Raw genomic sequence first — 56,549 nt, 5'->3', positions numbered from 1 at the left:
GCCCTCAACGCGATCCTGCACGGCAACGATGTATTCGCCGCAGCCATCTCCGTAGCGCCGGTAACCAACTGGAAGTGGTACGATAGTATCTACACCGAGCGTTACATGCGCACCTACGCGGAAAATAAAGCGGGCTACGATGAGAACAGCCCCGTTAACTTTGCCGATAAGCTAAAGGGAAACCTGCTACTGGTGCACGGCATGGGCGATGACAACGTCCACTTTCAGCACACGGCTGAAATGGCCAACGCACTAATTATGAATAATAAGCAGTTTGACACCTATTTTTACCCCAACCGCAATCACGGTATTTACGGCGGTCCCACCCGCCTGCATTTATATACAAAAATGACTAACTTTCTCCTCGCTAGCATCGGTCCCGGTGCGGCGACGAAGTGAGCAACGATTTTACGCTAACCGGCGAACTCCATAGCTAAACGGGCCGTTCCCAAACGCACAGTTTTAAACTAGTAGATCACAAGAGGCTCCCGTCATGACCCGGCGGAGCCTCTCTTTTTTCCCACCACCATGGCCAAGAAGACGAAGGAAAAGGAATTCGTGAACCGCAAGGCGAAGTTCGAGTACGAATTCATCGAATCCGTAGAGGCGGGTATCAAGCTGACCGGCACCGAGATCAAGAGCATCCGCGCCGGCCACGTCAACCTGCGCGACGGCTACTGCGCCTTCGACCGCGGCGAGCTCATCCTGCGCTCCCTTTACATCGGCGAGTACAAGCAGGGCAACCAGTTCAATCACGAAGAGCGTCGCCCCCGCAAGCTGCTGCTGAAGCGGCAGGAACTGCGCAAGTGGGATAAGAAGGTCAAGGAAAAAGGCTTCACGATCGTACCCTACCGCCTGTACCTCAACGAACGCGGGTTCGTCAAGGTAGAGATCGCCCTGGTGCAGGGTAAGAAGGTGTACGATAAGCGGGATACCATCCGCAAGCGCGAGAACAAGCGCACCATGGACCGCATCAAGAAGCAGTACCTATAGGCTGGCGAAGGCGCGGTAGTTATCCAGATTATCCAGTAGCATCCACTCGGTGAGTTGCCGGGCCCGCCAGGTCGGCGTAGTGTAGCGCAGGTGACCCGCGCGTACCCCGAACAGCCGGGCCAGTGGATCGAAGCCCTGCTGGGTGGCCACGCTCTGAGCAGCCTCCAGGTTCTCGTCACCGGGCAGCTCTACCAGATTGGGGCGGCCCCACAGGAATTGTTGGACGGCATGCTTCTGCTCGCTGGGTACCCGCAGGCGGTAACCCGCCGCACTGGCCGGGATGTAGGCCTGTACGAACATGGGATTGATGCGACGCAGGGTAGCGGGACGGATATTACACTCCCGGGCCAGCTTAGCCAGCGTCATGCGGCGGTGTACGCGCACACTCTCAGTGCCCGGTAGCTCGCGGGGGGTGAGCCCGTGGTCGTCGTAGTAGTTGACTGCGTAGGCGGCGGCCAGGTAAGCCGCTACGTAGCGCTGGGTCTCGCCGGGCAGGTAGGCCATTACTTCATCGTAGGTATCGCTGCCCGCGGCGCGGATGGCGCGGCGTACCCGTCCGCCACCGGCATTGTAGGCGGCCAGCACCATGTTCCAGTCCGCAAATTCCTCGTGCAGACCTTTGAGCATCAGTACGGCGGCCTCCGTGCTGCGGTGGATATCGAGCCGTTCGTCGATGGTACCGTCTACCCGCAGCCCCATCTCGCGGGCCGTGGCGGGCATCAGCTGCCACAGGCCGGCGGCGCGGGCCGAGGATACGGCACCGGGTACCAGCATGGACTCGGCTACAGCCAGGTACTTCAGGGAAGCGGGCATGCAGTGCTTGGCCAGGTAGTATTCGAAAATAGGAAAGTAGAGATTGGCGCGACCCAGCATGCGCTCGGTGCTGCGGCCTCCGGGGCCCAGGTAGTCAGCGATCTTGCGTTGGGTGAACGCGTCGGTAGCTACGGTAGGAAGGGGAAGATCGAGGCGTTGGAGTCGGTTGGTTAACTGTGCCTCGCGGGAAATAGTGACGGGTGAAGAAAGCGTAGCGCTAGCCATGGTGGGAATCACTACGAGAAGGCAGCAAAGCCCCTGGTAGAAAGCCCGTTGGAGCTTGCTCATTAAACAGTATTTCGTGAAAAAATCATGCCGCTCAGTGCAATGGGCAACACGCAGTGGACCGCAACTGGCCCACGTACACGGCTGAATGTCAAGACCATTGTCCCGCAACCGTAGACGGTAAAATTAGGGGCTTTACCCCATGCACATCAAGGGCAGGAGGCTTACCACTGCCATCTTAACAGTCGGGGACAGCGGGGTGTTTGCTAGTGCCAGGACACACGAAAGCGAGACGGGCCACTGACAATTTGGTGATAGACAGCAGATTACCTTTGTACACTCCGCAATCTGATGATAGGCCGAATTTAATTGTTCGACCACACCCGAAGTGCGAACCTTAGTATGCCCCGGCGCAGCGCCTTAAAGTGCTATGTGGAGCAGACTTTAACAGTTTCGGGGGCCCTCCGGGGTCCACGTACGATGCCGTAGCTTTGTGGCCAAGCCCTCCCAGCATGCTCAAAATCGGATTGATCGGCCTCGGCCACCTCGGCAAAATTCACCTGCGGTGTATCCTGCTCGCTGCCCAGACGTACGAGCTGGTGGGTATCTACGATGCCGATACCGACCTGACCCGGCGCCTGGCGGACGAGCACGGCACACGCGCCTTTTCCTCCGCCGCCGACCTGATCGCCGCGGTGGATGTAGTGGACGTAGTAACCCCCACGACCACCCACTTCCAGGTGGTGAAGCAGGCCTTACTGGGCCACTGCCACGTCTTCGTAGAAAAACCCCTCACCCAGACCCTGGAGGAAGCCAAAGAACTCATTGAGCTTAGCCGCCGGGCCGGAAAGCTGGTCCAGGTCGGCCACGTAGAGCGCTTCAACCCCGCCCTACTCGCCCTGAAGGACGTGCAGGTGCGCCCCTACTTCATCGAAGCGCACCGACTGGCTATGTTCAATCCCCGTGGCACGGACGTCAGCGTAGTACTCGACCTGATGATCCACGACCTGGACATCATTCTCAAACTGGCCGACGACGAGGTCAGCGAAGTACGCGCCAGTGGCGTAGCAGTACTGAGCGAGACCCCCGATATCGTCAATGCCCGCATCGAATTCCGCAACGGCGCGGTGGCCAACCTGACCGCCTCGCGGGTCAGCCTGAAGAATATGCGTAAGGTGCGCCTCTTCCAACGGGATGCCTACATCAGTCTGGATCTGCTGGAGAAGGAAAGCCAGGTCGTGCGCCTCTTCGAAGCGGACGCGACCGACGTACCTGCCCAGGGCCAGCAATTCCCCCTCGATACGCCCCGTGGCCCCCGTATCATTCACGTTGACGAGCCCGCTAGCGGACCGGCCAATGCCATTCAGTTGGAGCTGGAAAGTCTGGCGGAGAGCATTAATGGCGGCCGTCCGGCGGCGGTCAGTATCGAAGACGGCTACCGCGCCCTGGCGCTGGCCGAGCGCATTTCCAAGGCGGTGCGGGAGAACCAGGAGCGGCTCCCGAGCCCCCTGGCAACCTAGTCCTAATGCCGCGCCCTGTAATTTCGGCCCCGATGACCCACCCGCTTCCTCCTCCCGCCGGCCTGCAGCCGGATACGGCCGTCCGGCGCAGGCGCGACCGCTGGGTGTACGTAGCGGGAGATCTGCTCACCGCCTGGCTCGCCTGGACCGTGTTCTTCTACCTACGCGCCCGGGCGGAGGGCTCTACTGACGGACTCAGCGATATTCTGTCGGATAGCAACTACGGTTGGGGCAGTTTCTTTATTCCCCTTTGTTGGTGCCTGGCCTACCTGCTCTTCGATCAGTACCGTGACATCTACCGGCTCAGCCGCCTGACCACCCTGGTACAAACCCTGGTACTCTCCGTTGCCGGGACACTGCTGCTGTTCTTTTTCGTCCTGATCGACGATGCAGTGGTCAACTACTCTTCGTATTCCCGTAGTCTGTTTACGCTCTTCCTGCTGCACTTTCTGCTTACCGTCGGACTCCGTATGGTACTACTCACCCGTGCCAGCCGACGGCTCAAGGCCGGGGAGGTAGCCTTCAATACACTGATTGTGGGCGGTGGGCAGCGGGCCGTAGATCTGTATCGCGATATCAACGGTCGGCCTAAGGGACTGGGTAACCGCTTCATCGGCTTTGTCGAAAGCCAGAAGAAACAGCAGCCGGCCCTGCAGTCGCATCTTCCGCAGCTCGGTAGCCTGCGCGAGCTCTCGGACCTGATCGAGGTGCGCAACGTGGAGGAGGTGATCATTGCCATCGACACCAGCCAGCACAGCCGGCTGCGCGAACTGCTCAACGTACTGAGCGACTACGAGGGGCGGGTGCTGGTCAAGATCATCCCCGATATGTACGACATCATGCTGGGTACCGTAAAGATGAACCACGTCTTCGGCGCCGTACTGATCGAGATTCGGCAGAACATGATGCCCCGCTGGCAGCGCACCGTGAAGCGGGTACTGGACCTGACCACCTCCGTACTCCTACTCCTGCTGCTATCCCCCCTGCTACTCTACGTAGCGCTGCGGGTGCGGCTATCTTCCTACGGTCCCGTATTCTACACCCAGGAGCGGATCGGGCATGACGGCGTACCCTTCAGGATCATCAAGTTTCGGTCGATGTACGTGGATGCAGAGGCCGGCGGCCCCCAACTGAGCCGCGACGACGACGACCGCTGCACCCCCTGGGGGGCTACCATGCGCAAGTGGCGGCTCGACGAACTGCCACAGTTCTGGAACGTGGTGGTGGGAGAGATGTCCCTGGTCGGGCCCCGCCCGGAACGGCAGTACTACATCGACCTGATCCGCGCACGTGCCCCGCACTACCGCCACCTGCTACGGGTGCGCCCCGGTATCACCAGCTGGGGGCAGGTCAAGTACGGCTACGCCAGCACGGTAGACGAGATGGTGCAGCGGCTACAGTTCGACATTCTGTACATCGAGAACCGCTCCCTGGCCCTCGACTTCAAGATCCTGTTCTATACCCTGGTCGTGCTGGTACAGGGAAAGGGCAAGTGATCAGCCACGCCGTAGCGCACTGCACAGGATGCCCGCGGCCACCGCAGCGTTCAGACTCTCCGCCTGCCGGCCGGCGGCGCGGGGGATGGTCAACCGGCGATTGATATGCACCTGCGTCCCCGCCCGAATACCCGGTCCCTCGGCACCCAGTACGAGGATACCGGCGGGGGGTGGAGTGACGGAATAAATATCTTCTCCGGCAAGATCGGCACCGAACACGGCCAGCTGCGGCGCGGCAGTGACGAGGGCAGTCAGGTCCATTTCCTGGTAGTGGACGCGCAGGAAGGAGCCCATACTGGCCTGCACACTCTTGCTGTTGTACAGATCGGCCGTGCCCGGACCCCCGAAGACGTAGGGGAAGTCAAACCAGTCGGCAATACGCAGCAGCGCCCCCAGGTTGCTGGGGCTCTGGATACCGTCCAGGTAGAGCGACCAGTGGTCGGCGAAGGCAGGGGGCGGGGCCGCCGGTGCGGAGGTACTACCCTGTGGCAGATCGACTACCGCCAGTACCTGATGGGGGGTAGCCAGCTGACTGATACGGCCCAATTCTTTGGGGCTCACTACCGTTAGGGGTACACCGGCAGGAGGTGGCGATTGCTCCGCCCAGGAGGCTAGGGCATAGACATGGTCAACGGGGTACCGTGCTTGCCGCAGGAGCTCGCCGACGATGCGGGGTCCTTCGGCGGTGAATTTGTGGTAATTTTGCCGGACCTTCTTCTGACGCAGGCTGCTTATGAACTTAATGGTACCGGAGCTGATGGGCATACTGGCGGGGGGGCTGCGCCGCGCTGCACCGGTGGTCCTACTGGCCCTGTCGCTGACGGCCTGCAATGTTACAAAATACCTGGGGGACGGCGAGGAACTACTCACCGGCCAGCGCATCGAACTGGCCAAGCGACCCAAAGTAGCCAACCGCAGCGATGTAGTCTACGAGCTATCCACCCTGACGAAGCAGCAACCCAACGGCAACTTCCTCTTCCTGTTCCCGCGCGAGCACTTCTACCTGGCCAACAGCAAGGCACGGGATACCACGCGCATCGACCGCTTTCTGCGCAACACCATCGGGCAGCCCCCTGCACTATACAGCGATAGCCTCTCCCGCCGATCGGCCGCCCTGATGGCCGATTTTATGCGCTACCGCGGCTACTTCAACGCTACGGCCTACCACGAGGCCGACCGGCGCAAGGACCAGAAGGTGAGCCTGATCTACCACGTGGAGCCGGGACAGCGGTACCTGATCGACTCGGTGGACTACAGCAGTCCCGCACCGGCGATCGACAGCTTGCTCCAGGTGTTGAAGGCCGGCAGCACCCTACAGCCGGGTACGCCCCTGGACCTGACGGCCTTCGATGCGGAAAAGGCCCGCCTCAACGTGGCCCTGCGCAATGAAGGCTATGCCTACTTCTCGAGTACCTACTTCGATAAATTGGAGATCGACACCAGCCAGCGACAGGGCTACGCCAATATCTACCTGACTATCCTTCCCCCCCAGGACGAGCAGGCCTACCAGAAGTATACCGTCGGTCGGATCACGGTATTGACCGACTACTCCCCCGCCAGGGACGCTTCCGGGGAGGCCTACCCCGGCGATACCCTGGTGGAGGGTATCCGCTTCCTGTCTCCTTCCGCAAGCTTTCGGATGCGCCCGGATATTCTGGCGGACAATATCTTCCTGGAGACCGATAGCCTCTACAGCCGCGAGGCCTACGAGAAGACCAACCTGGCGCTGAGCGGGCTGGGCATCTATCGCTTCGTGCGGATCAACCAGCTGGTCGATCCCCTACGGCCCGGAGTACTCAATTACCAGATCCAGCTCAGTGCCGACAAGCGGATGGCGCTGGGCGTGGATCTGGATGTGAACTACACCAACCGGAGTCAGCTCGCGGACGTCAACACCCAGGTCAATAACCTCATCGGGGTGAGTGTGAGCCCTAATTTTCGCAACCGCAACGTCTTCGGGGGGGCCGAGTTGCTCACCATTGGTCTGCGTGCGGGGGTAGAGATCAACCCCAGTCCGGACAGTAGCGCACTGTTCTTCAACACCATCGACCTGGCCGCGGAGGCAACGCTCAACCTGCCGCGCTTCAAGGATTTCGGACTGTACGGCCTGGGGCGGAAGCTGGGGGTGTTCTCCCCGACCTTTTACCGGCAGCTGCAGGAGCGGGCTAGTACGCGCTACAGCCTGGCGTACGAGTACCTGTTCATCCGCACGTTCTATGCCTATACGATCGCCAACGCACGGCTGGGCTACGACTTCCGCCGCTCCCCGACCAGCCTGTACCGCATCAACCACGCGGCGCTGGACGTACTCAACTTCAGTGTGGAGCGGCAATTTCAGGAAATTCTGAATACCAACCGACGGCTTCAGCTCAGCATCAGCGATCAGTACTTCGTGAGCCTGCTGTTTCGCAGCATCGAGTACAGCCACATCGGCCGGGCCGATCCGCGGGGACGTTCGCTCTCCTTCAATGCCCAGTTCGAGCTGACCGGCGCCGAGGTCTTCCTGGCCGACCAGTTCATCGACAACCTGGACCCCGACAACCGGCTTGCCCAGTATGCCCTCGGGGTGGTGGATACACGGTTCAAGAAGCAGTTTTCGCCACTGCGCAGTTTTGCCAGTCGCTTCGTCTTTGGCATCGCGCGCCCCTTCAGTAAGGACGAGGAGGTTCCCTACGTCAAGCAGTTCTTTGCCGGCGGAGCGAATTCTATGCGGGCCTGGGCGCCGCAGGGTCTGGGTCCGGGCGGTTACCTGGATCCCCTGAGCATCAGTGACGGAGGAAACATCAACAACAACCTACGGCTCTACCAGACCGGCGATCTACAACTAGAGCTCAATTTCGAGTACCGCTTCAACCTGTTTTCCTTCGTACGCGGTGCTCTGTTTACCGACATCGGTAATGTGTGGCGCCTACGGGAGGACCCCGACCGTCCCGGCTCCCAATTCCTGTTTCGCGGACGGCTGCTCGATGACGAGGGGGCCGAGCCGTTTTACCACCAGCCATTCTACCGGCAGCTGGCCGTAGACGGTGGCTTCGGTATTCGTATCGACCTGAGCTACTTCGTCTTCCGGCTGGATCTGGCCATGCCCCTGCGGTACAACTACCCCCGGGCCACGGACGGTAGCCGGGCGCGACCCTTTTCGATCGACTATCCCGAGAGTGCCTACTGGCTCAGGAAGTTCGAGTTCGGTCAGCTTCGTCCGCAGATCGGTCTGGGCTATCCCTTCTGATCCGTAGCCTTAGTGCGCTACGGTCAGCTTCAGGGTGGTCAGGGCCGCCGCCTCGGTGAGTCGAACCGTATACTGACCGCTTGGTAGATCGGCTACGCTGAGGTCCAGCGCATTCGCCCCCTGGCTGACCTGGCTGGACTGACGCAGTACCCGGCGGCCGTCCATGCTGAATACATCGAGTTGCAGGCGTCCGGCCTGTGCCGTCTGTAAGCGTATTGCCAGTCGGTCCGTAGCGGGGTTGGGGTACAGCCGTACGCTACGGTTGGTGGGTAGGGTGCGGCCGATACCACTGACGATCTCACTCGCATTGACGACTACCCCGAACTCGGGTACGCGGGCCGTAGCGGTGTCTCCCTCCGTGGTCGTCAGGGTGGCTAGTCCGTCGTAGGTGTGTAGGTCAGACAGTAGCTCGATCTCATCGACCCACCAGCCTCCGGCTCCGACCGATCCATCACTAATGAAGCGGTAGCGTACGTAGATCGACTGCCCACGGTAGGCGGCCAGGTCTACGATAGCCTCCTGATAGCCCTCACTATCGCCCCAGAAGGTAGGTGTGTTGCGCAGCGGCCGGGCTGCCGATCCGCTTACTATGCCGCGGTAGCCGAACCGCACGAACTGCTGATCGACATTGTTCCAGTCCGTTCCGTTCGTACTTACCTGCACGATACCGGCATCGAAGGCAACTTCCGTCCGGTACTTGGTGAAAAACCGCAGCGCTGGATGGGGGCCATCCAGGGTGACCGGGTCACGCAGCCGCAGAACCTGGTCCTGCGCTGAATTCTCATTGGGTACGAACCAGGCCCGGGAGCCGGCGAAGGGGGTCGAGTCGGATCGCATCCAGCTGGCTGTACCTGTGTTGGACAGGATATCCCACAGGTTTGCGTCCGTGGTGTCCGCCGCACTGAGTAGCAGCCGGGTGCTGGCGATCTCCGGGGCGGAGCGGGCGGTATACGCGATCGTGTACGACTCGCCGGGGGCGAGGTCAGGGACCGAAAAGGTGACGGCCTCCGCGGTGGATTCGAATTCCACTTCGCTACTTACGGTGTTCATGGCTAGCTGCAGTCCTTCCGGGAGGGTATCCGTAAGGGTGAGTCCCGTTGCCGGCCCGGCCTTATCGTTGCGGACCGTGAGCGTGAAGGTGATTTCGTCTCCGGGGCTGATGAATGTAGTATCGGCCGTCTTCAGCAGCTTCACGGTAGGAATGCAGCTCGGAAGCGCGTCGAAGGCTTCCCGGTTATCACTGCGGGAAAGACCGGTCCCCTGCGTAGCCGATACACCCAGTCCACGGCGGGTGAAGACTTCCCAGATCAAACAGGCATTAGCTCCACCGCTGAGCTGGCGATCGGCAACGAGCAGCGCGTCGCGGCCGTCGACCAGCCCGGGGCTGCAGGGCGTGTACTTCATGCCTTCGATGACCAGCCGCACGGCGGCGTTGTTGCCGCCGGTACCGGTGATCAGGTCGTCATCAAAGCCGTATGCGTCCACCATCTTCCAGTACAGATCCCACAGGCTAGCCGCCCAGGTCTCCCCCACCCCGTGCGGAATGGCGTCCGTGATGACGTCGTCGTAGGTATGGTTATTCACGGAAAAGTCGGTAGAGTAGAATTGGGAGCGGAACCCACGCGCGCCGGGCCCACCGGAGGTAGAGTAAACGCCGATACCGCGCAATTCCGTCCCGTCGGGGTTAGGCGTAGCGGACTGCGGGGTGGAGGCCAGCAGGAAGAAATCGGACCAGCCCTCCCCCATCTGCTCATCGTTCTGCAGGCAGGTGTACCTGGCCGGTCCGCCGACCAGGCGGATGCTCACCCCGTGGGCGTACTCATGGGCTACTACACCGTTGTCGAAGGAGCCGTCGAGGGGGGTGAGATTGTTGTCCTGCAGCGCTACTTCTACTTCGCCACCGGCCGTGATCACCTGCCGCAGGGGTGTACAGTCGCGTTCCCGTAGCATGACAACGGGAATAGTGACCGGGATGTCACTCGCATTTTCGGCCCCCGCCATGGTGATTAGGTTGTTATTGGGGTTGCAGATCACTACCCCGACGGCGCCGGCCGTTTCGGCATTGAAGGCCTTCTGCTGAAACGTACAACTGCCGCGATCGATCAGGGCGATCTTACCGCGTACTTCCTCGGGGTTGACCAGTGCGGAGCAACCCAGGGTGGGACTTTCGGTACCGTCCCGGCCAATCGCCAGTAGGGCAGTCAGGGGCACATCGCCCACCTGAGCGCCAAACTCGGCCCGCCCCGTACGGCGTTCGCCCGCCAGGTCGTCGGGGGAGAGTACGGTCAGTAGGCTGGGTGTACCCCAGAGGTACATCTGCATGCGGCCGGAGCTACCGTCGCCGCGGGTGGAGAAGTTGGCGTTGTTGCTGCCGGAGGAGTCGTGGGTTTCGGCCAGTACGGGATCCCGCCCCTTCCCGCCGCGGCCGTAGTTGTTGCGCTGGTAGTTGCCCGCGGCTTCGTCGAAGCCGTGGCGGTACGTCCAGTCGTGCAGCATATTGGTGGTGTAGAATAGCTGGGTCAGCGAAGCCTCAACGATACTATCGGGCCGCTGCATGGGGGCGAAGAAGAAGTCGAAATCGAGCTCAGGGCCTCCATCGGCTACAATGCCCGGATCGGGTTGGTTCTGGGTAGTATCCGCGTCTCGGTAGGCATACGCGTTATTGCCCCGGGTAATGGTGTACTCCGGCCCCGGCACGCCATTGGTATCGTGCCATCCGTAGGGAGAAGCCAGCTCGTCGGCGGGTTCGAGCAGGAGACTACGGGTACCGTCGTTGGGGGATTCCAGACCGAAGGGGAATACATTATACAGGGCGCCGTCGCCGCGGTCGCTCGGGATAGCCGTGCTGCTCTTATGGGTATGCACCGCACTGGCGGCCCCGCCCTGTGGCCCTTCATCGAAGGAACAGCTGAGCGTGAGGCTAGTCTGGTACAGGTCTGCTCCGGTAGCGGCGTCGACCATGTGTAGCGTGACGTGCGCGCTAGCATCCTCCTCGACGAGCTGCCAGACGAGCTGTAAGGCAGCCTGCGCTCCGGGCATCGGGTAGTAGACCAGGTCAGCCGAAAGCATGCGGGACTGCGCGGTAAGCCCCAACCGGCGGAAGGCCTGCTCCGCAGTGAGCTGCGGCACGGTCGCCTGGCCCCTCTTGCGAATATCGGCTTGTAGGTTGGAGGTATGGTAGATCACCCGATCGTCGCGGTAATGGACGGCGGCCTGCGCGTTGTAGATCGGTGTGCCGTAGAGCTCCTGCCCTACGTAGACGTGTTGAGTGCCATCAGTAGAAACGTACTCGTCGCTTACGCGCAGTTCCCACAGGTCGGATGCGACGAGGCCCAGCTCCTCCGTACGATCGCGCAGGAAGTCGTAGGCGGGTGAGCCTCCTTCCTGGGCGCTAAGTGAAGTGAATAAACAGAATAGGGCAAGGGGTAAAAGTACTTTCATGAGGGGCATTAACGGACCGGAAACCAGTGTCGACTAGGGATATACGCCCAAAGCTAAGTCTAAATACAGACCGCCGGGCTTTCGTGCCGACATTAGGCCCATTAACGCGCTACGTAGTGCACCTGGTCTTCGGCGAAGAGCGGTTTGCGCTGATAGCGGAGAAATAACTGCGCGGTAGCCAGCACATCCTTCTCGCAGTATACGGCGATGCGCTCCACGTCGTCCTCCTCCCAGAATACCCGGCCTACATCACTGCCGTCGATATCGTCCTTGGGGCTGGGAAAGCCGAGTACGGCGGCCAGTAGCTTGAGGGATACGTAGGCCTTGCGGTCGCCGAACTTCCAGAGATCCATCGTGTCCACCAGGTGCTTGGTCTCCCAGGGTTTCTTGCCGCTGATGTCGAGCAGGGCGGGTAGCTTTTGCTGCTGGGCTATGATGCGGCGACACATGTAGGGCACGTCGAACTCCTTGATGTTGTGGCCGCAGAGGTAGAACTTGGCCGGGTCGCCGTAGTACTGGTCGAGCATCTCGTTGAAGTCTTCCAGTAGTTTGCTCTCGTCGCGGTTGGCGAATGACTTGAGGCGGATCTTGAGCTGCTTGTCCTTGTCGCGGTACACCGCCCCGACGCTGATGCAGACGATCTTGCCGAACTCGGCGAAAATGGCGGCCTTGTCCGTGTAGGAGGCGGCCAGTTCTTCTTCGGTCAGTTCCTCCCCGTAGCGCTTCAGGGCACCGGGCGCTTTGTAGGCCCAGAGCTGGCGAAACTGCTCATCGAGCTGCTCGTAGGTAGCTACTCCACTCACGGTTTCGATGTCCAAAAAAAGAATCCGGGTGATGTCGATCTGCTCTACCATACTGCGTTTGGGTAAGCGCGCAAGATATACGCTAATTAGCGTAACACCAAGCTAGTTTGACCAAAAAAGTTACTTTCCGGCCCGGGCTACCCGGTCCAGTTGGCGCAGCAGATTTCCGACGTTGTTCGTAAATACGAAGTCGATGCGTCGGTTGCGCATGCGGCCTTCGGGCGTGGCGTTGGAGCGACTCGGCCCGTATTCGCCCTGGCTGGCGGCCACCAGTCGGTTGGGACTCACATAGTATGTTTCGGCTAGTTCCTTAGCGATGGTGCTGGCCCGCAGCGCACCGTATTCCCAGTTGTCCGTGCCCTTGAGGGTATTGGGCTGGTTGTCGGTATGGCCTACGATCCGCAGTTTGAGCAGGGGGTTTTGCTGTAGTAGTTGCGTGACCACCTTCAGCACCACCTCGTTGCCCCGCGCCAGGTAGCCTACGGAGCGGGGACGAAACAGCACACCCTCCTGCACGCTCAGTACCAGCTCGCCGGGTAGTTCCGTGATCTCGTAGCTGCTGCTGTCCAGCCGCCCCTGCAGGGAGTCGCTCAGTAGTTCGGCCGCCAGTTGGATACCGATGGAGAACTCATTGATGGCCGCCGACTGCAGGCGGATCAGGCTATCCACCATCCGGTCATTGGCCACCAGCGCGGAGCGCAGGTCGGTGACCCGCTGACTCATCTGGTCGCTGGTGCTACTCAGGTTACTCTCCAGCTCCTCGATGCGGTCGTCCTGGGCAGCCAGCCGGTCCTGTAGGCGGTCCTGGGTCACGAGCAGCATATCGTTGCCGCCCCGGCTCCGCTCCAGGGCCAGGGTGAGGCGCTGGATGGTGTCGGCCTGCACCCGCGCTACGGTGGATAGGCTATCGATCTGCGGCTGGTAGCGCTCGGCGGCCTTCTTGGGTGAGATACAGGAGCTGAGCACGAGGCCGAAAAAAGCAAAGAGCAGGAGGGTAAAGTGACGCATACGCTGGTTTAGTCCACGGGAGTAGGGATGAAACGCAGCCCACCCCCGTGTTCTTTCAACCAGGCGTCGTACTTTTTATAATCGGGCAGGGCGCGGGCTACCTCGGCCCAGAAGCGGGGGGAATGATCGGCGTGGACCAGGTGCGCCAGCTCATGCACGATCACCGCGTCCAGTACGGCATCGGGCGCCAGCAGCAGGCGGGTAGCCAGGTTGATATTCCCCCGGTGCGAGCAGGAGCCCCAGCGGCTATACGTATCGCTGAGTTTGACCCCACGGATCGGTCGCTGGAAGTGGGCGGCGTTGAGTTCGTGCACCCGGCGGGCCACCCGGGCCAGCTCCTGTGCCGCAAAGTGCTTGGCCAGCAACTTCGGGATCACCCGGTTCATCGCGGGGCGGGCACCGCGGGTGCAGAGCAAAATCTGGAGGCGGTGCGCTGCGGTCGCCACGATCTTGTGGTGCGCCAGTGCATGCTCCCCTACCCCTATCTCATACTCCTGCTCACCGAAGCCGAATACGTAGCGCGCCGCCCGCGGCAAGCCGGTGAAGTGGGCGAAGGCCTCCGGTTTTTCGCGGGCGGTGCGCAGGGCCCAGGCCAGCATCTCGTGAATGCGCTGCTCCCGGGCGGCGGCGGCGAGCCCGTGGGGCAGACGGATATAGAGGGCCCGCTGCCGCACCGCCGCGATCGTAGCCCGCCGCCCCCGCTCGGTGATGATGCGCACCGGTACGCGCAGTCCGTCGAGATCGACCGTCGTACGGCTTTCGTGCACCTTGCGGGTACGGGCCACGTCAGACGGTTTTTGGGCCGATCCCTAACTGTTGCAGGTCGCGGTAGAAGTCCGGATAGCTTTTCTTGACCACCTCCGGATCCTCCAGTCGGACAGCGTGCTGTACGGCCAGCGGTGCCAGTGCCATAGCCATGCGGTGATCGTGGTAGGTAGCGAAGGTGGGGGTGCCGGCGGCGTAGTCTGCCCGCCCTTCCTGGGCAAAGTACAGGATGCCGGTCTTGCCGGCCATCCGCTGCGGGATCTTGTAGAGCGAGACGCCCACCTTACCCAATTCTGCTTTCATGGCCTTCACCCGGTCGGTCTCTTTGATGAATAGCGTCTGCAGGCCGGAGTACAGCCCCTGCACACCCAGTCCGGCACAGGTGACCATGAGCGTCTGGGCGATGTCCGGACAGTCCACGAAGTTGTGCTCGAACAGCACGGGGGCTACGGTGCCGGCCGGCTTGATCAGCTGGACACCCGTATCGGTAAAGGTGGTAGTGACCCCGAATTCTTCGTAGAGCTCCTTCACCACCGCATCACCCTGCAGGCTATCCTGGAACAAGCCATCGATGTGCAGCTCGGCCGACTCGCTCAGGGCGGCCAGGCTGTAGTAGTAGCTGGCCGCCGACCAGTCCGCCTCTACGGTGAAGTCGCGGGCTTGGTAGTACTGCGGGGCTACGATCACGGTCTGCCCCTCCCAGTGGTGCTTGATGCCAAAGTAGCCCATCAAAGACAGCGTCATCTTGATGTAGGGCATACTTACAATCTCCCCCTCCAGCGTGAGCTTCAGGCCGTTCGGTAGCGTCGGGGCCAGCATCAGCAGGCTGGAAATGTACTGGCTGCTGGTATCGGCCGCGATACTCACCCGGTCGCTCTTGTCCAGGGCACTGTATCCGATGTGCAGCGGCGGGTAGCCTTCGTTTTCCGCGTAAGTAATATCAGCCCCCAGGCTGCGTAGCGCATCGACCAGGATACCGATGGGGCGCTCCTTCATCCGCGCGCTGCCCGTAAGCAGTTGGGTACCCTGGCGGCGGCAGAGGTAGCCGGTAAGGAAGCGGTAAGTAGTGCCGGCGGGGCCACAGTCGAGTACTTCGTCGTCTGATTCCAGCAACTGCTGCATTCGGACGGTATCGTCCGCCGCCGCCAGCCCGTGGATGGTAAAACCGTCCGGTGTGAGTGCCCGGATGAGCAGGGCCCGGTTGGCAATGGATTTGGAGCCGGTAAGGCGAAGGTGGCCGGTGAGCGGGCCGCCCGGATAGGAGATCTCGAGGGGGGACGTCATTGCTGGCAAAGGTAGTGCGCCCCTAGTGCTTACGCAGCCGCTGTACGGTGCTGCCGCTGCGTAAGTAGTACACGCCATCGGGCAACTCCGAAATATTCATATGCAGGAAGCCGTCCGTAGTAGAGGCGTTCACCGTACTTACCTTTCTGCCCCGCGCATCAAAGAGTTGCGGCCTGCTACTCCCCGAAGTATTGCGTACGGTGAACTTGCCGCGGGTAGGATTTGGGTAGAGTAATTCGCTATACTCTTCCTTCGCTACGACGACGGATCTGACGGCGGAGTACTGGTATGTCCCGTCGTAATCGACCTGTTTGAGCCGGTAGTAATTGGTGCCGGTCATAGGGCCGGTATCTTTGTAAGTGTAGGTCCGGCCGGCAACCGAGGTACCGCTGCCGGGCGTGGTGCCTATTTCTTGCCACCCACTGCCAGAAGCGGAGCGTTCGATAACGAAGTAGGCGTTATCGGTCTCCCGTGCGGTACGCCAGCTAAAGTGTACCTGGTTCTCGGCTACTTCGGCATCGAACCACACGAGCTCTATGGGTAGACTGGCGGAAGCGACCACTTCCTCCATCCGCAGGTTATCTAGTAGGGCCTTACCCAAACTGTTTCCGTCGAGCAGGGTGCCGACTACGATGTTCCCATCCCCTACCCAGTACAGACTCCTCCCGGGGGTCTTGATCGGGTTGGTCCAGAGTTGCGCGCCGTCTACGGAGAGGACGGCATTACCCACACCGGGTTCATAGCGGAAGCGGTACGTACGGTAGACATCATCGTTCGGTATCGGGAAGTTGGGCGACGATACGGTAGTGCCTCCCCCCGTGCCGTTCTCGACGCGATAGGTGATGTTCATTCCGTTGACGCCCATGCGGAAGCTGCCCCGTTGCACCAGGGTGTTCGTGGCATCGTCCTGCTGGTAGTCGAACGATAAGTCGATACCGGGTACGTTGAAGATCACATTATCATTGAGTATCAGGGTAATGTCCTTGTTCCCATTACCGATCGTCGGCGGAGCGATCCCTTTAGTGTTACCGTCCTCGCGAAGTTTGGTGGACGTCTTATTACCTACCGAGGAGGCATTCGGTCCGATGGTCGCTACAAGTGGGTCCGTTCCTTCCCACTCGAACAGGAAGACCGTGGTCTGTGCGTAAGCAAGCCGAAGGGGTGTCAGCAGGACACATAGCAAAACCAGTCGAAGCATACAGTTGGGATTCTCGCAAAAGCGATGAATTAGGACGTAGTGTCTGATATTTAAGCAATCAGTGTTATAACCGACATTGCAGCTTAAATATTGCACCTGCGGCCCCGCCCCGTTGGTGACTACTGCTTGATCACGCGCTGCATAGTTGTTCCATTATGGATGTGGTATACCCCAGTGGGTAGACCACTCAGGTCGATAGTGGTGCGGGAAGCGGTTCGCGCTGTCCGGGGGGGCAATACCTTGACTGCTTGTCCCTGCGCATTGATGACGTGGATAGTTGTGGAGCGGTCCATACCGGGCATACTCACCGTACCGTAGGTCGGGTTAGGAAAGGGGGGGCGACTGCTATCCTCCTGCCCGTCGTAGCGGACGGATTTGATCGTAGAATAGCCGTAGTTTCCATCGTAGTCCACTTGCTTGAGCCGGTAGTAATTCATGTCCGGGCGGGGAGACTCATCCGTAGCCACGTAGTCGTACGTCTCGTTGGTATTGCCGTAGCCGACCTGGCGCACTACTTCCATCCATTCCTCACCCGGGCAGCTGCGCTCGATCGCGAAATAGTCGTTGTCAACCTCGGAATCGGTGCGCCAGGATAGTTCCACCCGATCAGCCAGCGCGCGCGCCTCAAATACGGTGAGCTCTACCGGCAGGCCGGCGAAGCCGACCTCCTCCATCCGCAGGTTATCCATGATGGCGTTACCCTTCCCGCTACCATCGGTAGCGATACCGATGGTGATATCGGTATCGCCATCCCAGCACAGGGCCTGCCCCGGCGTTTTAGTCGCGTTGGTTCCAATCACGGTCGTGGGCCCGTTGATCTCCGTCTTCGATAGTACAGCTTCTCCCGTGTTCGGGTCGTAGCGAAAGCGGTAGGTGCGGTAGATATCGTCATCCACTATTGCCTCGCCAGGAATAACGATCTGGGCCGAGCAGCCTCCACTCGCTTCCCTGACCCGGTAGCGCGCGTTCATTCCGTTGGCCCCCATCTGGAAGTTGTTTCGAGAGATGAGGGTAGCCGTGCTTTCGTCGCGCTGGTAGTCGAACGACAGGTCGATTCCGTCCCGGTTAAAGATGGGGTTATTCGCCAGGACCATATTGATATCCTGTTTCGTTTCCGTAGTGGTGCCCGCCGGCGGGGCCAGGCCCTTGGTCCGGTTGTCCAGCCGCGTCTTGGTTACGATAAGATTACCGATACTGGTCGCGTTCGGCCCGATGGCGGCCACCTTCGGGTCGCTACCCTCCCAATCGAATAGGAAGACCGTGTTCTGCGCATGAAGGAATAAGGAACTGGAAAATAGCCAAAAGGCTAGGTGCAAACGCGTCATATATACTGATTCAGCCGGCCTGCCGCTAACTACTACACTGCATAAAGCAATTCAGTAGGCAAACAAAAAGTGGTATCGTAAAATAATGTCTGCATCGATGCAGTCCACTACCAACTACCAAGCTAGGCTATAAAGTATCTGCTGCACCTAGATTATGAATCGCTGAATGCACGGAGCTCCTCCAGCGTGATCCGCCCCTCGTAGATCGCCTTTCCCACGATGACGCCGTAACAATCGAGATCAGCCAGCGCCCGCAGGTCGTCCAGCGTAGTCACCCCCCCACTGGCGATAAGCTTCACCTCCGGCTGCTCCCGGCGGATACGGGCATACAGTTCGCGTGCCGTACCCTGCAGCAGACCGTCCTTGCTCACGTCAGTACAGATCGTATAGCGCACGCCCCGCTCCACGTACTCCGCCAGAAACTCAAAGAGCTCGCGGTCACTGGCCTCCTCCCAGCCATTCACCGCGATCTTATCGCCCCGCACGTCCGTGCCCAGAATGATGCGCTCCGCCCCGTAGCGTTCCAGCCAGCCCAGAAATACCTCCGGTTGCTTCACCGCGATGGTCCCGCCCGTCACCTGGTGGGCACCGGCCTCGAAGGCCACCCGCAGGTCTTCGTCGCGCTTCATCCCCCCGCCCCAGTCGATCTTTAGCTTCGTACCCCCAGCGATACGCTCCAGTACCTTATGGTTCACGATCCCGCCCCCGCGCGCACCATCCAGATCCACCACGTGCAGTCGCTCGATCCCCGCCTCCTCAAACTCCCGGGCCACGGCCAGGGGGTCTTCGTTATATACCGTCTTACGGGTATAATCGCCCTGCGTCAGGCGCACGCACTTCCCGTCAATAAGGTCAATAGCTGGAATAATATGCATAGGTCAAAAAACTACTACGGTTACAAAAAAGGACGCACCCACCGCCGCAAAGAACGCCACCCACCCGCAAAGCGACCTACCCCCGAAGGGGTCTAATCCACCACCACCATCCACTTGCGCACCCACCACCGACTGACCAGTCCGTTCTGCACGTAGGGATCCCGACGGGCAAAATCCGCAGCCACCTCCTCGTCCTCCCCCCGGAAGATGAGCGCGGCCCCGTCCGCAGGTTCGTACGCGCCGGCCATGACGAGCGCCCCGGACTCGACGGCCTTGCGGGCCAGCTGAAGGTGAATATCGCGGTAGGGCTGACGTTTCTCCACGTAGCCATCCACCGTTTCGTAGAAGAGGATATAGTGCTGCATACTAGCTGAACAGTTCCTGCCGCACGTGTTCCCGGTAGCTGCCACCAATAGGCAGCAGGGTATCGCCCAGCCTTAGCTGATTGCCCTCCAGGGCGGTGACCTTATCCCGGGCCACGATGTACGATTTGTGCACCCGCAGGAAGGTATCCGGCAGGTCCGCCTCCAGTTGTTTGAGCGAGCCGAGGGTGAGGGTCCGCTTCCCGTCCAGGGTATGGTAGGCCACGTACTCGCGCATACTCTCGATGTACCGGATATCGGTGTGGGCGATCCGGTGGATCTTGTAGTCCGCCTTCACCAATTGGTACGCCGGGGCGGGGTCGCGGGTGCTGAGCACATGGGCGGACGGGCGCTGCTCCTCGGCCCGCCCCACCGCCCGCACGAAGCGGTCGAAGCCAAAGGGCTTGAGCAGATAATCCACTACATCCAGGTCATAAGCTTCCAGGGCGTGCACGCTGTAGGCAGTGGTCAGGACTACGGCGGGCGGTTGCCGCAGGCTGCGCAGTAGGTCCAGTCCGCTCATCTCCGGCATCTGGATATCCAGGAACAGCACATCTACCCCCCCGGTACGCAGCAGTGGTAGGGCTTCGATGGCGCTGCTAGCTTCGCCCACCACCTCTAGCTGCGGCAGACGCGCGCAGTAGCTGCGCAGCAGGCGGCGGGCCAGCTGCTCATCGTCTACGATCAGACAGCGCAGGCTCACGGCAACTGCAGTTTCAGGGTGACGGTATGGGTGGTAGCCGTTCGCTCGATAGCAAGGGTATGGCGCTCGGGGTAGAGCAACGCGAGACGCTTGCGGACGTTATCCAGCCCGATACCCCCCTGCCGGTCGGCGGTCACGGGGCCGGTCGGTAGACTATTATTTACCAGCAGGACGATCTCCCGCGCCGTGGTGCGCAGTTGCACGTCGATGAATCCCAGGGGGCCTTCGAGGTGGCTGTGTTTGAAGGCGTTTTCCACGAAGGGAATGAGGAGCAATGGGGCAATCGGGAGATCGGGACGGCTTTCGTCCAGATCTACGCGCACATTCTGCCCGCGACTGTCCTTGAGGGCCTGCAACTGGACAAAATCACGGATGTAGGCGATCTCCCGGCGCAGGGGTACGGTAGCGGCCTCGGCTTCGTAGAGCATATAACGCAGCATACCGGATAGCTGTAGCAGACTGCCGGGGGCCTGCTCGTCCTTCAGCAGGGTAAGGGTGTAGATGTTATTGAGCGTATTGAACAGGAAGTGCGGATTGACCTGCGACTTCAAAAACTTCAGTTCCGTAGTCACCTGCTCACGCTGCGCCTGTATGGCCCGCTTCTCCTGGTAGAACGCATAGCGCGTCACCTCGATCAGCGAAGACCCCAGAAAGGAGGTAGCTAGTGGCAACAGGAAACGCAGCGTAGCCAGCCCCCGAGCCCGCGGCCGGTCGCCCCGCCCGAAATCGAGCGGAAAGGCGCGGTCTGGCATCAGTCCATACTGTAGTAATAGGCTAATCCCCAGCACCAGCGCGCCGCCGCCCAGTACGAACCACAGCCGGTGCCCCCGGAAGTACAGGCTGGGAAGTAAAAGGAGGTGATTGATCGTCACGACGGCGGCAATACCCACCAGCAAGGGAAAGCTGCGCCGTAGCCACCGCCCCCAGGCGTAGGCACCGTCTCCCAGGATCAGGAACACCACGACCCATAATCCCACCCAGGCGGCAAGCTGTACGGCAAGGGGCGTGAGTCGGTGCGGCTGCATAGCGGCAAAGATGCGGCCCGTGCCCCGGGGATAAAAGGACCGGCCGAACTGTACGTTGAGACAATCGGGCCGTTCGTTGATAAGTGTTGCTCCCTGCACCCCGTGCCGGCACTTTTGTAGCATCACCCACGGGTATTCCGTGGATGTAGTAAACCAATCTTCCGATGAAAACGCAATCCATCCTTTTTTCCGCCCTCCTTCTTCTGGCTGCCGGTAGCCTGTCCGCCCAGCGCGGCAGCGGTACGGACGACGACCGCCCCACGCCCACCGAACGGGCCGAACGACAGACCGAGCTCCTCACCAAAGTGTTGGAGCTGACTCCCGAGCAGTCCGCACAGGTCGCTCAGATCAACCAGACCTTTGCCAAGCAGGCCGAGGCAGCCCGCGCGCAGGGCGAAACCGCCCGCGAGGCCATGCGCGAATCCATTACCCGGGCCGATACCGAACGACGTGAAGCCATGCAGGCCGTGCTTAACGAGGAGCAGCAGGCGAAGCTCGAGGCACTGGAAGCCCAACGCAAGGAGCGGCGGGGGGCGCGCGACGGTAAAGGTCGCCGTCCCAACCGTCGCGGCTAAGTCAGCGGCAAACAATTACCGGCCGCGCGCGTCCTACTTGCTTAAATCAAGTTGTTGATGCGTAGATTTTCTTTGCTTGGCCTGCTGGCGGTCCTGCTCACCATAAGCTGTAACACGACCAAGCCCGCGGTAGCCCCGCCCGCACCCACCCCCGCGACGACCGAAACGGAAACCCGCGACCTGGACACGATGACGGTCACCCCCGCCACCAACGGGGTGATCGATGAAGAGGAAGTTGTCGATGCACCAGATCCGGCGCCTGCCCCACGCAAGCCCAAGGCCCTGGCCTTTAATCGGATCAGCGACCTGCTCCACACCAAACTGGAACTGCGCTTCGATTGGGTACAGGAGATGGTGATCGGCAGGGCCACCCTGCGGCTGCGCCCCGTCTTCAGCCCCGTGAATAGCGTGGTGCTGGACGCCAAGGGGCTGGACTTCAAGTCCGTCACCAATCCGGCCGGCAAGGAGCTACAGTACAGCTACGACGACGAGCAACAGCAAGTAACCGTGCAGCTCGACGGCATGTACGCGCGGGGGGAAGACTTCACCGTAGTGTTCGACTATACGGCCACCCCCGCCGAAGGAGGCACCGCCGGCGAGGCCATCACCAGTGACAAGGGACTATTCTTCATCAACCCCCGTGGCGAAGACGGTGATAAGCCCCGCCAGATCTGGACGCAGGGCGAAACGGAGAACAACAGCCGCTGGTTCCCCACCGTAGACAAGCCTAATGAGCGGTGTACGGAGGAGATCTACGTGACGGTGCACGACCGCTACAAGACCCTTTCCAACGGTACGCTAATGAGCTCCACCCAGGTGGAAGACAGTATGCGCACTGACTACTGGAAGATGGACATCCCCCATGCCCCCTACCTGTTCGCCCTGGTCGTAGGGGAGTTCGAGGTAGTGGAAGATGAGGACTGGAACGGGATCCCCGTCAACTACTACGTAGAGGAAGAGTACGCCGAGCACGCCAAAGCGATCTACCCCTACACCCGTGAGATGCTCACCTTCTTCAGCGAGCTGACGGGCGTGCAGTACCCCTGGCCCAAGTATAGCCAGGTAGCCGTGCGCGACTACGTGAGCGGTGCGATGGAGAACACGACGGCCGTCATCTTCGGTGAATTTATGCACGGCACGGCCCGCGACCTCATCGACGTAGACCTGAATGAGAAGATCGTAGCCCACGAGATGTTCCACCACTGGTTCGGTGACTACGTGACCTGCGAAAGCTGGTCGAACCTGACCCTGAACGAGGGATTCGCCAACTACAGCGAGTACCTGTGGATGGAAGAGAAGCACGGCAAAGACGCCGCTGATTACCACCTGCTGGAGGAATGGCAGGGCTACCTCAGCTCCCTGCGCAGTAACCCGCCGCACGAGCTGATCTGGTACGACTACGAGGACAAGGAGCAGATGTTTGACGCCCATAGCTACAACAAGGGCGGGGCCGTGCTGCACATGCTGCGCAACTACCTGGGCGATGAGGCCTTCTTCAGCAGCCTGCAGCACTACCTGGAACGCAACAAGCTCTCCGCCGTAGAGGTAGCCGAGCTCCGGATCGCCTTCGAGGACACCACCGGGGAAGACCTGAGCTGGTTCTTCGACCAGTGGTACCTCAGCGCGGGTCACCCGCAGCTGAGCATTCGTACCGATTATACCGACGGCAGCGTGGCCGTGACCGTACTCCAGACCCAGGATACGGAAAACAACGTGCCAGCCGTGTTTCGCATCCCGGTCGACATCGACGTATACACCAATGGTACGGCGACCCGCCACCGGGTAGTGATCGACGAGCGAGAGCAGACCTTCACCTTCCCCGCTGCTACCGCTCCGGATGTAGTCGTTTTCGATCCCGCCCACCAGTTGCTGGCGGAGTACGACTACCGGAAGAGTCCGGAAGAGCTGGCCGCACAGTTCCGTTACGCTCCGGCGTTCCTGGACCGTTACGAAGCAGTAGGCATTCTGAGTAGTCAGGAGAGCGATACGGCACTGACCAACAAGATATACACCCTGGCCCTGCAGGATAGCTTCTACGCTATCCGCGGAGTAGCGCTACAGAGCCTGGATGCACCTACTGCGGAACAACGCTCGTTGATCCGCGAGATCGCCCGCGGCGACGAGCGCTCCGAGGTGCGTGCTACGGCCATCGACCTGCTCACACAGTTGGAGGACGAGCAACTGGGCGCTATCGCTGCAGAAGCTATGGGTGCGCAGCCCTATACGGTGGTAGCTGCCGGCCTGGAAGCGCTGGTAGCGACTGATCCCGAAGCCGCCCGCAAGGCGGCTGACCAACTCGAAGCAATCGAGAACACCAGCATCAGCGGCGCACTGGCCAATCTATACAGCGAGACGGGTGCGCTCGAAAAGCTCCCCTACCTGCAGCAGCAGTTAGCACGGGCCGACGGCTACGAGGCCGTCTCCCTTTACACCGCGTACCAGGCGCTGCTCGCCAAGGGGGAAAGCGCCCAGCAGACCAGCGGGGTGGCCATGCTGCAGGAAATGGCCCTGGACCAATCACAGAGTCCCTGGCGGCGGCTGGCGGCGACCAAGGCCATCAGCGACCTGCGTGAGGATCTGACCGGTCGGCTCGAAGAGCTGGGGGATACGGACGAGCTCAACAAACTGATCATGGAGATGGGCACCGGCTTGGAGGCCATCAAGGCAGCCGAAACCAACGCCGACCTGAAAAGTATCTACGAGCAGTTCTAGCTCTATCTTCGCGGGCTCCATATGCTAAGCCCCGCCGTACTTACGCTGCTCATTGCCTTTGCGGCGATCGTGCTGTTCGTCACCGAATGGCTGACCGTCGATGTCATTGCCATGTTACTGGTCGTAGCCCTGGTGATCAGTGGAGTGATCTCCCCGCAGGAGGGTCTGGCGGGCTTCAGCAACGAAGCCACGCTCACGGTGGCCTTCATGTTCGTGCTATCGGCGGCGCTGCTTAAGACCGGCGCCCTACAACAGGTAGCTGGCTTGTTAGCGGGGCGTTTCCGCCGGCAACCGCGTAAGGCGATGCTCTTCCTCTTACTGGTCGTAGCCCTGTGCTCAGCCTTTATCAATAATACGCCGGTAGTGGCCGTCTTCATTCCCGTGGTGCACCGCATCGCGGCCACCGCCAAGATCAAGGCATCAAAGCTACTGATCCCCCTCTCCTTCGCCAGCATCCTGGGTGGAATGTGCACCCTCATCGGCACGTCCACTAATATTTTGGTCAGCGGGATAGCCATCGCGCACGGCAGTCCCGGCTTCGCGATGTTCACCCTGGCGCCGGTAGGCCTCATCCTGCTCGGTATCGGGGTGCTTTACCTCACTTACTTCGGTAGCCGGCTACTACCCGACCGGGAGGGGGACGATGACCTGGCCGATAAATTCGCCCTACACGACTATATGGCGGAGATCGTCATTCTCGACCACCCCGATCTGGCGGGTAAGCGGATCATGGACTCCCCCTTCGTGCGGGAGCTGGACATGGACATCATCGAAGTGCGCCGAACGGAGCAGACCTTTGTACTCCCCCCAGGTGACTTCCGGCTGGTCACCGGTGACACCCTCAAGGTGCGCTGTGACCGCACCAAGATCCTGAACCTCAAGGACTGGGTACGGCTCGTAGACAACGCAGGCAGTGTACGCCTGATGGGTACCGGACTACAGCGCGACAACAGTAGCCTGGTCGAAATGGTCGTGACACCAAACTCGGAGTTTGTGGGCAAAACCCTACGGGAAGTCGACTTTCGGCGCAGCTACCGGGCCGTGCCCCTAGCCATCCGCCAACGCGAGGAGACGCTACACGAGAAGTTGTACCAGTTAGCCCTCACACCCGGCGACGTTATCCTGGCCGAGGTGAAGTCCCACTACCTGCATGAGCTACAGCGCATCGAACAGCAGCAGGACAGCCCCTTCATCCTGCTGTCCAGCGACGCGATCACCGACTTCAAGCGCGGGCGCTTCTACTTCGTCACCCTGCTCATCGCCGTGGTGATCGCACTGGCGACCAGCGGCCTGCTTCCCATCAGTATCGCCGCCCTGGCCGGGGTCTGCGTACTGGTCGTCAGCCGCATGCTCACTATGGCGGAAGCCTACGAATCCATCGACTGGAAGATCGTTTTCCTCCTCGCCGGCGCCCTGAGCCTGGGCCGCGCCATGAGTAATAGCGGCCTGGATGCCGACATCGCCGGACTACTGACGGGCTCCGTGTCCGCCTGGGGCCCCTTTGCCCTGGTCGCCGGACTCTACCTGGCCACCAACCTCCTGACCGAAGTGATGAGCAACAACGCTACGGCCGCCCTGCTAGCTCCGGTAGCGCTGGCCTGCGCCACCCAACTGGGCATAGATCCCATGCCGCTGCTGGTCACGGTAGCCATCGCGGCCTCCGCCAGCTTCATGACGCCCGTGGGGTATCAGACCAACGCCATGGTGTACAGTGCCGGCCGCTACAAATTTTTGGACTTCACGCGTATCGGCGCGCCCCTGAGTCTGATGTTCTGGCTGGCTACGTCGCTGCTCGTCCCCCTGCTGTTCGATATGTGATCCGGGGGCGGGGCCGCAGGTGCAGCGAATGGGTCGGGATGACTGGATTCGAACCAGCGGCCTCGTCGTCCCGAACGACGTGCGCTACCGGGCTGCGCTACATCCCGTAGGCATACGAAAGGTAAGGGATCAGTGGTAACTCATACTACTGCGAATCGCCCCGGCGGCATCTTTTCCGGCTAGTAGTTCGCATACGTGAAGTCCCAGGTCGAGCGCCGTAGCCACGGCTCCCCCGGTGATGACGTTCCCATCGGTGACGATGCGCTCCGGCACGACCTCACTTACGTAGGGGGCCAGTGTATCGTACGCATCGAAGTGCGTGGTGGCTCGTCTACCCTTCAGCAGACCGGCCGCACCCAGCAGTAGGCTACCGGTACAGACGGAGACTATGTACGGCACGGCAGTCGCCGTACGCAACCAGTCCAGGAACTGCTGATCGTTCATCAGCGGCCTGCTTCCGAACCCACCGGGAATGTAAACTAGATCGTAGCCCGAGAGGTCCGGCGTGATCCGATCTACGGTAAGGCGCAGCCCGAAGTTATCGTGTACGGTAGCGCTGCGCCCGCATAGGTGCCACGCTAAATCGGGCAGGAAGCCCTGCGTACGGAGGCGGCTGATGGGATCGTAGAAGCCTACGAAGTCGAGCAACGTGAGGTCGTCATAGAGGAGGTAGGCGATCCGCATTATCTTTTGTACGAATGTAACCTTTCGTACTTCGGCAAGACCATTCAGCGGGACCCGATCGATGGGACAATAGAAAAGCCGCTGCCCCCGGAATGGGGCAGCGGCTTTTTCAACCGTGTAAGGTCGGTACTACTCGAGCTTGAACTTCACGGGCAGGTTGAACTGTACACGAACGTTACGTCCACCCTGCTTACCGGGGCTCCACTTGAGTCCTTCGCTGTTCATCAGATTCACTACGCGGAGGGCTTCCTCGCCGGTCTTGGCACCGGGGTTCCGCACGACTTTCGCATCCGTTACGGTACCGTCTTTCTCAACTACGAAGGAGACTACGGCCATACCCTCTACACCGTTCTCACGGGCAATGGCGGGATACTTGATGTTGCCGTAAATGAATTCCAGCATCTTCTTATCCGCACAAGCTTTCTTCTCTGCATATGCGCCCAGATCATCACAGCCGGGGAAGAGCGGCATCTGCTCTACGACCTTAAAGATCTCCTCCACTTCGGGGGCGGGGGGTGGTGGCGGCGGCGGTGGGGGGGGAGGCGGCGCCTTATCTTCCTTCACTTCCGGTGGGGCCTCATCCATGACGGTGTTCTCGTCGATGGAGGTATCCTCGAATTCGGGGGGATCTTCCTCGATCAGTTCCTCTTCCGGTACTTCCTCGATGACGGGGGGTGGCGGTGGTGGGGGGGGAGGGGGTGGCTCGGCGGTCCGGGGTGGCTCCATTTCGATCTCCTCATCGAGTTCGAGGGCTCCTTCGGGGATCACGATCTCGGCGGAGTACTGCGTCCAGGCAAAGGCGAGCAGGGAAATGCCCACGGCCAGGGCCAGACCGAAGTTAAAGAAGGTCGAGCTCAGTCCGAACACGTCGACGCGCTCGTACTTGGCCCGGTTTTCGATGTACGAGTTGTTGGCTTTGGCATCTTCGGCGTACTCGCCGGCAATCCCCTTTTCAGTGCGTGTCTTGTACACGTTCCGCATCAAGACGATGAGACCGATGAACAGGAGCAGAATCACTGCGAAGATGATCGCCAGGGTACTACCTCCGATAGAGAAGTTAGTGTTCATGGCAAACTAGTTAAAAACGTTTATCGTTACGGCCGTGCCGAAGCAAGGCGGTGGAGTAAAATAGTTAAGAGCAGGTAAGCGATGCCGCCAAGTACGGCACCCAGCAGGTTCGCTACCATATCGACGGGGTCAAAATCTCGGCCCGTGCCGATAACTCCCTGGAGCACCTCCATCAGCACCCCGAAGAGCGTAGCTGCGACCACGGCCGTTGCCGTACGTCTGAGCACCGACGGAGAGCCGATCGAGAAAGACAATAATACTGCAAAAATGGCGTACGCGCCAAAATGTGCAAGCTTGTCCGGCGAAAATAAGGTACTCCAGTCAAAAATTTTAGGAATCCGCTGTCCTGGAGCTAAACTCACTACGGATAAAAAGACTGCGTACGCCAGACTCAGCAACCGTTGTACGCCGAGTCCGCGACCGAAAGATGCCCGGGTAGCGGCTTTTGGTGGTTGCCCCATCTTTTTTACGAAATAAGTTTCGCGTAGGCCTCCGCATCAAGCAGCCCCTCCCGGTCGTCCGGGTCGTCTGGCGTCACCTTCACGATCCACCCCTTGCCGTACGCGTCTTCGTTGACCAGCGTGGGGTTATCCCCCTCGTTTTCGTCCAGTTCTTTATTGAACTCCAGTACCGTACCCGAGATGGGCATGAACAGGTCACTGGTAGTTTTGACCGCTTCTACGGTGCCGAACACTTCGTTGCGGCTCAGTTGCTCGCCAACGGTATCCACCTCTACGTAGACCAGCTCATCGAGCTGTTCCTGTGCAAAGTCGGTGATGCCGATGGTGGCGGTAGTACCCTCAAAGAGGATCCATTCATGCTCTTCGGTGTAGAAGAGATTAGCGGGTACGTTCATGCGTAAATGCTTGATGATTAGTTAGGAAGTTGTTGGCGGACCCAGTCACTGGTCACCGACTTAGGCCGTTCCAGGGGCATACCCAGGGCACGGCTCCAGATGCCCGCGGCCAGTACGCCGAACGCCCGGCTCACGCCGAATAGCACCGTATAGTAGCTGAACTCACTGAAGCCGTAGTGGACCAGCAGTGCACCGGAGTGGGCATCGACGTTTGGCCAGGGATTCTTCACCTTGCCGAGGCTCTGCAGGATCGGGGGCACTACGTCGAAGATCTTCCACACCGTAGTGATCAGGTCACTATCCGTAATGTACTGTTCGGCAAAGCGACGCTGGGCGGTGAAGCGGGGATCGGGCTCACGCAGCACGGCGTGTCCGTAACCCGGAATGACCTTCCCTTCGTCTAGTGTCTGCTGTACGTAGTCGGCGATCTGCTCCTTGGTAGGCGTCTTGGTCCCCAGGCTGTCGATCATTTCGAAGATCCACTTGATCACCTCCTGATTGGCCAGTCCGTGCAGGGGGCCGGCCAGGGCGTTCATCCCGGCGGAGAAGGCCAGGTAAGGATCACTGAGCGTAGAGCTTACCAGGTTCACGGTATGGGCCGAGGCATTACCTCCCTCGTGGTCCGCGTGGATGGTCAGGTATAGACGCATCAGGCTGCGGAAGTCCTTGTCGTCGCTACCCAGCATGTGGGCATAGTTGGCACTGTAGTCGAGGCTGGTATCGGGCTCGATGTGCTGGCCGTCCTTGAAGGCCCGCCGGTAGATGTAGGCAGCCACGCGGGGCAGACGGGCGATCAGGTTCATGCTGTCTTCGTACACCGCATCCCAGTACTCTGATTTAGGTAGGCCCTCGGCGTAGCGCCGGGAGAAGACGCTATCGGACTGCATCGCCATCACCCCGATCGTGAACTGGGTCATGGGGTGGGTATCCGCCGGCATACTGTCTAGGGTAGTGAATACCTGCTGGGGTACGTCAGCACGACGGTGCCATTCGGCCGTCAGTTGCTTTACTTCATCGGCGGAGGGAATTTCATCCGTCAGCATCAGCCAAAACAGTCCCTCCGGCAGTGGCTCGCCCTGGGGGCCGCTGGGCAATAGTTCTTTGATCTCGGGTATCGAATAGCCCCGGAAGCGGATGCCCTTGTTGGCATCGAGCTGGCTGGTCTCCCAGAGCATCATCTTGATCCCGCGGGCGCCACCCAGGACTTGCGACAATTTTACCTCATCTACTTTGATATCTCCGTGTTCCTTACTGGCCGCGCGTAGTTCTTGGTATAGGGGGAGGGCTTTATTGGCGAATTTCTGTTTAAGGGCTTCCATTAAGGGGTAGGGAGTTTTATGTTGTGTCATGATCAACGGTTCCGCACGTACGAAGCCCGCTATACGGCTAACGTGGAGGCACCACTTGGGTTCGTGGGTGGTGAGGCGGTCGGCGGTACTCCGGCAAATAACGTAAAAATGTTGGCTTAGACGTACGGTCGTCAGCGGCTACGAGCTGCTTTCCTCCGTAGGGCGCATCCGTTCGCGCTCGCGTTTGGTCTGATGCTCTTCGTCCGTCATCTCGTCGGCGTATAGCCCCGAGGCCGTACGGTCCGGATGGGCGATAACGATTATGTCTCGCGCCGCCTGGTACAGTAGCAAGATGATCGTGATCAGAGAGCCGCCGATCAGCGCGGCATAGATCAGCAGGACAAAGTAGACCGTCTTATAGGCCCCGGCGAGCGTCTCCTCTGCATTGTTGATGGGCACGTTCAACATCATGAGCAGCAGCAAGGCGGCGATGAATACACCGGCCGAAAAGCGGGCGATCCACCAGATGCGATCGTAATGGTAGCCCCGCAGTTTGCGATCCGCGTTCTGACTGAAGGAAAGCAAGGTGAGCATGAGGGCCAGTACGGTAGCAGTAGCCGTTATCGCCCCACTAGCCGTAAACCGCAGCGTAGGCCGGATCTCCCGGAGGTTCTCGATCGCCTCGGCATCCGAGATGAACCCCAGCAACTGTGTACCCGCAAAGATGACCACCGCCGAAAGTAGCCCACCGACAAGGGCAGACCATATAACAGAAAAATGAGACTTCGTCAAACTGCGTGGAGGTGTGGGTTACGTCATGAACATGTCAGCTGGGGCCGCGATGTTCGTCCGGCTCTTTCCACCACTACATAGTCCCGCCGGGCATTCAGACGCTCCCTCTCCTAAAAATCGAAGTCATGTGGATCGGGGCCGAGACGCTTGCCCCGCTCCAACTGGTCGATCCGCTGCATATCTTTCTCCGTCAGTTCGAAGTCGAATAGGTCACCATTTTCGATGATTCGCTTTTGGTGTACACTCTTAGGAATTACGATAATGTCGTTCTGCAGGCACCAGCGCAGGACCACCTGGGCGGCTGTCTTACCGTAGTCCTCCGCGATCTCGGCGAATAGTGGCTCCTCCAGAAACGTACCCTGCATGAGTGGGCTCCAGGCCGTAATGGCGATATCGTGCGCATCGCAGGCGGAGATCGCCTCGGCCTGCACGAGGTAGGGGTGATACTCGATCTGATTGACGGCCGGCACTATGTTCCCGGCATTGAGAATATCCTGCAGCTGATCGTCCATGAAGTTGCTTAGTCCGATGCTGCACACCTTGCCGGCAGCTACCGCCTGCTCCAGTTCCTGCCACGCCCGGGTACTGCCGTCTACCGGCCAGTGCAGGAGCAGCAGATCTACGTAGTCGGTCTGCAGCCGCTCCAGACTTTCCTCCAGGGCCGCCGTCGTGCGGGCCTGCCGGATATCGTCATTCCATATTTTGGTGGTCAGCCACACCTGGTCGCGGGGCACCGTCGCGGTGGCAAGCGCCTTCCCCACGGCCTCTTCGTTCTTATAGATGCGGGCAGTGTCGATGTGGCGGTAGCCGGCATCGAAGGCCCAGTGAATGGCATTGACGGTTTCCTGTCCGTTATCGCTCTGCCATACGCCCAGCCCCAGCACGGGCATCTCCAATCCGTTGTTCAGCTTTTGTGTCCTCATAATTGGCACAACGGGCCGTGCGCCCCGGGGTTCTGCTAGGCGTTCCGGTCGGAGAGATATTCTCCAAAACGCTTCATGACCCAGGTGTGTGCCTGCGCCTGGGTGACTACGTAGACGTACCACGGCAGGGCCGGCACAAAATCATGGATGGCCGAGATCGTGAAGTGGTCGTCGAGCACGTTGCGAAATTCTAACCAGCCCTTATCCCGCCGCTTGGCCAGCAGGCCACCCACGATGTAGAACAGTTGCCGGTGGTCGTCGCTCCGGCTGGGAATAAAGGTCAGGCGTAGCAGCGGCACGCCGGCTAGGCGGAAGGTCGAATTATCGCCCTGCGACTTTACGCCGATCAGGGCGCGAAAGAAGATCGGTAGCCAGCGCTGGTACAGCCGGGCCACGTAGGTAGCCGTATGCTGCTCGGGGTTGGGTAGCCGCTGTACGCTGCGCACCGTATTGCGCTCTTCATCTCCCGCGGGCAGCCGCCGGGGCAGTGGCGTGAGCTGCTCCGTGCTCTCCAGGGCCCGCCGGGCGGCGGTCTCGAAGTTCTCCCGATCCGGGAATGCCCGTAGTACGTCGTTATTGGTAGCTACCATGCGGTGGCGCAGACTCTGCACCAGGGGGCGCACCAGATCGCCGGACATACCGGTAAACTTACTTACCCACAGGGTCGACATGCCGGGGCTGAAGAAGCGCACCGGGCGGATGATGCGCCGCTTGCCCAGCAGACGGGCAACGGTAGCCAGCATCTTCATGTAGGTCGTAGTCTCGGACCCCCCGATGTCGATGGTACTGCCGTAGGTCGTCTCCCGCCCCAGACAGTACTCGATGATCCGTAGCGTATCGTTCAGACTGATGGGGTGGGTCACCGTCTGGCACCAGGCGGGGCAGATCAGCACGGGCAGCTTGCGCACCAGTCGCTCGATCATCTGGAAGCTGGACCCGTTCGCACCGACGATGATCCCGGCCCGTAGGGTGGTCACCGGTACGCCCGTAGAGGCCAGGGTAAGCTCTACCTCCCGGCGACTGCGCAGGTGGCGGCTCAGGTCCTCGATCGGCTCGTCGTCCGGTAGGATACCCCCCACGAAGAGAATGTGCTTGAGGCCCTGATTAGCGGCCGCACGGGCAAAATTATCCGCCAGCAAGAGATCGGTATCCTCGAAGCTACCCTGGTTGAGCCGGGTATTCGGCGACATGGAGTGTACGAGGTAGAGCGCGTAATCCGCCCCCTCCATACCCTCTTCGGTGCTCGTGATGGAGTAGAGCTCCACCTGCCGCCATTCGGCCAGGGTGTACGCCGGGTCCGTGGCCATGGCACTGCGGCTCAGGGCGATGATGCGGTACTGCTGGTGGTAGCGCTCGATGAACCACCGCCCCAGGAACCCACTGGCTCCGGCGATGACAACTGTGGGTCGATCCATACTGGTGCAACGCAGCGAACGGCCTACTGGTTACACCCCCTCCGCACCGGCGTACCCGCCCCGGACTGTTGGCCTAGAAGCGTAGGTCCTCTACGTGGTAGCCGGGGAAGTTGTCCTTGCGGAACGTGAAGGTGTCCGCGGCCAGGGTGGTGTTGCCCCGCGTAGTATCGAGGTGGAAGGTGTAGGTGCTGCCGTCGCGGCTGAATGCCTTGACGCGTACGATGTCCTTATTACGCTCGTCCACCAGCAGGCGCAGTTTGGTAAAGTCACTGGCGTCGCGGTCCAGGGGTTTTAATTCTACGACCTGGAGGGTACGGCCGTCCACCTGCTCGGTGCCCTGCAGGGCCAGCACGTACTGGTTGCCTTCGTAGAAGCTGAACAGGGTCTGCGGCGTGAGCATACCGGTGGCCTCGCCCGGTTCGGGCAGGTCGTTGATCTGTACCTCCTTACTGGCGTGCAGGATGAAGTAGGCCGCCTCGTCATTGATGATCCCTTCCTGATTGCCGAGCTTAAAGTGCACCAACTCGCCCTGCCGGCTCATGCTGCCGCGCTGGGTCTCCACGGGCTGGTTAGGGAAGGCGAGCTCCAGACGAAAATCAGCGGTAAGCGTGCGGTAGGCATCGTACTTCTGGCGGATGGTTTCCAGCAGCTGTTTGGCTTCGGGGTCGCTGTCCGTAGCAGCGGTGTACTGCTGGACTTGCGCGTACGCCGGTGCGGTGAATACCAAAAGGGCGAACAGGGGAAAGAAGAAGGTCTTCATAGGGATCGGTTAAGGCGATACGGTAGCATAACGCCGGGAAGACCGGAATGACCACGGCCGATTACTTAAACCCACGTTAAAGCCAGCCGGCGGCGGAAAATCGCAACGCTTTGTAATACTGCATGTTGAATCTTTACCTCTTTGTGCAGAGAAATGTCCAAACAAATTGCTGAAATATGAGAACGTGTACGCGTATTTGTTATCTTTGACCACGAATTTTTAGCCTAGCCTATTCGAGTAGTTGTATTAGTAAACATCTTAAAGCCTTACCCAAATGAACAAGTTTGAACATTCAGATAGTTTAGTCTCGGACGATCCCTTTAGGGACCTCCGGTTCAATCTACTCCATAGTTGCAGTTGGGTAAATAATAGTTTGCGGCAGTATTTGCAGCCCCACGGTATCACCCCCAAGCAGTATAATATCCTGCGTATCCTCAATGAACGCTCCCCGGAGTCGTTATCCATTCAGGAGATCCGGGATATGCTGGCGGACAAGATGTCGGACGCCAGCCGCCTGGTAGACCGCCTGTCCAAAAAGGCGCTCATCGATAAATTCCCTTCCGATCAGGACCGGCGCAGCAACCGCGCCCGGATCACTACGGCCGGTCAGGAATTACTTGCCTCCATCAGTCAGGATCGTAAACAGCTCGACGCACAGATCAGCAAACGGCTTTCCGAAGAAGACATAGAACACCTCAACAACCTACTGGACCGCCTGAAGTAGCCCCCCCTTGCTACCTTTGGGAACATGAACCTCCCTCTGCGGATGGCCTGGCGCTACCTCTTTGCGCGCAAGTCTACCAATGCCATCAACATCATCACCTTCGTAGCCGCCTTCGGGGTAGCTATCGGGGCGGCGGCGCTCATCATTGCGCTGAGCGTGTTCAATGGCTTCGAGGATATCTTCGTGGGTCTGTTCAACAACCTCAATCCGGACGTGCGGATCACGGCGGTAGAGGGTAAGACCTTTACGGCCAATGATGCACTACTGGCGCAGATCCGGCGGGTGCCGGGGGTAGTGGTCGTGTCCGAAACGCTGGAGGAAACCGCCCGCTTTCAGTACGCCGGGCACCAGGCCTTCGGGCCGCTCAAGGGGGTAGACCACAACTACCATTACATCAACGGGATCGATACGATGATCGACGAGGGTAAGTACGATCTGGACTACCCACAGGTCACCGCACTGGGGGCTATCGTCGGTAAGAATCTGGCCCAGGAGTTGCTCATCGATCCCTACAATCAGTTCAACGCCCTGTCCATCTACGTGCCGCGACCGCGCACCCGGGGGGGTGGGACTATCCTGGCCTCCGGCCGCCTACCCTATCAGGTGCGCGAGGTGCTCCCCGTCGGCATCGTACGCAGTCAGGAAGCCTTCGAAAATCAGGCGGTGCTGATCAAGCTATCCCTGGCACGGGAGATCATGGGGGTGGCGGATAGCATCGTCTCCGGACTGGAGCTTCGTCTCGCCCCCGGCTTTGCTACCGAGGCGACCTACCGGCAGTTGCAGGAGGCAATAGGGGAAGGCTTCCTGGTCCGCAACCGGTTCGAGCAGGAAAATAGCATCCTCAAGCTGATGCGGGTAGAGAAGTACGTAGCCTACGCCATCGTAAGTCTGATGATGATCGTCATCAGTTTCAACCTGGTCGGCGCCCTCTGGATGATCGTGCTCGAAAAGCGTAAGGACATTGTCATTCTGCGCAGTCTGGGCATGGCGAGTACTGACATTCGCAATGTGTTCCTGCGGGTGGGCCTGCTGATCTGCGTACTGGGGCTGCTATCTGGCTTTGCGCTGGCCTCGCTGGTGTATCTGATCCAGACCAATTACGGCATCATCGGTCTGCCGGGCACGCTGGATGCGTATCCACTCTCCTTCCGGCCGGTCGACTTTCTGGTCGTGACGATCACCGTTCTGGTGATCGGCCTGATCGCCTCCGTGCTGCCGGCGCGGCGTGCGCAGAGCGTAGAGCTGGCGGTGCGGGAGGGTTAACTCTTTTTTTTCTTCCTGCGCGGGCTGGAGGAATCGCCCTTCTTGATGCGCTCCCACGCCCAGTCCCATTTACTGTTCGTGGTCTGGGGCCGGTGGTAGTCTGCATCCAGATCGAAGGCTATGGCATCGAGCATTCCTTCAGCCTCCATTTTCCAGGGGGCGTGCACGAGGGGGGCGGGCAGTGCATCGAGTTCGGGCAGCCAGGTCTTTACGTAGCTGCCGTCCTTATCGTACTTGAGGCCCTGCCAGGGCGGGCTGGTGTAATAGATCTCTAGTGCCTGCGTGTGCCAGTTGAGCCAGTTGGCGCACACTTCGTAGTCGATGAGTCGGTTTTCAAACCAGGCGGCACCCCAGCGCCAGTCGATCCGGTAGTCACGCGTCAGAAAGCTGGCACAATTGACGCGGCCGCGGTTGCTCATGAAGCCCGTCGCATCCAGCTCCCGCATGTGCGCATCCACGAAGGGGATGCCCGTACGGCCGCTGCACCACCGCTGGAACAATTCGGTGTCGTAGGACCAATCGTGGGTCCGCCGTTTAAATCCTCCGGGAAGGAAGATGGCGTCGCCATGCTTCCAGGCCTGATAGATGAAAAAGTCGCGCCACCGCATCTCGAAAAGCAGCGAGCTGCCCCCGTAGTTCTTATGGTCCTTGCCGTAGCGGATGACCTCGGCGTGCACCCGTCGGGGAGATAGACAGCCCAGGGCCAGGTAGGCGGAAAATTTAGAACTGTAGTCCCCTCCCAGGCTTAGGTTGCGGGTGCGCCGGTAGTTGGCGATCAGATGGCTCTCGTCGAGGTAATAGGCCAACCGCGCCCGCCCGGCTGATTCGCCACCGGGGTAAACCAGTGTCACTTCCGGATAGCCTAGCTCTTCCGGTGTAGGAAGTTCTCCGGGCGGTATATCTACCCCCCTGATCGTGGTAGGTGCTGCCAGTGGCTCGCGCACGACCGCTTCCTTTTCCAGTGGCTTGCGAAAATTGCGAAACGGTTCGGGTATGGAGCGGGGATCAAAGGGCAGGTCGTCCGCGTGGTAAAGCGTCTTACCCCATAGTGTATGGAGCGTACACTCCGGGGGTAGTGCTGCGGCTACGGCGATCTCGTCGTCTACCTCCTCCCGGGTGACCTCCCGCTGTACGTACACATCCGTGGCTTGAGTCGCGGCCACCAGTTTGGCGATTGCAGCTGCCGGATCGTCTCCCCACCGGAGGGTCAAGTCCCCGCCGATGCTGCGGAGCGACTGCCGCAGGTCTGTCAGCGCCTCCAGGAGGAACGCTACCCGGTATGGACCGGTCTTGCGGATATCGGGAGTAGCAAGCTGTCGAAAGTGTCGCTCATCCAGGTAATAAACGACAACGACCCGCTCGTGATCTGCCAGGGCAGTCAGGAGCGGGTCGTTGTCATCGAGCCGCAGGTCGTTTCTGACCCAGTAGATACCCGTAGTACCGGCCAAATTAGGCGGCTAGCTTGCTGCCTTCTCCGCGGTAGAACTCGCTGAAGCTGATCATACGCTGCTTCTCCTCGTCCCACAGTTTGTTGAACATCAGGGGCAGGCTCTGCAGAAAGGTGATCTTGGTCACGTGGTGCTGCAGTACCGGATTTTCCTTAGCACAGCGCCGCAGGTTGTAGTTGGGGATACGGCTGCTCAGGTGGTGAATGTGGTGGTAGCCGATGTTACCGGTCAGGAAGTGGACCACGCGGGGCAGCTTATAGAAGGTAGCCCCCTTGATGGCCGCAGTCAGGTAGTCCCAGTTCTTCGACCACTGCATGTAGGTGTGATCGTGCTGGTGCTGCACGTAGAAGAACCAGAAGGCGATGATGCCGAAGAAGAAGATGATACTTCCCTGTACGATCAGGAAGGCCTTCCAGCCCACGAGGAAGCCAAGGGCGATGTAGGCCCCCAGGATCATCACGTTGTTGAAGTACTGCTTGCGGATGATCGGAGACCAACCGGGAAAATTGACCCGGGGAATACGCAGTACGATGCCGAGGTAGAGTACGGGCAGTACAATGAACAGTACGAGTGGATTGCGGAATACCCGGTACTTGAAGCGTCCCCAGGTGCTGAGCTCACGGAATTCGCCGACCGTCAGGAAGTCGATATCCCCGATGTCGCGGTGTTCGAGCTGACCGGTGTGGCCATGGTGAAAGCTGTGTACCCGCGCCCAGTAGGTGTAGGGGATCGAGCTGAAGAAGGAACAGACGAAGCCTACCACATCATTCATCTTGCGCTTGCGCAGAAACGAGTAGTGTCCACAATCATGCTGAATGATGAAGATGCGGACCAGGAAAAAAGCGTTGACCATACCCAGTGCCAGCGTGAGCCAGATGGAGTATTCTACGCTGAAGTACATGGCGACCCACAGCGCCAGGAAGGGGCCGAAGCTGCTGAACAACTGCCCTACCGCCCGCCAGGTGTTGGCCTGTTGGTACTGGGAAATGATCGTTTTCCAGTTCTTGAGCGACTGGTGGATGTCATCTACTCCATTCTGAATATTTACTTGCACGCTTAGTAATTTAGAAGATCAATCCGTTAGGTATCAGTGCGGTGAGCGGGGCCGAATATACAGTTTTCAGTAGATCATTCTTCCCTGCTGCGCATGTGTCCTAACGCAGGGCGGGTGCAGTAGTTACGCCAGGCGTAGTTATAGTTACGTCAAATTCAGAGTGCGGCGCGATCACTTCAATCCGTAGAGCAACTTCATCTTATCAAACACGGCCGTATTTTCGTAAATACCAGCAAAACGCTCCGCGCCGGGCCCGTAAGCAAAGACCGGAATCAGATCAGCCGTGTGGTAGTCGGAGGTAAACGCCCCGTCGATCCGACCCATCTCCGAGCCATTTTGAATCGCATAGCCGCCGGTCTCATGATCGGCCGTCACGATGACCAGGGTTTCTCCATTGCGCTGTGCGAAGTTGAGCACCTCTCCGATCGCCCGATCGAATTCCAGCATCTCGGAGATGATGTAGTCGCTGTCGTTGGAGTGCCCACCCCAGTCGATCTGTGATCCCTCGATCATCAGAAAGAAGCCGAGATCGGATGAATCCTTGACGTGCAGAAACTCTACGGCCAGCTTACTGGCATCGACCAGGTAGTCGCGCCCCTGGCTGTAGGGCAGGGGTTCGCTATCGGCGGAGTAATACGCTACGCGCCGGGCATTCTCCACATTCAGGTCCTTGAGATCCGTATCGACGAAGGAGGCCACCGTACTCCCCCCCTGGCGAAGCGCGTCGCTCAGATTCAGGGTGTCCATCTCCCGCCGCTCGAAGAATTTCGATCCGCCGCCGATGAATAGGTCGATGTCCGTATGCAGCAGATCCGCGGCGATCTCCTCGTAGTTCTTCCGGTAGCGGGCGTGGGCATAGAAAGAGGCCGGTGTGGCGTGCACAATGGAAGATGTAGCTACCAAGCCGGTGGGCATCCCGGCAGCTTCGGCCATCTCCAGGATCGTGGTGACGGGCAGGGTATCCATATCCACGCCGATGGCTCCGTTATAGGTCTTCACCCCACTGCTGAAGGCAGTTGCACCGGCGGCGGAATCCGTGATCAGGTTGTCGCCACTGTAGCTCTTGTGCAGTCCGATAACCGGGAACCGCTCCAGGTTAAGCCGATTGTTATTGCTGTACAGACCCGCGCTGATCTGCGAGATACCCATCCCGTCGCCGATCATCAGGATGATATTCTTGGGACCCCGGTCGGCACGCGTCATGGCCGGGACCGCCGGTGCAGGAATTCTGCGTGGCGGGGCGGTGGTGGCCGGAACGGCAGACGTCGGAGCCGGTGGGGGAACGGCTTCGGCCGGCATGGTGACGGTCTGCGAAGGGGCCGGAGGACAAGCCATCAGGCAAACCACGGCTACGAGACTCAGTAATACATTGGTACCATTCATGGGGTGAAGATAGTGATGGTGCCCGCAGCCCGCACGAGCGGCATATTCCTCGGCCTAGACCTTCACGCCATAGCAAGTCGGTAGCGGTGTCCGGGTAGTGCCGTCAGAATACCCTTCATTTCCAGCATCAGCAGGGTGCCGGCCAGAGCTGCCGGCGGGCGGACCAACTGCCGCTGCAACTCATCGATACTGATGCTGCCGCCAACCGGCACCTGCTGTACGACCTCCTGCTCCTCCACTTCAAGGTCGAACAGCTTGAGCTGAGCGGCTTGCTGCGCCGTACCGCCCCATTTCAGCAGGCGGGTGACGTCGTCGGCTGCCTCGATCAGGTGGGCTCGCCCGGACTTGATCAGCTCGTTGCATCCCGCCGTGCTTGGATCTCCCGGTCTACCGGGACAGGCCCCCACAGGCTTGCCGTAGTCGCGGGCCATCTTGGCGGTAATCAATGAGCCCCCCGAGCAGCTGGACTCCACGACCACGGTCATGGCCGCCAGCATGGCTACGATGCGGTTGCGCGCGGGGAAGTGCTCGCGTTCGGGTGTTTGCCAGGGCACGTATTCGGAGAGTAGTCCCCCACCCTGCTCCGCCAATTGCCTGGCCGTACGCCGGTGCGCAGCGGGATAGATATGCTCGAAGCCACTACCCAGTACGGCTACGGTGGGCAGCCCGACGCGCAGCGCCCGCCGGTGGGCTGTGATATCTATCCCATAGGCCAGGCCACTGATGATCAGCGCACCCATTTCCTGCAGCGGATCGACCAGACGCTCTACCTGTCGGCCCCCGTAGCTACTCATCTTACGGGTACCGATGATGGCTAGCGGATGGGGGTTGGACCAGTCCGTCTGGCCGTAGTGATATAGCACCGCAGGCGCTGACTCGAAGGCGGTCAGCGCGTCCGGATAGGCATCTTCTCCGAAGCACAGTATCTGCAGCGGATGCGTGCGGGCGAACTGTTCTACCCGGTCCGCCTCCCGGTAATGCTGGTCCCCACCGAAATGCGCGGCGGTTTTGGCAGCGATGCCTTCCACCGCACGGAGGTCGGCGGATGGAGCAGCGAGTGCGGCCCGGGCCGAGCCGAACTGCCTGATGAGGGTACGATAAAGTTTAGCTCCAATGGCGGGCACCCGACTGAGGGCTACCGCGGCGTATTGCTCCGACGTCATAGCGGATTATTCTGAACCAGTAACTGCACCACGGGAGGGAAAAAGACGGGGAGGGAGCTGAGAAGAATTGGAGTAGCGCGGTCACCCAAAGATATGACACGGGCCGGTATTTACCACAAAAAGTTTCAATTAAGCGTCGTAGATTTGCAGCCGCTCCGGAGGATTGGCGGAGCTGGTTGAACGTGCCTGATTCGAAATCAGGTGTATCCTAACGGGTACCGGGGGTTCGAATCCCTCATCCTCCGCTCACACGATAAAGGCCCGAAGTACGTAGGTACTTCGGGCCTTTTCATTGCACCTGCGTTCGCGGCGACTTACTGGGATGTACGTATCCCTAGTTAGCCATCTCGCTGAGGAACTTGATCCGTACGAGCTTGATCTCGTCCAGGGTCACGTCATCTTCTTTGAGCTCCTGGAAGGCCAGATCGGGATCGTCCGTCTCGGCGTTCATGAAGTGCTCGTAGGTTTCCTCCAGGCTGTACTCGTCGACCTCCTCCTCGATGTAGTAGTCGATATTGAGCTTGGTGCCGGAGGAGACGATGACGACCATCTCACTGAGCAACTCGTCCATGCTGAGCTGGTTGCCGCTGGCGATGTCTTCGAGTGGCAGCTTACGGTCTACGCCCTGGATGATATTGACCTTGGTCTTAGACTTGTTAGCGACCTGCTTAACGACAAATTCGGAGGGACGGGTGATATCGTTCTCCTCGCAGTACTTCTCGATCAGGATGAGGAAGGGAGTGGCGTAGCGCCGGGCCTTTCCGATGCTGACGCCGTGGATGTTTTTCATCTCCTCCAGGTCCACGGGATAGCGGGTAGCCATATCCACCAGGGTGGGATCCTGAAAAATTACGAAGGGAGGGATCTTCAGGCGCTTAGCCTCCTTTCTCCGCAGGTCCTTGAGGGCGATAAGTAGCGGCTTGTCGAGCACGACAGCCTTTGCATCATCTGCCTCCCCCTGCATATCCTCGGCCAGCTCCTTTTCGAAGTCGTGGTCGATGGGTATCTCGAACTTGGTGGGCTTTTTGATGAAAGCTTCCCCGGCTTCGGTCAGCTTGATGGTACCGTACGACTCGATGTCCTTGCGCACTAGATTGTTGAGCAGCGTCTGCCGGAACACGGAGCTCCAGAAGACCTCTTCCTTCCCCTTGCCGATGCCGAAGTCGGGCAGCTTGGTAAAGTCGTAGTCCCGCATCTGCTTGGTCTCCTCGCCGAGTACGAACTCGATCAGGGTTTTGAGCGGGTAGTTTTCATCGAGGGACCTGACGGCCTGTAGGGCCTGCTGAATCTCCTGCGTCACGTCGATCCGCTGGCGGGGATGGCGGCAGTTGTCGCACATCTTGTTGCAGTTCTCCTCCTTGTACTCCTCGCCGAAGTAGTGTAGCAGGAAGCGCCTGCGGCAGGCCGTAGTCTCCGAATAGGCCATCACCTCCTGCATGAGCTGCACCCCCATTTCGCGCTCCATCAGGGGCTTATCGCGCAGGAATTTCTCGAGCTTCAGGATGTCTTTGTAGGCGTAGAAGGCAACGCAGCGGCCACCCAGTCCGTCGCGACCGGCACGGCCGGTCTCCTGGTAGTAGTTTTCGATGGACTTCGGGATATCGTAGTGCATCACGAAGCGTACGTCGGGCTTATCAATGCCCATCCCGAAGGCGATCGTAGCGCAGATCACGTCGATGTCTTCCATCAGGAACTGGTCCTGGGTGCGGGAGCGGGTCTTGGGGTCTAGTCCGGCGTGGTAGGGAGCGGCCTTGACGCCGTTAACGACCAGGGCCTGGGCGATCTCCTCGGCGGACTTTCGGCTCTGCACGTAGACAATACCCGACTGATCGGGCATCTCCTTGACGATCTTGATGATCTGACGGAAGGTGTACTCCTTCTTCCCCTTGGGGCGCACCTCATAGTAGAGGTTGTCGCGGTTGAAGGAGGAGATGAAGGTATTCTGATCATCCCCCATGCGGAGGTTCTTCACGATGTCCGACTGCACCTTGGGAGTAGCGGTAGCCGTGAGGGCGATGATGGGGATATCGTGGCCAATCATGTCCAGCATCTCCCGGATACGGCGGTACTCGGGGCGGAAGTCGTGGCCCCACTCTGAGATACAGTGTGCTTCGTCGATGGCAACGAAGGAGATCTTGGATTCGCGGAAGTACTCGATATTCTCCTCCTTCGTCAGGGTTTCGGGCGCTACGAAGAGCAGCTTGGTCTTGCCCGCCGTGATGTCTTCCTTCACCTGCCGCATTTGTGTCTTGGACAGCGAAGAGTTCAGGAAGTGGGCTACCTCATCGCTGTCTCCGTGGGAGCGGATGGAGTCTACCTGGTTCTTCATCAGGGCGATGAGCGGGGAAATGACCAGGGCGCAGCCATCCATCATAATACCCGGCAGCTGGTAGCAGAGACTCTTTCCGCCGCCGGTGGGCATGATGACGAAGGTATCTTTCCCATCGAAGAGGGACTGGATGATCGCCTCCTGATGGCCCTTAAAGGTATCGAAGCCGAACGTATCGGCTAGTGCTTCCTCAAGAAAGTTTACTGACGCTTTTGCGGTCATGGTGTTATCGCTTTGTTCTTAGGCTGAACTACATTTACCCCCAGCACCCTACCTGCTGAAGCGCAGTGGTGTCCGGAACGTAATAATTTTCTACTCAGGCGCGGGTTTTAAATGTCTTGACGTCTATTGTATAAACCCTTAACAGTAAAGTACGGGTTTCCCCCAGTAGTTCAAGGATCAGACGATCGAAATCTCTCAAAGTCATGTACAATTCTCCCCTTCTTTCCATAATCCGCCACCAAAGCTAGGGGTGGAAGATCTTATACAACGCACCGCCCGGGAAACCCTATCCATCGAGGCGGAGGCCCTCAGTAAGTTGGCCGCGAGTATTGGAGATGACTTCCGACGCAGCGTGGAAGCGATCCACGAAGAGCACGGTCGCATCATCGTTACGGGTGTAGGTAAAACCGCCTTAGTGGCCCAAAAGATTGTTGCCACACTGAATTCTACCGGTTCTCCCGCATTCTTTTTACACGCCGGGGACGCAATCCACGGAGATATCGGTATGGTGCAGCCTACGGATGTCGTACTAGCGTTGAGCCGCAGTGGAGAGACGGCCGAGATCGAACTACTGGCCCTGCTGGTCCGCAACCTAGGCAACACGCTCATCGCTATGACCAGCGCGGGGGAATCCACTCTGGCCCGACGGGCGGACCATCTCCTGCTAGTCCCCTTCGAGCGGGAGGCGGATCCTAACGGCCTCGCCCCTACTACCAGCACGACACTGATGATGGCCATGGGAGACGCCCTGGCAACTTCCCTGCTTGCCCTGCGGGGGTTTTCGACGGACGATTTCGCCCGCTTTCACCCCGGCGGTGCGCTGGGTAAGCAATTATACCTCCGGGTAGACGATCTCTACCGGCACAATGCCAAACCAAGCATCTACCCCACCGCTTCGCTGAAGGATACGCTACTGGCCATGACTACGGGTCGGCTCGGAGCCACGGCCGTAGTAGATCGCACGACCGATAAGTTTCTGGGAATCATCACGGATGGTGACATCCGTCGGCTACTTAACGCGCGCCGCGACATCGACCAACTGACGGCCCAGGATATCATGACGCCCCAACCCAGGTGCGTACGCGCTGACGCGCTGGTCGTACAGGCCGCCAGTCTGATGCAAGAAAACAGCATCAGCCAGTTGATCGTCCTGAATGAACATGGGATCTACCTGGGAATGATCCACATCCACGACATTGTCCGCGAAGGTCTTATCTGAGGAAGTGGCTTAGCCCTGGACCAATTCCATATCCATCTCCTGCACTACTTCTGGGTGCAGCCGCATGGTGAACTGGTAGGTACCGAGGTCCTTGGCCTCTTCGGGTAGCACGATCTTGCGCCGCTCTACGTCTACGCCGAACTGCTCCTGGAGCAGGTTGCGGATCTGGAGTTGGGTGATCGATCCGAAAATACGGCCGCTGGTGCCCGACTTGGCGTTCACCCGCAGGGTCTTGCCCTGGAGCTTCTTGGCGATGTCGCGGTATACGTCAAGCTTCTTCTGCTCCTGCGCATTCTCACGGCGGATCATCTCGTTGAGACGGCCCATGTTAGACTTGTTGCCGATAATGGCCAGTCCGCGGGGGAGGAGGTAGTTGCGGCCGAAACCGGCTTTTACCTCGATGACTTCGTGCTTATCGCCGACTTTCTCGACGTCTTGCAGCATAATTACCTTCATGGTATGATATGTTGTCCCGGCTTTTAGGGGCGGTACCCCGTGGTATATGCCGGTTAGTTAGTTCAAGGGGTTAGGGGATAAAGGAGTTGAGGGGTTAAGGCTCGTATCACAACAGTCCCTAACCCCTTAACTCCTTAGCCCCTTACTACTTAAGAAGGTCCGTTACGTACGGTAGCATCGCCAGGTGGCGGGCCCGCTTGATGGCCGAGGCCATCTTGCGCTGGTACTTAAGGGAGTTGCCGGTAATGCGGCGGGGGAGGATCTTACCCTGCTCGTTCACGAAGGTGAGGAGGAAGTCAGGATCCTTGTAATCGATGTACTTGATACCGAAGCGCCGGAAACGGCAATACTTCTTTCTGCGTCCTCCGATCTTAGGGTTCGAGAGGAACTTGATATCATCGCGACTAGCCATGATGAATTGTTTTTGTAGTTACTACTGTGGTTACTCCTCTTCCTTGAAGGATTCGGCGTCGCCCGAGGGCACACCGGTGAGGTGGGGGCTGTCGGCCTTCTTGCGGCTGATGCCGTGGGCGGCGGGCTCGTTCTTGGCGGGCTTTTCCTGCTTGTGCCGCTTCGCCTTGCCGATCTTACCGGCGCGCTTGTCGGCATTGTACTGTACGCCGTACTTATCGAGCGCGACCGTGAGGAAGCGCAGGATACGCTCGTCGCGTCGCATGCCAAGTTCGTAGTTGTTCAGAAAGGCGCCGTTTGGAGCGGTATACTCCACACAGTAGTAGACTCCGTTGTTGCGCTTGTTGATGTCGTAGGCCAGCGTGCGCAGGCCCATTTCATCTACAAAGACAATCTCACAGCCCTCCTTCTGGAGGGTGTCTACGTACGCCTGAGCTGTCGCTTTAATCTCTTCCCCCGACAGCACGGGGTCTACGATGAAAGTAGTTTCGTAATTTCTCATCGGATCAGGTGTACTGATTAGTTAAACAAATGGTTTCGCAAGCTCCGGACCGGTAGGTAGGTCCAAAGCGGGTGCAAAGATACACTTTTTCGCCAGCTGTACAAACTTATATCGGGCGGGGCTCGCGGGTGCACTGTGACGAAAGAAGGGCGGCCAGATCAGCTGGCCGCCCTTAAACATAGGTTGGTTGTAAAGAAATCCCTAATTATTCATCAAAGGACATATTGATCTCCCGCGAAGCGGCAACCAATTCCTGGTACTCCTCGGTCGATAAACCGTCGTAGCAGTACTGGATGGGGTCTACTTTCTCTCCGTCCTTTTCGATTTCGTAGTGCAGGTGATCTCCAGTGCTTTGGCCGGTGCTTCCCACCAGGCCCAGTAGATGACCACGATTTACCCGCTGTCCCTTCTTCACCTTGATACTACTCATGTGTGCGTAGCGGGACTTGAAGCCGTAACCGTGGTCGATCACCACGCTCTTGCCGTAGCCCGACACCTCGCCGGCCGAGACGACCGTGCCTCTTCCCGAGGCCTGGATCTCAGTACCCTTGGCGCAGTTAAAGTCGATACCGTAGTGCATCTTGTTGACGCCCAGGATCGGATGGATCCGAAAGCCAAACCCACTCAGGTTCTCCAGCCGCTTGACGAAGCGGTCACTGCGGATCGGCTTGATACTGGGAATGGAGGCCAGCATATCTTCCTTCTGTAGGGCTGCGTCGGCTACCTCATCGATGGAGCGGCTCTGGAGATCTACCTGATAGCGCAGACGATCCACTCGCTCCCGTAGTGCGGCCATGTGGCTACCTACGTTGGGGAAGCTGCGCAGATCGTCGTAGGCATCATGACCACCCTTACCGCCTCCGAACACATCATCGTCTACGGGATCCATCCGCAGGGCTAAGCGTACGGTGTTGTTACTACGCTCATGGAGGTGAGCGACAACACCGGAAAGCTCGTCAAACTGTTGGGAAAGGGCTTCGTTTTCCGTCCGGGCGATCTCGAGCTCTTGCTTGAGCATACGCTCACTCGGGCTGGGAAAGTACCGGTGTACCGCGGCCATGAAGAGTAGGCCGGTCAGGATGGCTGCACAGAGGAAGCCGAAGGTGCGGAGTAAGGTGAAACTCAGCGGCTCTACGACCCGCTCGTACTGCAGGGTGCGCTGGTTGAATACAAATTTTTCACGCCTCATTAAGGAAAGCTTAGACCAAAAAAGACCGCTTACACCACAACGTTGGTTTGTTGATCTGGTGAAACGGCATGAATCGCACGGCACGACTTACACGCACCACCACATTCATGGGGTGGCGAAAGTAAGGTATGTGTGCGTAACGCTACAAGCTAACCGAAATTAAGTTGAGCGTTATATCATCGTATAAGTGATAAGAAGAGCTAAACTAGCCACATCCCTATATCTTACACTTATTTGGTTCAGCAAATGAAACGTTAAACAGACTAAAGGGCGGCGGGACGTTCTCCGATCAGGACCTTCAGCTTCTTACGCGCCAGGAAGATGCGGCTCTTCACCGTACCAATGGGAATATTCAGGTAGCTGGCGATCTCTTTGTACTCGTAGCCCCGGTAGAACATCAGGAAGGGTACGCTGTAGATCTCGCTGATCTGGCGCAGCTTGTCTTCCAGCTCTTCCATGCGCATGTTCATCTCTCCACCATTGGCGATGGCACTCTTGTTCTCTACGGCGAACAGGAAACTTTCTACGGGTTCGTTGACGTGCTTGCGGCTCTTCATCTTCCGGTACCGGTTGATGTAGGTGTTGCGCATGATGGTGGACGACCAGCTTTTGAAGTTAGTCCCCATGGCAAACTTATCCCGGTGCTTGTAGGCACGGAAGATCGTCTCCTGCATGAGATCCTGGGCGTCTTCGTAATTACGGGTAAGGCGGAGTGCAAAGGAAAAAAGTATGTTCTCGAGACGATTCATCTCGGACATAAATTGCTGGTTGGTCATACTAAAACTGGAATAATGTGTGTAAGGTGATCTCAATGCACTCATCCTAACTACTATCAAAGATTATGCCATGCACGTAAGTTATTGATTTACAAATTATTACGCATTAGTGCCATGGCGAATTATGCACTTTCATTTCACCAACTGACTAAATACAGTCCTTATTATCCCTGCTAGTTACCCGACAGTCCCCACATTAGAATGGCGGGGTCCAACAATGTCCCTTCCCCGCGAACATGCTCACGGTGACCTCGTTAATCGACCAAATCTATCCTCTCACTCGCACAGTGCTCCCTACCGTTCTACCCTGCAATGCAAGGTCATCAGCTAAGCCATATCAACGACTCCAAGATTGCGGAGCTCCTCACACGTTCGGAGCTCACGCTGCTGCTGATCACCTCTACCTGGGACGGTCACGGAGTGATTATGCGAACGCTACTGGAGGGCCTGACGACCAGGTACGGCAACGTGCATTTCGGTGTGGCAGACGTTGAAAAGTCGCCCCGTATCTGTAAGATTTTTAACGTCACCACCCCCCCCGGCCTCTTATTTGTACGGGATGGCGAGTTGATCGACCGGCTACAGGGCGCTGTCGGGGGCAGGGGAATTATCGAGCTAATCGAGCGCTATTCGTAAGTCAAACCGTACTACCCGTGAGTGACGAAATTTTCAAAGTATTCATCCTGGAAGACATGCCCGTCGACCTGGAACTGGTCAAGCGGCAAGTAAGGAAGTACCGAGCGGCCGTACTGTTCGCGGTTGCCCGCAACCGCAGCGAGTTCGAGAGCAAAGTAGTGACGTTTCAGCCCGACATCGTACTATCTGACTACAACCTGCCGGACATGAACGGACTGGAGGCGCTACTCTACGTCAGAGAGCACCTGGACAGCACCCCCTTCATCTTCATTACGGGCATCCTCAACGATGAAGAGAAAGTGGCCGAAGCCGTACTGACCGGTGCATCGGGTTACCTGCTGAAGGAGAATCTGCGCAACCTGCCGGAGTTGATGGGTCAGATCATGACGCAAAACAAGGAAAAGACCGAGCAGCGTGAGCAAGATTGGGAGCGCCGTCGCAACGTACAGATCAAGCTTCGCAAGAGCATTGCCCAGCTGCGTCAGCTCAATTTTGCGGGGAGCGACGAGATCGCCCTGAGTCTACAGCAGGTAGCGGATGACCTGGCCTAGCGGTTGCTGTCTACACTGGTCTGCCCCAACTGTTGGGATACGGGGGGTACGATACTTACGGGACTTACCCGCTGCTCGATGAGCTTATTGTACTCTGACATGTGGTTGATAAAAACGAGGAAGTTTTCGATGTCGCCGTCCGAGCCCAGCTGGGCGGGATCATTCATTTCTCGCTTGAACTCGTAGAAGATACGGAAGCCGTCAAGCACGCGCTTGATCTTATCCGACACTTCCTTGATCTCCGTGACCGAGTCTACCGTAAGAGCGTTTCCCCCGTTAGCCACCACGGAGAGTTCCTCCGGTTCGATGGCAGTCAGGTTAGTCATAATGAGGTGTTCGAGTGGCATCTCGAAGTAGCGAGCAATATCATTGATCAATGCCAGACGGGGTTCTACGTTCTTGGTTTCGTAGGCAGCGATGTTGCTGCGCTTCACCCCCAAATCGTCGGCTAATTGCTGCTGAGAGAGCTTACGCCGCTTGCGCAGAAACCGAAGATTGCTGGATAAAAAATTCACGTGTGGGGATTTATTGGTTAATGTAGCAAAGACGTAAAGTGGCCAAGATAAGTGGGTAACGCCGGTTTTCTGACGTGTTGTGCGCAAATTGGTCACTTTAATCACAAGTGAGCACAAAAACGGGCTACCGGGCCATGGATGGGCGGGATCAATGAACAAAATCAGTTGACGCTGCGATCTATTAGATGAACGTCATGTCGATGTTCACTACCTTAAAATTATCCTCACGATGAATGACAATAATAGTTCCGGCAAGGGGTGGGCGCTCGGTTTTGGCCTGCTCACAGGTATTGCCGTAGGGTACTACCTCAACTCTAACGAAGGCCGCTCCATGCAGCGCAAAGCGAAGGCGCAATTTGATGAGTACGGCAACCAGGTTACTACCTATACCGAACAGGCCAAGACTAAGGGCCAGGAACTGGTGGAAACCGCTAAGACCAAGGGTCAGGAATACCTCACCGATGCCAAGGTTAAGACCAACGATCTGACGGCTCAGGCTAAAGTCAAACTGGAAGAAGGCAAGCAGTGGGCATCCAAGCAGGCCGAAACCGTCAAAGAAACCGTGGATAAAAAGGCCGCTGCCACCAGCGATGCTGCTAAATCTGCTACGTCCAACCTGGAGAGTAGCTTCAACCGCGGCGTGAACAAGGCGGAGCGGAAGATGGACGAAAACCGCGAGCGGATAGACAATACCATCGAGAAGAATAGCTAATCCAACCGCCCGGGCGCACTGTACGCCTTTACCCCTACGGCCATGCACTGTACGATGTCACTGCATGGCCGTTTTATTTAAACTCCCCACATGCAGCCCAAAGAAGAATTACTGGAACAACTCGGTGAAGGCTACGGCTACGTTAACCGCTTGGTCGAAAAGAAAATTGAGTACTATAAACTGAGCGCTGCCGAAACATCGGCGGGCGTGGTTTCGGGTCTGATCACCGCTATCATACTCGCCGTGATCGGTCTGATCACCCTGATCTTCGCCCTCATAACGCTCGGTTTTGCCTTGGTACAGGCATTCGATGATAGTGTCTATGGTTTTGGCCTGGTAACGCTCATTCTGCTGCTGATCTTCCTATTCGTACTGTTCCTGCGCAAGACCCTCATAGTCAACCCCACCGTGAGTAAGGTGATCTCCGCATTTTTCGCTCATGATGGAAAAGAAATTTAACCGATGATACGCAAGTCAAAAATCACGAGCCTCGACGAGTTACGGCGCCGCAAGAAAGAAATACGGATGGAGGCAGAACTGGCCAAGCGCGAGTTTGCCCACTCGATCGGTACGACGAAGGGCAACGCCGGCAAGTTTCTACTGAAGAATGTAGCGCTGCCCGCCGGAGGTGCACTGGTTGGTATCCTCGCTTTAGTAAATCTAGCCTCGGGATCTGCCAGTAAGAAGATGCCTGTCGTCAAGGAAACTCGCGTCATTCACGAGTACCCGGATGGCAAGCCTTACCGTGGAGACAAACGCGCTCACCCACCTAAGCGTAGCCGGGTCAAGCGACTGACCACCATCATTGGGCTAGGTCGCGTACTGGTTCCCATTGTTCAGGCTGTAATAGGTACCATAAACTCACAAAAGGCCAAAGAAGCAGCACAGCGTGCAAAGCGCGCTGCGGTACGGAAGTAAGCCACCATGTCGGGACCGATCTTCTCCCTAGCTACAATCATCGGTGCGGTAGTACACAGCGTCGAGGGTAGTCAACTGGCCGTGGTGACCGATGCGATATGGAATAAGGACAGCGGCAAGCTTACCTACCTGATCGTATCACCCGACAAGGTGGTCAATCCAGACACTACGCGCGACCCCCCGTCCGCCTTTGCTATCCATCCCTCCTATTTTTACTTTCAGGGTACACAGCAACAACTGGTCTTCAACCCTAAGATCGGCAAGGACACCCATGCCTTCCTTCTCGACTTACCTCAGCCCTATGACGAGCTCGACGTTCATGACGCGGTAGAGTTCAAGCGGTATATCTCCCAGCACACTGCTACCGCCACCCACCGTAGCGACAACGAGTAGCGTATAGTTCTTTGCACCCGCGGCCCCGCCCACCCGTCTGAACTAGCTGGGCGAGTCGTCGGCGTAAGACGGGAGATGCGTACTGCTACGGTCCCGTGTCTTCGGCTCCTGTAAGTGGTGCTTCCCCCAACGCTGCGCCGTTTAAGTGATGGTTGCGGGCTATATTGCCGCGCTTTGCAGCAGTTTGCTGTGCTCACTAAAGTCAGGTCATGGAATTGGGTCAGTTAGGTACGATCGATACGATCATATTCGCCGTGTACATCGTAGCGGTCATCGGATTCGGTGTGTGGATCGCAAATCGAGAAAAGACCAGTACGGCCAGCGACTACTTTCTGGCCAGCCGCAGCCTGCCCTGGTGGGCCGTAGGGGGCTCGCTGATCGCCTCCAATATCTCGGCCGAGCAGATCATCGGGATGAACGGCTCGGGCTTCGAGCTAGGCCTGGCCATTGCTACGTATGAGCTCATGGCGGCCATCACGTTGATCCTGGTCGCCAAGTTCTTCCTGCCCGTATTCCTTAAGAAGGAGATCTATACCATGCCGCAGTTCCTGGAGGAGCGTTACGACGGGACGGTGCGTACGATCATGTCGGTCTTCTGGCTGGCGCTCTTTGTGTTTGTCAACATCGCTACCGTGCTATACCTCGGCGCGCTGGCCATCGAAACGCTGCTGGGGGTAGACCTTATATACGGTATCATCGGACTGGTGTTGTACTCCGCCTCCTTTTCCATCTTTGGAGGACTCAAGGCGGTGGTCTGGACGGACGTCGTACAGGTCGTGGTCCTGATGGTCGGCGGCACAGTAGCCGCCTACGGCATCCTGGAGGTAGTAGGCGACGGCAGTGTCCTGACCGGTGTCTCCAATCTCGCAGCTACCCTGCCCGATCACTTCGAGATGCTCTTCGAGCCCGGAGATACTTACCTCGATGTAGCCAATGCACACGAGCTCTCTACCGGACTAGCGCCGGACGGTACGCCTACTCAACTGCAGCCCGGTGATGAGCTAAAGTCATCTTTCCAGTTGCTGCCCGGTTTGGCGTTGCTCTTCGGCGGAATGTGGATCGTGAACAGCTACTACTGGGGCAACAACCAGTACATCATCCAGCGGGCACTGGCCGCCAAGGATTTGGCCGAGGCACAAAAGGGGGTAGCGTTCGCCGCCTTCATGAAGCTTTTCATTCCCTTCTTTGCCGTACTGCCCGGTATCGCTGCCTGGTACTTGCTGCGCGAGCAGGACCCGGCTAACCTGCCCATCACCAAGGCCGACCAGGCCTTCCCCTGGGTGCTGGCTAATTACGTTGGCGTTGGCTTCAAGGGCCTCACCTTCGCGGCCCTGGTGGCGGCGATCGGTTCCTCGATCAGCTCGATGGTCAATTCGACCTCTACCATCTTTACGATGGACATTTACAACAAGTTCATCAACCCTACCGCCACCCAGGGCCGGCAGGTACGGGTAGGTCAGCTATCCGCCGCCGTGGCGCTGCTCATCGGCGCGTTCGTAGCACCCGCGCTAGCCAATGCCGGACAGGTCTTCCAGGTTATCCAGGAGTATACGGGCTTCATCAGTCCGGGAGTACTTACCGTGTTCGTCTTCGGCTTCTTTTACCGGCGTGGCACCTCACAGGCGGCCCTAGTAGTCGTGCTCGCCTCGGTACCTCTATCGTGGGCCTTTCAGCAGTTAATGCCCGACTTGCCGTTCCTGGATCGCATGGCCTTCATCTTCCTGATCTCGGCGGCTCTGATGGTCATCATCAGTGCCATGACCGGCAAGAGTGAAGACGAGCGGGTAGCGGCCGACGTGATGGATGCCGGCTACGGCCCGCAGGAGAAACACGCACTAGCTGGTAAGCTGATCCGTGACTCGAAGCTGCGCAACGGACTGTCGATCGCCGTAATCGGTATCGGCCTGGCTACCGGTATCCGCCTACTGTTGCAACCCGTGCCCGGAGTACCCACCTCCATGGGCATCATCTTCGTGGTCCTCTCCCTGATCGTGATCGCGCTGATCTATACGGATAAGTCCGCCGACGACTACAAGGCCATCGACCTCGACCCGGCGATGTTCCGCACCCGGATGGGCTTCAATATCGCCGCCATCGCGATCATTCTGGTCCTGGCGTTCGTGTATACCTTCCTGTCCTAGCCACCTGAGGCTCCTCCCCTCCCGACCGGGTCGGGAGGGGGGCTACTACACGCAAAACGCCCCCGCTTCCTGTAGGAAGCGGGGGCGTTTAAGTAACTGCGCCGGTATAGGGCAGCTTAGAAGTTAGCGTCCAGAATCGGGCCGGACCCTACAGAACTAACGGCCAGTGCAGTGAGGATACATAGGGTGAATAGCGCGATGGCAAGTCCCCAGGTGACTTTCTCGATCACATCGGTAGATTTCGAGGCGCCTAGCATCTGGTTGGCTTGTCCCCCACCGAAGGTAGAGTCGATGCCCCCGCCCTTGGGATTCTGGATGAGGACGACGAGCATCAGCAGCAAGCAGACGACGCCAGTCAGGATAGTGAGCAGATTGACCATATTATATTTTTTCCCTCAATTCTTGGATGCGGCCGGCAAAGATCGGTTTTTTCTGCGGATAAAGCAAGACCAGCCGCTGATACATCCGTATGGCGTGGTGGTATTGCTCCTGCCGCACGAGCAACTCAGCCAGCGTTTCACTCACAATACCCTCCGGCACCGGGTCACCCTCCGTTACGCTGCGTGCTTGTGCACGCTGCATCCGTAGCTGCTCCAGCCGCGATCGCAGGGCCATCGCAGCCCGGTACTTGGCCGCGATGGGTGTAAACACCGACGCATCCTGGGGTGCGGCTCCAGCGCTGCTTTCCAGGGCGGGTAGAGTAGCCCTTGACCGGCCTGCTGAGGAGGAATACAAGCCGTGGAATGCAGCGGCGGTGGCTACCCATTCGGACGGTGTCGACACAGGACCGGACCGTTCGGACGGCGGCGTCCTGCTTGGCCTGACATCTTCCCCCTCATCACCACGTATTGGTGGCGGCGGCGGTGGTGGTGTAGGTTTTGGCGGTACGCGGTTGAGCCGGGAGGGCAGCGCTTCGGCGGCCTGTGGCGGGGCCGGGCTGTGGGTCAGGGGAGCGAGCTCCAGCTCATCCAGGGCGATGAGTTCCAGGGTGTCGTCTGCCTCACTGACGCGTTGGTCCATCCGGTGCAGCAGATTATATAGGTGGGGGCGGTCGAAGGTGGCGGCGGCAAAGCGGCTGAGGTAGTGCTCCAGTTCAGGATGCTGCTCTTTCTTTGCCCGTAGGGCCGTCAGCAGATGTACGTTCGGTGCATAGGGGTACCGCTCGGATAAGTCGATCAGATCAGAGAGCGGCAGGCTGGCCAGTAGGTCGGGCTGTTCCAAATAATGCAAAAAATCTTGGGCGTTCATAGCGTGTAATCCTACAGGTCGAAGGTCGTGCATCCCTGCCGTCTCCACAAAGTACCGTTCTGGTCAACCAATTTCAAAAAAACTTCTTTTCTATGGAACATTAGCGGTCCTTTCCGGATTATGTTGCTATCTTTGTAATCGATAAACGATTAAACACCTACCTCTACCCTAAAGATCTTGTGTTGTTCATAGTGTTTGTTATGTAGCCTTTGACTTAACTGTTAAAGGCTTTTTTTTGTATATTACTCTACCCGTAAGCAGTCTCCTACGGCCAATCCACTCTACAGATGGCCAAGTCCCCCGCTTCCCCCCACCCCAGTGGCGTCATCGACCTTAACCAGCTCCGGCAGGCCGTAGCCCTCATCCGGGCACTCAACCACAGCCTGCGTCGCCAGATCCTCGAATTACTTGACTCGGCGGAGCGGCTCACCGTCACCGAGATCTACCAGAGTCTGCGGATCGAACAGTCCGTCGCCTCCCAGCACCTTGCTATCCTACGCAAGACCCAGCTGGTGGTCTACCGGCGCAACGGCAAGTTCATCTACTATACCCTCCAGCGGGAGCGGCTGACCCAGGTACAGGCCGTACTGCAGGCCCTCACCCTGCCTACCGACGGAAACCCCGAGTAAAGGTCCGCTCATTGCCGCGCGCATCGGTGACCGATAGCAGGAACGTATGCTGACCGGCCGCGATCTCACCCGGCTCGAAGGTGTGTGATAGTCGTCCCGACTTCGCATCGTACTCCAGCAAGACCCAGGTCCCGTCCACCGTACCCCGGTAGCTGAGCGTACCGCCCGCCGCTTCCTCCAGCAGCAGGCTGAAGCCCGCCGCCCGCCGCAGATCGGTCCGAAAGCGTTCGATGCGCACGGTGGGGGGCACGGTATCCAGCAGTAAGGCGTAGGTACCGAAGCTACCGATTGAGCTCACCAGCTGCTCCCCCTCCCACGCTCCGCCGACGCTACGGTAAGTGCCGTCCTTACCACACCTGGCCAGGTAGACACGCTGTTGCAGCTCCACCGGTACCGGCTCGCGGGGAGATAGACTCAGGCGCGCCCGACCGTGCAAAGGGGTGTACACATCGTGTAGCCGGTGGGCATCGCTTAGGTAGTTGGTTGAAGTATCGCGCAGCCGGGTGTAGGCAAAGTACAGGTCGTCGTAGAGCGCTTGGGCGGGCAGTTCTAGCCGCATTCCACCCGTATCGATCACGCTGGGCTCCCCCGCCGGCAGGTCATATGTGTACGGGGGCGGTGCCCGGAGAGCTATTGGTGCCGCAGTATCCGGAGTGTAAAGCAGGATAAACTCCTTGTGCGAAGTGTTGCCGGCAAAGTCTCGCACGCTT

Annotated in this window: 55 protein-coding genes and 2 tRNA genes (2 of these 57 running past the window's edge); 20 read left to right on the top strand and 37 right to left on the bottom strand. The window is 58.8% G+C overall.

Going from position 1 to position 56,549, the window contains the following annotated elements:
* Together MJQ68_RS11510 and smpB are read left to right on the top strand one after the other, a co-directional pair.
* Positions 1-399: the end of a S9 family peptidase gene (locus MJQ68_RS11510; RefSeq protein WP_238751256.1), read on the top strand. The gene continues 1,767 nt to the left of window position 1, outside the view; 399 of the gene's 2,166 nt are visible here — the last part of the coding sequence; its start codon lies off the left edge, out of view; its stop codon occupies positions 397-399.
* 129 nt (positions 400-528) lie between these two features.
* Positions 529-993, top strand: a complete 465-nt coding sequence (gene smpB, locus MJQ68_RS11505) for an SsrA-binding protein SmpB (RefSeq protein ID WP_238751255.1) — start codon at positions 529-531, stop codon at positions 991-993.
* Here the strand turns inward: smpB and MJQ68_RS11500 are convergent.
* The gene (locus MJQ68_RS11500) at positions 988-2,094 is read right to left on the bottom strand and encodes a lytic transglycosylase domain-containing protein (protein WP_238751254.1); all 1,107 of its coding nucleotides are present in this window, start codon (positions 2,092-2,094) and stop codon (positions 988-990) included. The two genes, smpB and MJQ68_RS11500, sit on opposite strands and share 6 nt — an antisense overlap.
* A 449-nt stretch (positions 2,095-2,543) precedes the next feature.
* Here MJQ68_RS11500 and MJQ68_RS11495 point away from each other — a divergent pair, with 449 nt between their 5' ends.
* The gene (locus MJQ68_RS11495) at positions 2,544-3,551 is read left to right on the top strand and encodes a Gfo/Idh/MocA family protein (protein WP_238751253.1); all 1,008 of its coding nucleotides are present in this window, start codon (positions 2,544-2,546) and stop codon (positions 3,549-3,551) included.
* A gap of 32 nt (positions 3,552-3,583) precedes the next feature.
* Positions 3,584-5,047 (top strand): sugar transferase, encoded by a 1,464-nt coding sequence (locus MJQ68_RS11490; protein WP_238751252.1) that lies wholly within the window; start codon positions 3,584-3,586, stop codon positions 5,045-5,047.
* On the opposite strand, the gene MJQ68_RS11485 is transcribed toward MJQ68_RS11490, so the two are convergent.
* Positions 5,048-5,812: a TrmH family RNA methyltransferase gene (locus MJQ68_RS11485; RefSeq protein WP_238751251.1), complete on the bottom strand. Its 765-nt coding sequence runs from the start codon at positions 5,810-5,812 to the stop codon at positions 5,048-5,050.
* Between MJQ68_RS11485 and tamL the strand changes: the two genes are divergently transcribed.
* Positions 5,781-8,276, top strand: a complete 2,496-nt coding sequence (gene tamL / locus MJQ68_RS11480; protein WP_238751250.1) for a translocation and assembly module lipoprotein TamL — start codon at positions 5,781-5,783, stop codon at positions 8,274-8,276. The genes MJQ68_RS11485 and tamL overlap by 32 nt on opposite strands.
* 9 nt (positions 8,277-8,285) lie before the next feature.
* Here tamL and MJQ68_RS17970 read toward each other — a convergent pair whose 3' ends face one another.
* From MJQ68_RS17970 to MJQ68_RS11415, 11 genes are all read right to left on the bottom strand, one after another.
* A complete protein-coding gene (locus MJQ68_RS17970; RefSeq protein ID WP_319937473.1) occupies positions 8,286-11,717 on the bottom strand; it encodes a M36 family metallopeptidase in 3,432 nt (1,143 codons plus the stop codon).
* Positions 11,718-11,818: 101 nt separating this feature from the next.
* Entirely contained in the window at positions 11,819-12,571 is a 753-nt protein-coding gene (locus tag MJQ68_RS11460) for a ribonuclease H-like domain-containing protein (RefSeq protein ID WP_238751249.1), read from the bottom strand.
* 69 nt (positions 12,572-12,640) lie between these two features.
* Entirely contained in the window at positions 12,641-13,528 is an 888-nt protein-coding gene (locus MJQ68_RS11455; RefSeq protein WP_238751248.1) for an OmpA/MotB family protein, read from the bottom strand.
* A gap of 8 nt (positions 13,529-13,536) precedes the next feature.
* On the bottom strand, positions 13,537-14,313 hold the full coding sequence (locus tag MJQ68_RS11450; protein WP_238751247.1) for a M48 family metallopeptidase: 777 nt from the start codon (positions 14,311-14,313) through the stop codon (positions 13,537-13,539).
* Position 14,314: 1 nt separating this feature from the next.
* Positions 14,315-15,577: a 3-phosphoshikimate 1-carboxyvinyltransferase gene (locus tag MJQ68_RS11445; RefSeq protein ID WP_238751246.1), complete on the bottom strand. Its 1,263-nt coding sequence runs from the start codon at positions 15,575-15,577 to the stop codon at positions 14,315-14,317.
* A gap of 22 nt (positions 15,578-15,599) precedes the next feature.
* Entirely contained in the window at positions 15,600-16,775 is a 1,176-nt protein-coding gene (locus tag MJQ68_RS11440; RefSeq protein WP_238751245.1) for a T9SS type A sorting domain-containing protein, read from the bottom strand.
* Positions 16,776-16,894: 119 nt separating this feature from the next.
* On the bottom strand, positions 16,895-18,100 hold the full coding sequence (locus MJQ68_RS11435; protein ID WP_238751244.1) for a T9SS type A sorting domain-containing protein: 1,206 nt from the start codon (positions 18,098-18,100) through the stop codon (positions 16,895-16,897).
* A gap of 152 nt (positions 18,101-18,252) precedes the next feature.
* Positions 18,253-18,975, bottom strand: a complete 723-nt coding sequence (gene hisA / locus MJQ68_RS11430; RefSeq protein WP_238751243.1) for a 1-(5-phosphoribosyl)-5-[(5-phosphoribosylamino)methylideneamino]imidazole-4-carboxamide isomerase — start codon at positions 18,973-18,975, stop codon at positions 18,253-18,255.
* Between the two features lie 92 nt (positions 18,976-19,067).
* Positions 19,068-19,340, bottom strand: coding sequence for a YciI-like protein (locus tag MJQ68_RS11425; RefSeq protein ID WP_238751242.1), 273 nt, complete (start codon positions 19,338-19,340; stop codon positions 19,068-19,070).
* Between the two features lies 1 nt (position 19,341).
* The gene (locus MJQ68_RS11420) at positions 19,342-20,040 is read right to left on the bottom strand and encodes a LytR/AlgR family response regulator transcription factor (protein WP_238751241.1); all 699 of its coding nucleotides are present in this window, start codon (positions 20,038-20,040) and stop codon (positions 19,342-19,344) included.
* The gene (locus MJQ68_RS11415) at positions 20,037-21,188 is read right to left on the bottom strand and encodes a sensor histidine kinase (protein WP_238751240.1); all 1,152 of its coding nucleotides are present in this window, start codon (positions 21,186-21,188) and stop codon (positions 20,037-20,039) included. Before MJQ68_RS11415 ends, MJQ68_RS11420 begins: the two co-directional genes overlap by 4 nt.
* 41 nt (positions 21,189-21,229) lie before the next feature.
* Between MJQ68_RS11415 and MJQ68_RS11410 the strand changes: the two genes are divergently transcribed.
* From MJQ68_RS11410 to MJQ68_RS11400, 3 genes are read left to right on the top strand one after another with little or no spacing between them, the layout of a single operon-like run.
* A complete protein-coding gene (locus MJQ68_RS11410; protein WP_238751239.1) occupies positions 21,230-21,640 on the top strand; it encodes a hypothetical protein in 411 nt (136 codons plus the stop codon).
* Between the two features lie 57 nt (positions 21,641-21,697).
* Positions 21,698-24,352, top strand: a complete 2,655-nt coding sequence (locus MJQ68_RS11405; RefSeq protein WP_238751238.1) for a M1 family metallopeptidase — start codon at positions 21,698-21,700, stop codon at positions 24,350-24,352.
* A gap of 21 nt (positions 24,353-24,373) precedes the next feature.
* Positions 24,374-26,170, top strand: coding sequence for an SLC13 family permease (locus tag MJQ68_RS11400; protein WP_238751237.1), 1,797 nt, complete (start codon positions 24,374-24,376; stop codon positions 26,168-26,170).
* Positions 26,171-26,203: 33 nt separating this feature from the next.
* Here the strand turns inward: MJQ68_RS11400 and MJQ68_RS11395 are convergent.
* From MJQ68_RS11395 to MJQ68_RS11350, 10 genes are all read right to left on the bottom strand, one after another.
* Positions 26,204-26,277 (bottom strand) — tRNA-Pro (locus MJQ68_RS11395).
* 22 nt (positions 26,278-26,299) lie between these two features.
* Positions 26,300-26,854 carry a DJ-1/PfpI family protein gene (locus MJQ68_RS11390; RefSeq protein ID WP_238751236.1) on the bottom strand — a complete coding sequence of 185 codons (555 nt, stop codon included), beginning with the start codon at positions 26,852-26,854 and terminating at the stop codon, positions 26,300-26,302.
* 129 nt (positions 26,855-26,983) lie between these two features.
* On the bottom strand, positions 26,984-27,922 hold the full coding sequence (locus tag MJQ68_RS11385) for an energy transducer TonB (RefSeq protein WP_238751235.1): 939 nt from the start codon (positions 27,920-27,922) through the stop codon (positions 26,984-26,986).
* A gap of 26 nt (positions 27,923-27,948) precedes the next feature.
* The gene (locus MJQ68_RS11380) at positions 27,949-28,383 is read right to left on the bottom strand and encodes a VanZ family protein (protein WP_238751234.1); all 435 of its coding nucleotides are present in this window, start codon (positions 28,381-28,383) and stop codon (positions 27,949-27,951) included.
* 5 nt (positions 28,384-28,388) lie between these two features.
* The gene (gene gcvH / locus MJQ68_RS11375) at positions 28,389-28,778 is read right to left on the bottom strand and encodes a glycine cleavage system protein GcvH (RefSeq protein ID WP_238751233.1); all 390 of its coding nucleotides are present in this window, start codon (positions 28,776-28,778) and stop codon (positions 28,389-28,391) included.
* Positions 28,779-28,795: 17 nt separating this feature from the next.
* Complete coding sequence (locus tag MJQ68_RS11370) at positions 28,796-30,097, bottom strand: citrate (Si)-synthase (RefSeq protein WP_238751232.1); 1,302 nt, start codon at positions 30,095-30,097, stop codon at positions 28,796-28,798.
* A 168-nt stretch (positions 30,098-30,265) separates the two neighbouring features.
* Positions 30,266-30,799 carry a hypothetical protein gene (locus MJQ68_RS11365; RefSeq protein WP_238751231.1) on the bottom strand — a complete coding sequence of 178 codons (534 nt, stop codon included), beginning with the start codon at positions 30,797-30,799 and terminating at the stop codon, positions 30,266-30,268.
* A gap of 170 nt (positions 30,800-30,969) precedes the next feature.
* On the bottom strand, positions 30,970-31,782 hold the full coding sequence (locus MJQ68_RS11360; protein ID WP_238751230.1) for an aldo/keto reductase: 813 nt from the start codon (positions 31,780-31,782) through the stop codon (positions 30,970-30,972).
* A 35-nt stretch (positions 31,783-31,817) separates the two neighbouring features.
* On the bottom strand, positions 31,818-33,197 hold the full coding sequence (locus MJQ68_RS11355) for an NAD-dependent epimerase/dehydratase family protein (protein WP_238751229.1): 1,380 nt from the start codon (positions 33,195-33,197) through the stop codon (positions 31,818-31,820).
* Between the two features lie 73 nt (positions 33,198-33,270).
* Positions 33,271-33,957 carry a LolA family protein gene (locus tag MJQ68_RS11350; RefSeq protein ID WP_238751228.1) on the bottom strand — a complete coding sequence of 229 codons (687 nt, stop codon included), beginning with the start codon at positions 33,955-33,957 and terminating at the stop codon, positions 33,271-33,273.
* A 373-nt stretch (positions 33,958-34,330) separates the two neighbouring features.
* Here MJQ68_RS11350 and MJQ68_RS11345 point away from each other — a divergent pair, with 373 nt between their 5' ends.
* Together MJQ68_RS11345 and MJQ68_RS11340 are read left to right on the top strand one after the other, a co-directional pair.
* Positions 34,331-34,681, top strand: coding sequence for a MarR family winged helix-turn-helix transcriptional regulator (locus MJQ68_RS11345; RefSeq protein WP_238751227.1), 351 nt, complete (start codon positions 34,331-34,333; stop codon positions 34,679-34,681).
* 24 nt (positions 34,682-34,705) lie between these two features.
* A complete protein-coding gene (locus MJQ68_RS11340; RefSeq protein ID WP_238751226.1) occupies positions 34,706-35,944 on the top strand; it encodes an ABC transporter permease in 1,239 nt (412 codons plus the stop codon).
* Here the strand turns inward: MJQ68_RS11340 and MJQ68_RS11335 are convergent.
* The 4 genes from MJQ68_RS11335 to dprA form a co-directional block, all read right to left on the bottom strand.
* A complete protein-coding gene (locus tag MJQ68_RS11335) occupies positions 35,941-37,392 on the bottom strand; it encodes a DASH family cryptochrome (protein ID WP_238751225.1) in 1,452 nt (483 codons plus the stop codon). The two genes, MJQ68_RS11340 and MJQ68_RS11335, sit on opposite strands and share 4 nt — an antisense overlap.
* A gap of 1 nt (position 37,393) precedes the next feature.
* Positions 37,394-38,446: a fatty acid desaturase gene (locus MJQ68_RS11330; protein WP_238751224.1), complete on the bottom strand. Its 1,053-nt coding sequence runs from the start codon at positions 38,444-38,446 to the stop codon at positions 37,394-37,396.
* Between the two features lie 171 nt (positions 38,447-38,617).
* Positions 38,618-39,829: an alkaline phosphatase gene (locus MJQ68_RS11325; RefSeq protein ID WP_238751223.1), complete on the bottom strand. Its 1,212-nt coding sequence runs from the start codon at positions 39,827-39,829 to the stop codon at positions 38,618-38,620.
* A gap of 62 nt (positions 39,830-39,891) precedes the next feature.
* Positions 39,892-40,992: a DNA-processing protein DprA gene (gene dprA / locus MJQ68_RS11320; protein ID WP_238751222.1), complete on the bottom strand. Its 1,101-nt coding sequence runs from the start codon at positions 40,990-40,992 to the stop codon at positions 39,892-39,894.
* 157 nt (positions 40,993-41,149) lie between these two features.
* Between dprA and MJQ68_RS11315 the strand changes: the two genes are divergently transcribed.
* Positions 41,150-41,237, top strand: a tRNA-Ser gene (locus tag MJQ68_RS11315).
* Between the two features lie 89 nt (positions 41,238-41,326).
* On the opposite strand, the gene recQ is transcribed toward MJQ68_RS11315, so the two are convergent.
* A complete protein-coding gene (recQ, locus tag MJQ68_RS11310; RefSeq protein WP_238751221.1) occupies positions 41,327-43,543 on the bottom strand; it encodes a DNA helicase RecQ in 2,217 nt (738 codons plus the stop codon).
* A 250-nt stretch (positions 43,544-43,793) separates the two neighbouring features.
* Here recQ and MJQ68_RS11305 point away from each other — a divergent pair, with 250 nt between their 5' ends.
* Positions 43,794-44,762, top strand: a complete 969-nt coding sequence (locus MJQ68_RS11305) for a KpsF/GutQ family sugar-phosphate isomerase (protein WP_238751220.1) — start codon at positions 43,794-43,796, stop codon at positions 44,760-44,762.
* A 9-nt stretch (positions 44,763-44,771) separates the two neighbouring features.
* Here MJQ68_RS11305 and rplI read toward each other — a convergent pair whose 3' ends face one another.
* The 5 genes from rplI to MJQ68_RS11280 form a co-directional block, all read right to left on the bottom strand.
* Positions 44,772-45,218 carry a 50S ribosomal protein L9 gene (gene rplI, locus MJQ68_RS11300; RefSeq protein ID WP_238751219.1) on the bottom strand — a complete coding sequence of 149 codons (447 nt, stop codon included), beginning with the start codon at positions 45,216-45,218 and terminating at the stop codon, positions 44,772-44,774.
* A 145-nt stretch (positions 45,219-45,363) separates the two neighbouring features.
* Positions 45,364-45,630, bottom strand: coding sequence for a 30S ribosomal protein S18 (gene rpsR / locus MJQ68_RS11295; protein WP_238751218.1), 267 nt, complete (start codon positions 45,628-45,630; stop codon positions 45,364-45,366).
* Positions 45,631-45,660: 30 nt separating this feature from the next.
* Entirely contained in the window at positions 45,661-46,131 is a 471-nt protein-coding gene (gene rpsF, locus MJQ68_RS11290; protein WP_238751217.1) for a 30S ribosomal protein S6, read from the bottom strand.
* Between the two features lie 205 nt (positions 46,132-46,336).
* Entirely contained in the window at positions 46,337-47,320 is a 984-nt protein-coding gene (locus tag MJQ68_RS11285) for a M23 family metallopeptidase (protein WP_238751216.1), read from the bottom strand.
* A 263-nt stretch (positions 47,321-47,583) separates the two neighbouring features.
* Complete coding sequence (locus MJQ68_RS11280; protein WP_238751215.1) at positions 47,584-48,096, bottom strand: RNA polymerase sigma factor; 513 nt, start codon at positions 48,094-48,096, stop codon at positions 47,584-47,586.
* Positions 48,097-48,408: 312 nt separating this feature from the next.
* Between MJQ68_RS11280 and MJQ68_RS11275 the strand changes: the two genes are divergently transcribed.
* Positions 48,409-48,732 carry a thioredoxin family protein gene (locus tag MJQ68_RS11275; RefSeq protein ID WP_238751214.1) on the top strand — a complete coding sequence of 108 codons (324 nt, stop codon included), beginning with the start codon at positions 48,409-48,411 and terminating at the stop codon, positions 48,730-48,732.
* 17 nt (positions 48,733-48,749) lie between these two features.
* Positions 48,750-49,283, top strand: coding sequence for a response regulator transcription factor (locus tag MJQ68_RS11270; protein WP_238751213.1), 534 nt, complete (start codon positions 48,750-48,752; stop codon positions 49,281-49,283).
* On the opposite strand, the gene MJQ68_RS11265 is transcribed toward MJQ68_RS11270, so the two are convergent.
* On the bottom strand, positions 49,280-49,798 hold the full coding sequence (locus MJQ68_RS11265) for a helix-turn-helix transcriptional regulator (RefSeq protein WP_238751212.1): 519 nt from the start codon (positions 49,796-49,798) through the stop codon (positions 49,280-49,282). The two genes, MJQ68_RS11270 and MJQ68_RS11265, sit on opposite strands and share 4 nt — an antisense overlap.
* 229 nt (positions 49,799-50,027) lie before the next feature.
* On the opposite strand from MJQ68_RS11265, the gene MJQ68_RS11260 reads away from it, so the two are divergent.
* The 5 genes from MJQ68_RS11260 to MJQ68_RS11240 all read left to right on the top strand — a co-directional run bounded on the left by MJQ68_RS11260 (position 50,028) and on the right by MJQ68_RS11240 (position 53,962).
* Positions 50,028-50,510, top strand: coding sequence for a hypothetical protein (locus MJQ68_RS11260; RefSeq protein WP_238751211.1), 483 nt, complete (start codon positions 50,028-50,030; stop codon positions 50,508-50,510).
* Positions 50,511-50,600: 90 nt separating this feature from the next.
* On the top strand, positions 50,601-50,969 hold the full coding sequence (locus MJQ68_RS11255) for a hypothetical protein (RefSeq protein WP_238751210.1): 369 nt from the start codon (positions 50,601-50,603) through the stop codon (positions 50,967-50,969).
* Positions 50,970-50,972: 3 nt separating this feature from the next.
* Entirely contained in the window at positions 50,973-51,428 is a 456-nt protein-coding gene (locus MJQ68_RS11250; protein ID WP_238751209.1) for a hypothetical protein, read from the top strand.
* Between the two features lie 6 nt (positions 51,429-51,434).
* Positions 51,435-51,821, top strand: coding sequence for a PRC-barrel domain-containing protein (locus tag MJQ68_RS11245; RefSeq protein ID WP_238751208.1), 387 nt, complete (start codon positions 51,435-51,437; stop codon positions 51,819-51,821).
* 209 nt (positions 51,822-52,030) lie between these two features.
* A complete protein-coding gene (locus MJQ68_RS11240) occupies positions 52,031-53,962 on the top strand; it encodes a sodium:solute symporter family transporter (protein WP_238751207.1) in 1,932 nt (643 codons plus the stop codon).
* A gap of 116 nt (positions 53,963-54,078) precedes the next feature.
* Here the strand turns inward: MJQ68_RS11240 and secG are convergent, their stop codons facing one another.
* Together secG and MJQ68_RS11230 are read right to left on the bottom strand one after the other, a co-directional pair.
* A complete protein-coding gene (gene secG / locus MJQ68_RS11235) occupies positions 54,079-54,342 on the bottom strand; it encodes a preprotein translocase subunit SecG (RefSeq protein ID WP_238751206.1) in 264 nt (87 codons plus the stop codon).
* 1 nt (position 54,343) lies between these two features.
* On the bottom strand, positions 54,344-55,210 hold the full coding sequence (locus MJQ68_RS11230) for a hypothetical protein (protein ID WP_238751205.1): 867 nt from the start codon (positions 55,208-55,210) through the stop codon (positions 54,344-54,346).
* A gap of 287 nt (positions 55,211-55,497) precedes the next feature.
* Here MJQ68_RS11230 and MJQ68_RS11225 point away from each other — a divergent pair, with 287 nt between their 5' ends.
* Positions 55,498-55,839: an ArsR/SmtB family transcription factor gene (locus tag MJQ68_RS11225; RefSeq protein WP_238751204.1), complete on the top strand. Its 342-nt coding sequence runs from the start codon at positions 55,498-55,500 to the stop codon at positions 55,837-55,839.
* On the opposite strand, the gene MJQ68_RS11220 is transcribed toward MJQ68_RS11225, so the two are convergent.
* Positions 55,817-56,549: the end of a M23 family metallopeptidase gene (locus MJQ68_RS11220; protein ID WP_238751203.1), read on the bottom strand. It continues 953 nt past the right edge of the window; the window shows 733 of its 1,686 coding nt (coding positions 954-1,686); its start codon lies off the right edge, out of view; the stop codon is at positions 55,817-55,819. The genes MJQ68_RS11225 and MJQ68_RS11220 overlap by 23 nt on opposite strands.

This window comes from Neolewinella maritima (genome assembly GCF_923081025.1).
Lineage (GTDB): Bacteria > Bacteroidota > Bacteroidia > Chitinophagales > Saprospiraceae > Neolewinella > Neolewinella maritima.
The sequence above is the reverse complement of the archived record's forward strand: the minus strand, read 5'-3'. Positions and strand labels throughout refer to the sequence as shown.

Bases quoted from the DNA above. Each gene is read 5' to 3' on its own strand.
- MJQ68_RS11275 (WP_238751214.1), top strand. From the start codon at position 48,409: ATGCAAGGTCATCAGCTAAGCCATATCAACGACTCCAAGATTGCGGAG.
- MJQ68_RS11445 (WP_238751246.1), bottom strand. From the start codon at position 15,577: ATGACGTCCCCCCTCGAGATCTCCTATCCGGGCGGCCCGCTCACCGGC.
- MJQ68_RS11225 (WP_238751204.1), top strand. From the start codon at position 55,498: ATGGCCAAGTCCCCCGCTTCCCCCCACCCCAGTGGCGTCATCGACCTT.
- MJQ68_RS11230 (WP_238751205.1), bottom strand. From the start codon at position 55,210: ATGAACGCCCAAGATTTTTTGCATTATTTGGAACAGCCCGACCTACTG.
- MJQ68_RS11455 (WP_238751248.1), bottom strand. From the start codon at position 13,528: ATGCGTCACTTTACCCTCCTGCTCTTTGCTTTTTTCGGCCTCGTGCTC.
- MJQ68_RS11245 (WP_238751208.1), top strand. From the start codon at position 51,435: ATGTCGGGACCGATCTTCTCCCTAGCTACAATCATCGGTGCGGTAGTA.
- MJQ68_RS11400 (WP_238751237.1), top strand. From the start codon at position 24,374: ATGCTAAGCCCCGCCGTACTTACGCTGCTCATTGCCTTTGCGGCGATC.
- secG (WP_238751206.1), bottom strand. From the start codon at position 54,342: ATGGTCAATCTGCTCACTATCCTGACTGGCGTCGTCTGCTTGCTGCTG.
- dprA (WP_238751222.1), bottom strand. From the start codon at position 40,992: ATGACGTCGGAGCAATACGCCGCGGTAGCCCTCAGTCGGGTGCCCGCC.
- hisA (WP_238751243.1), bottom strand. From the start codon at position 18,975: ATGCATATTATTCCAGCTATTGACCTTATTGACGGGAAGTGCGTGCGC.
- MJQ68_RS11490 (WP_238751252.1), top strand. From the start codon at position 3,584: ATGACCCACCCGCTTCCTCCTCCCGCCGGCCTGCAGCCGGATACGGCC.
- MJQ68_RS11355 (WP_238751229.1), bottom strand. From the start codon at position 33,197: ATGGATCGACCCACAGTTGTCATCGCCGGAGCCAGTGGGTTCCTGGGG.
- MJQ68_RS11440 (WP_238751245.1), bottom strand. From the start codon at position 16,775: ATGCTTCGACTGGTTTTGCTATGTGTCCTGCTGACACCCCTTCGGCTT.
- gcvH (WP_238751233.1), bottom strand. From the start codon at position 28,778: ATGAACGTACCCGCTAATCTCTTCTACACCGAAGAGCATGAATGGATC.
- rplI (WP_238751219.1), bottom strand. From the start codon at position 45,218: ATGAAGGTAATTATGCTGCAAGACGTCGAGAAAGTCGGCGATAAGCAC.
- MJQ68_RS11500 (WP_238751254.1), bottom strand. From the start codon at position 2,094: ATGAGCAAGCTCCAACGGGCTTTCTACCAGGGGCTTTGCTGCCTTCTC.
- MJQ68_RS11425 (WP_238751242.1), bottom strand. From the start codon at position 19,340: ATGCAGCACTATATCCTCTTCTACGAAACGGTGGATGGCTACGTGGAG.
- MJQ68_RS11380 (WP_238751234.1), bottom strand. From the start codon at position 28,383: ATGGGGCAACCACCAAAAGCCGCTACCCGGGCATCTTTCGGTCGCGGA.
- MJQ68_RS11325 (WP_238751223.1), bottom strand. From the start codon at position 39,829: ATGAATGGTACCAATGTATTACTGAGTCTCGTAGCCGTGGTTTGCCTG.
- smpB (WP_238751255.1), top strand. From the start codon at position 529: ATGGCCAAGAAGACGAAGGAAAAGGAATTCGTGAACCGCAAGGCGAAG.
- MJQ68_RS11390 (WP_238751236.1), bottom strand. From the start codon at position 26,854: ATGCGGATCGCCTACCTCCTCTATGACGACCTCACGTTGCTCGACTTC.
- MJQ68_RS11240 (WP_238751207.1), top strand. From the start codon at position 52,031: ATGGAATTGGGTCAGTTAGGTACGATCGATACGATCATATTCGCCGTG.
- MJQ68_RS11360 (WP_238751230.1), bottom strand. From the start codon at position 31,782: ATGAGGACACAAAAGCTGAACAACGGATTGGAGATGCCCGTGCTGGGG.
- recQ (WP_238751221.1), bottom strand. From the start codon at position 43,543: ATGACCGCAAAAGCGTCAGTAAACTTTCTTGAGGAAGCACTAGCCGAT.
- MJQ68_RS11485 (WP_238751251.1), bottom strand. From the start codon at position 5,812: ATGCCCATCAGCTCCGGTACCATTAAGTTCATAAGCAGCCTGCGTCAG.
- rpsR (WP_238751218.1), bottom strand. From the start codon at position 45,630: ATGGCTAGTCGCGATGATATCAAGTTCCTCTCGAACCCTAAGATCGGA.
- MJQ68_RS11255 (WP_238751210.1), top strand. From the start codon at position 50,601: ATGCAGCCCAAAGAAGAATTACTGGAACAACTCGGTGAAGGCTACGGC.
- MJQ68_RS11370 (WP_238751232.1), bottom strand. From the start codon at position 30,097: ATGGAAGCCCTTAAACAGAAATTCGCCAATAAAGCCCTCCCCCTATAC.
- MJQ68_RS11405 (WP_238751238.1), top strand. From the start codon at position 21,698: ATGCGTAGATTTTCTTTGCTTGGCCTGCTGGCGGTCCTGCTCACCATA.
- MJQ68_RS11460 (WP_238751249.1), bottom strand. From the start codon at position 12,571: ATGGTAGAGCAGATCGACATCACCCGGATTCTTTTTTTGGACATCGAA.
- MJQ68_RS17970 (WP_319937473.1), bottom strand. From the start codon at position 11,717: ATGAAAGTACTTTTACCCCTTGCCCTATTCTGTTTATTCACTTCACTT.
- MJQ68_RS11250 (WP_238751209.1), top strand. From the start codon at position 50,973: ATGATACGCAAGTCAAAAATCACGAGCCTCGACGAGTTACGGCGCCGC.
- MJQ68_RS11280 (WP_238751215.1), bottom strand. From the start codon at position 48,096: ATGACCAACCAGCAATTTATGTCCGAGATGAATCGTCTCGAGAACATA.
- MJQ68_RS11495 (WP_238751253.1), top strand. From the start codon at position 2,544: ATGCTCAAAATCGGATTGATCGGCCTCGGCCACCTCGGCAAAATTCAC.
- tamL (WP_238751250.1), top strand. From the start codon at position 5,781: ATGAACTTAATGGTACCGGAGCTGATGGGCATACTGGCGGGGGGGCTG.
- MJQ68_RS11260 (WP_238751211.1), top strand. From the start codon at position 50,028: ATGAATGACAATAATAGTTCCGGCAAGGGGTGGGCGCTCGGTTTTGGC.
- MJQ68_RS11285 (WP_238751216.1), bottom strand. From the start codon at position 47,320: ATGAGGCGTGAAAAATTTGTATTCAACCAGCGCACCCTGCAGTACGAG.
- MJQ68_RS11415 (WP_238751240.1), bottom strand. From the start codon at position 21,188: ATGCTACAAAAGTGCCGGCACGGGGTGCAGGGAGCAACACTTATCAAC.
- MJQ68_RS11350 (WP_238751228.1), bottom strand. From the start codon at position 33,957: ATGAAGACCTTCTTCTTTCCCCTGTTCGCCCTTTTGGTATTCACCGCA.
- MJQ68_RS11435 (WP_238751244.1), bottom strand. From the start codon at position 18,100: ATGACGCGTTTGCACCTAGCCTTTTGGCTATTTTCCAGTTCCTTATTC.
- MJQ68_RS11340 (WP_238751226.1), top strand. From the start codon at position 34,706: ATGAACCTCCCTCTGCGGATGGCCTGGCGCTACCTCTTTGCGCGCAAG.
- rpsF (WP_238751217.1), bottom strand. From the start codon at position 46,131: ATGAGAAATTACGAAACTACTTTCATCGTAGACCCCGTGCTGTCGGGG.
- MJQ68_RS11410 (WP_238751239.1), top strand. From the start codon at position 21,230: ATGAAAACGCAATCCATCCTTTTTTCCGCCCTCCTTCTTCTGGCTGCC.
- MJQ68_RS11385 (WP_238751235.1), bottom strand. From the start codon at position 27,922: ATGAACACTAACTTCTCTATCGGAGGTAGTACCCTGGCGATCATCTTC.